This is a genomic window from Moorena sp. SIO3I8 (assembly GCF_010692325.1).
GTDB lineage: Bacteria > Cyanobacteriota > Cyanobacteriia > Cyanobacteriales > Coleofasciculaceae > Moorena.
This window is the reverse complement of sequence record NZ_JAAHHW010000050.1, coordinates 1-43,162: the sequence shown is the minus strand read 5'-3', so window position 1 is coordinate 43,162 and position 43,162 is coordinate 1. Positions and strand designations below refer to the sequence as shown.

At 43.2% G+C, this 43,162-nt stretch carries 30 protein-coding genes and 3 pseudogenes; 23 read left to right on the top strand and 10 right to left on the bottom strand.

Going from position 1 to position 43,162, the window contains the following annotated elements; translation table 11 throughout:
- Positions 1–255 precede the first annotated feature (255 nt).
- The 5 genes from F6K51_RS19455 to F6K51_RS19435 all read left to right on the top strand — a co-directional run bounded on the left by F6K51_RS19455 (position 256) and on the right by F6K51_RS19435 (position 9,604).
- Positions 256–423 (top strand): hypothetical protein, encoded by a 168-nt coding sequence (locus tag F6K51_RS19455; RefSeq protein WP_293023110.1) that lies wholly within the window; start codon positions 256–258, stop codon positions 421–423.
- 958 nt (positions 424–1,381) lie between these two features.
- On the top strand, positions 1,382–4,957 hold the full coding sequence (locus F6K51_RS19450; protein ID WP_293023107.1) for a LamG domain-containing protein: 3,576 nt from the start codon (positions 1,382–1,384) through the stop codon (positions 4,955–4,957).
- A gap of 11 nt (positions 4,958–4,968) precedes the next feature.
- Positions 4,969–8,808 (top strand): hypothetical protein, encoded by a 3,840-nt coding sequence (locus F6K51_RS19445; RefSeq protein ID WP_293023104.1) that lies wholly within the window; start codon positions 4,969–4,971, stop codon positions 8,806–8,808.
- A complete protein-coding gene (locus tag F6K51_RS19440) occupies positions 8,798–8,968 on the top strand; it encodes a hypothetical protein (RefSeq protein ID WP_293023102.1) in 171 nt (56 codons plus the stop codon). The genes F6K51_RS19445 and F6K51_RS19440 overlap by 11 nt, the downstream gene beginning before the upstream one ends.
- A gap of 93 nt (positions 8,969–9,061) precedes the next feature.
- Positions 9,062–9,604 (top strand): hypothetical protein, encoded by a 543-nt coding sequence (locus F6K51_RS19435; RefSeq protein WP_293023099.1) that lies wholly within the window; start codon positions 9,062–9,064, stop codon positions 9,602–9,604.
- Here the strand turns inward: F6K51_RS19435 and F6K51_RS19430 are convergent.
- Complete coding sequence (locus F6K51_RS19430; RefSeq protein WP_293023096.1) at positions 9,595–9,759, bottom strand: hypothetical protein; 165 nt, start codon at positions 9,757–9,759, stop codon at positions 9,595–9,597. The two genes, F6K51_RS19435 and F6K51_RS19430, sit on opposite strands and share 10 nt — an antisense overlap.
- Positions 9,760–9,889: 130 nt before the next feature.
- Here F6K51_RS19430 and F6K51_RS19425 point away from each other — a divergent pair, with 130 nt between their 5' ends.
- Positions 9,890–10,396 carry a hypothetical protein gene (locus F6K51_RS19425; protein ID WP_293023094.1) on the top strand — a complete coding sequence of 169 codons (507 nt, stop codon included), beginning with the start codon at positions 9,890–9,892 and terminating at the stop codon, positions 10,394–10,396.
- Between the two features lie 1,226 nt (positions 10,397–11,622).
- Here the strand turns inward: F6K51_RS19425 and F6K51_RS38495 are convergent.
- On the bottom strand, positions 11,623–11,829 hold the full coding sequence (locus tag F6K51_RS38495; protein WP_364305681.1) for a hypothetical protein: 207 nt from the start codon (positions 11,827–11,829) through the stop codon (positions 11,623–11,625).
- Positions 11,830–12,219: 390 nt separating this feature from the next.
- On the opposite strand from F6K51_RS38495, the gene F6K51_RS19420 reads away from it, so the two are divergent.
- The gene (locus F6K51_RS19420) at positions 12,220–21,666 is read left to right on the top strand and encodes a Calx-beta domain-containing protein (protein WP_365940001.1); all 9,447 of its coding nucleotides are present in this window, start codon (positions 12,220–12,222) and stop codon (positions 21,664–21,666) included.
- Positions 21,667–22,360: 694 nt separating this feature from the next.
- Positions 22,361–23,017: a PEP-CTERM sorting domain-containing protein gene (locus tag F6K51_RS19415; protein ID WP_293023089.1), complete on the top strand. Its 657-nt coding sequence runs from the start codon at positions 22,361–22,363 to the stop codon at positions 23,015–23,017.
- 58 nt (positions 23,018–23,075) lie between these two features.
- On the opposite strand, the gene F6K51_RS19410 is transcribed toward F6K51_RS19415, so the two are convergent.
- The gene (locus tag F6K51_RS19410; RefSeq protein ID WP_293023086.1) at positions 23,076–23,708 is read right to left on the bottom strand and encodes a hypothetical protein; all 633 of its coding nucleotides are present in this window, start codon (positions 23,706–23,708) and stop codon (positions 23,076–23,078) included.
- 118 nt (positions 23,709–23,826) lie between these two features.
- Entirely contained in the window at positions 23,827–24,024 is a 198-nt protein-coding gene (locus F6K51_RS19405; protein WP_293023083.1) for a hypothetical protein, read from the bottom strand.
- Between F6K51_RS19405 and F6K51_RS19400 the strand changes: the two genes are divergently transcribed.
- The 9 genes from F6K51_RS19400 to F6K51_RS19355 all read left to right on the top strand — a co-directional run bounded on the left by F6K51_RS19400 (position 24,023) and on the right by F6K51_RS19355 (position 32,172).
- Entirely contained in the window at positions 24,023–24,445 is a 423-nt protein-coding gene (locus tag F6K51_RS19400) for a hypothetical protein (protein ID WP_293023081.1), read from the top strand. The two genes, F6K51_RS19405 and F6K51_RS19400, sit on opposite strands and share 2 nt — an antisense overlap.
- Before the next feature lie 1,632 nt (positions 24,446–26,077).
- A complete protein-coding gene (locus F6K51_RS19395; protein ID WP_293023079.1) occupies positions 26,078–26,572 on the top strand; it encodes an RICIN domain-containing protein in 495 nt (164 codons plus the stop codon).
- 76 nt (positions 26,573–26,648) lie between these two features.
- The gene (locus tag F6K51_RS19390; protein ID WP_293023077.1) at positions 26,649–26,915 is read left to right on the top strand and encodes a hypothetical protein; all 267 of its coding nucleotides are present in this window, start codon (positions 26,649–26,651) and stop codon (positions 26,913–26,915) included.
- 606 nt (positions 26,916–27,521) lie between these two features.
- Entirely contained in the window at positions 27,522–28,430 is a 909-nt protein-coding gene (locus F6K51_RS19380; RefSeq protein ID WP_293023072.1) for a HipA domain-containing protein, read from the top strand.
- Positions 28,427–29,215 (top strand): HIRAN domain-containing protein, encoded by a 789-nt coding sequence (locus F6K51_RS19375; protein ID WP_293023069.1) that lies wholly within the window; start codon positions 28,427–28,429, stop codon positions 29,213–29,215. The genes F6K51_RS19380 and F6K51_RS19375 overlap by 4 nt, the downstream gene beginning before the upstream one ends.
- A 212-nt stretch (positions 29,216–29,427) precedes the next feature.
- Positions 29,428–29,559: a hypothetical protein gene (locus F6K51_RS19370; RefSeq protein ID WP_293023066.1), complete on the top strand. Its 132-nt coding sequence runs from the start codon at positions 29,428–29,430 to the stop codon at positions 29,557–29,559.
- Between the two features lie 309 nt (positions 29,560–29,868).
- Positions 29,869–30,408, top strand: a complete 540-nt coding sequence (locus tag F6K51_RS19365) for an RICIN domain-containing protein (RefSeq protein ID WP_293023064.1) — start codon at positions 29,869–29,871, stop codon at positions 30,406–30,408.
- A gap of 559 nt (positions 30,409–30,967) precedes the next feature.
- Entirely contained in the window at positions 30,968–31,489 is a 522-nt protein-coding gene (locus F6K51_RS19360) for a hypothetical protein (protein ID WP_293023061.1), read from the top strand.
- Between the two features lie 545 nt (positions 31,490–32,034).
- Positions 32,035–32,172 (top strand): hypothetical protein, encoded by a 138-nt coding sequence (locus tag F6K51_RS19355; RefSeq protein WP_365939993.1) that lies wholly within the window; start codon positions 32,035–32,037, stop codon positions 32,170–32,172.
- A 108-nt stretch (positions 32,173–32,280) separates the two neighbouring features.
- Here F6K51_RS19355 and F6K51_RS19350 read toward each other — a convergent pair whose 3' ends face one another.
- On the bottom strand, positions 32,281–33,042 hold the full coding sequence (locus F6K51_RS19350; protein ID WP_293023056.1) for a class I SAM-dependent methyltransferase: 762 nt from the start codon (positions 33,040–33,042) through the stop codon (positions 32,281–32,283).
- Positions 33,043–34,183: 1,141 nt separating this feature from the next.
- On the opposite strand from F6K51_RS19350, the gene F6K51_RS19345 reads away from it, so the two are divergent.
- The gene (locus F6K51_RS19345; protein ID WP_293023053.1) at positions 34,184–34,675 is read left to right on the top strand and encodes a hypothetical protein; all 492 of its coding nucleotides are present in this window, start codon (positions 34,184–34,186) and stop codon (positions 34,673–34,675) included.
- 453 nt (positions 34,676–35,128) lie between these two features.
- Positions 35,129–35,839 (top strand): annotated as a pseudogene (gene cobA, locus F6K51_RS19340) (uroporphyrinogen-III C-methyltransferase); the annotation flags it as partial.
- Between the two features lie 4 nt (positions 35,840–35,843).
- On the opposite strand, the gene F6K51_RS19335 reads toward cobA, so the two are convergent.
- Positions 35,844–36,104 carry a pentapeptide repeat-containing protein gene (locus tag F6K51_RS19335; RefSeq protein WP_365939999.1) on the bottom strand — a complete coding sequence of 87 codons (261 nt, stop codon included), beginning with the start codon at positions 36,102–36,104 and terminating at the stop codon, positions 35,844–35,846.
- Between the two features lie 15 nt (positions 36,105–36,119).
- Here F6K51_RS19335 and F6K51_RS19330 point away from each other — a divergent pair, with 15 nt between their 5' ends.
- Positions 36,120–36,467: a hypothetical protein gene (locus tag F6K51_RS19330; RefSeq protein ID WP_293023049.1), complete on the top strand. Its 348-nt coding sequence runs from the start codon at positions 36,120–36,122 to the stop codon at positions 36,465–36,467.
- Between the two features lie 108 nt (positions 36,468–36,575).
- Positions 36,576–37,427 (top strand): annotated as a pseudogene (locus F6K51_RS19325) (uroporphyrinogen-III synthase); the annotation flags it as partial.
- Positions 37,428–37,712: 285 nt separating this feature from the next.
- Here F6K51_RS19325 and F6K51_RS19320 read toward each other — a convergent pair.
- The gene (locus F6K51_RS19320; RefSeq protein WP_293023046.1) at positions 37,713–38,699 is read right to left on the bottom strand and encodes a methyltransferase; all 987 of its coding nucleotides are present in this window, start codon (positions 38,697–38,699) and stop codon (positions 37,713–37,715) included.
- Between the two features lie 338 nt (positions 38,700–39,037).
- Between F6K51_RS19320 and F6K51_RS19315 the strand changes: the two genes are divergently transcribed.
- Entirely contained in the window at positions 39,038–39,481 is a 444-nt protein-coding gene (locus F6K51_RS19315) for a VOC family protein (RefSeq protein WP_293023043.1), read from the top strand.
- 194 nt (positions 39,482–39,675) lie between these two features.
- Positions 39,676–40,851: a hypothetical protein gene (locus F6K51_RS19310; RefSeq protein WP_293023040.1), complete on the top strand. Its 1,176-nt coding sequence runs from the start codon at positions 39,676–39,678 to the stop codon at positions 40,849–40,851.
- A 96-nt stretch (positions 40,852–40,947) separates the two neighbouring features.
- Here F6K51_RS19310 and F6K51_RS19305 read toward each other — a convergent pair.
- From F6K51_RS19305 to F6K51_RS19295, 3 genes and pseudogenes are all read right to left on the bottom strand, one after another.
- A pseudogene (locus F6K51_RS19305) lies at positions 40,948–41,908 on the bottom strand (IS630 family transposase).
- Between the two features lie 227 nt (positions 41,909–42,135).
- Positions 42,136–42,867: a DNA/RNA nuclease SfsA gene (gene sfsA, locus F6K51_RS19300; protein WP_293023037.1), complete on the bottom strand. Its 732-nt coding sequence runs from the start codon at positions 42,865–42,867 to the stop codon at positions 42,136–42,138.
- Positions 42,868–42,899: 32 nt separating this feature from the next.
- On the bottom strand, positions 42,900–43,124 hold the full coding sequence (locus tag F6K51_RS19295) for a hypothetical protein (RefSeq protein WP_293023033.1): 225 nt from the start codon (positions 43,122–43,124) through the stop codon (positions 42,900–42,902).
- Positions 43,125–43,162 lie beyond the last annotated feature (38 nt).

The following is a 43,162-nucleotide window of genomic DNA, read 5'->3' as shown; positions in this document are numbered from 1 at the left end:
TATAGATTTCTCCTGCCTGACTTGGCTGAGATAGGTCCCTATTTTCTGGAGTTGCTCCTCTTGCTCTAGACTTAAGTGGCTCACCAAATCTCTCCACCCATTAATCCACGTTAACAATTTTTATACAGAAACATCGGATAGTAACATCCTCTGGGCATCTCACCATAGAACTTATCAAAACTTATCAAAACTTAACAATATAGCCAATTTGCTGATGAAATAGGAAAACTCTCTAATTCTAAGGTATGGTTTGGATTGGCATCCTCCCCCGGCAGGAACAATCCTCGCGCTGGGGGATTTCCACGTTATACCGAGTTGCATTCAAAAAGAGTAGATTGGTTGGATAAAGAGATGGGGAGATGGGGAGATGGGGAGATGGGGAGATGGGTGGAAGAGGAAGTTATAAGTTTGACCGCAACTTGATATCACTGTAAGTCTTTATCCTTTCGTTGAGTTGGCTGAATGCTGTTCCCGTAGCGTCCGCGTAGCGCATATGCTTAAGAATTATCAGCTAATTTTTGGCAAGAATTTAATGCATCCTTTTGTTTGCTTTATTTGCCGTAAATTTATGCTTGAATAATGTTTTAATAAGGGAAAATTATTATGATAGAATTTGATTTATTTTTCGGTAATATTCTGCATATTTCTACATTTATTTATATATAAAAATCAAAAATTTATCGTTTTGATATACGGATAACAGTCTAGCAAATAAAAGACATATTATGAACATAATTTTAAATTTTAACAGTGGTTTTAACTGGCGATAGGTTTTTGATATCCTGACTAAAGTCAGGATAAAAGGAGTGGGGTATTGACAAAAGCGATACAAAGGGGATAGTATTGCGAACGTGACCAAATGCCAGACGAAAAAACTAGATATAGAACGATTAAACCAGTTGCCGAAGGAGGAAGTGGTAGAAATGCTCATGACTGCAGCGAAGTCTATAGATATATCAGCAGCAAGCAACAATAGAAGAACTGAAAAAAGAAATAGATAAACTGCCTGTAATTAGCAGAGTTAGATCGCAAAATATCATCAAAACTGCGATCAACAGACCTACTCAGAAATAGTAAAAACAAGATACAGGATAAAAATCTAAACGTCAACCAGGCAGACAGCAAGGACATCAAGGAAAAACCTGGAGTGGCTCTCGGTCTCGGGAACCTTTTCAGGATACTGCTAATTTATCTATCGGCTAATTTATTAAGTTAAGTAAATATTAAGTTTAGTCAAAAAAATGCTCTGCTTAGGGGTAGTCTGTGATAGAGTTTGTTGAGCAAGCTCGACCGGCTCAACTTGATAAAACTGCACTTGCTCCTTATTTGATTCCATAACCTTACGTTCTGAATCATTACCATAGAATTCAAGGGAGTTTTTATGCTCGCATACGGATTTATAACATTATTGAGTCTAGGTTCTGAGTACTACTTTAAATACGAGATTGATGCTCAGACTGGTTTCCAGATCTATTGGATTACAATCCCTGAGGGACTCGATAAGGAACGCTATAGCAAACAAACAATCTCCGAGTTTTTAGCAGAATCATCAGTTGCACAAATTCTCAAACCTGGAGCACCCCTTGATAAGAGCCTTTATCAAGCTAGCCTAATTTTACCGGGATTACCAGCCTCACCTTTCGATGCATTTTATACTATTGAACTAACCTACGACAGCGATTCATTTACGTTAGGAGTTCAATCTACTGATTCTTTTGGATTTAGTCCGGAAGGCTCAACTCATTTCAAAGATTTAAATCTGAGTTTTACCCAGCAACTTAATTCCGAAACCGTCACTGTCAGTGGAACAGTGACGGCGGTTTTCTCTGGTCAAGATATTGTCCTTGAGGCAGGGTTGAGCGATGGCTCTGAACTAATTTTTAATTACAATCCTAATAATCCTCAGGAAATCCCGATTCAACCGTGGGGCAATTTGGAGTTGACGACTTTTACGGTCAAACCTGGATCAAATCCTCTTCAACCCCAGGTGCTCTACTGGTTTGGAGAAAAGTCGGGAGAATGGGTTTATGATTGCTCCTTGAGGAATACCGAAGATGCACCCGCCATCGACTTACGGATTCAAACGGAGCCAGAAACAGTGCAGTGGGGATTAGGGTCTATCGCTGTTAAAGATGGCTTGATCGAGAGTGAAAATGCGACCCTAGAAGCGGCAAACCTAAGTTCTGCTAGCAAACTGATCAAGGCATTCCAAGAGAGCAACGAAATCACTATTGCAACCTGGATTAAGCCTAGCCAAACGGGTCAACAATACCCAGCTATAGTCCTGACTCTATCCGAAGATCCTCAAAATCCCTATGTGACTCTCGCTCAAGGGGATTCAGAATGGCTAGAGGGTTATGGAAATCGGTGGTCGGGGGATTGGTACCATCACGACGAGTATAGTGTGCTATTGCGCACCAACACTAATGATAGAAACCGATATTGGCAAATCCTGACGACAAGTCCCGACACAGTAACAACCGAGCTAACCTATGTTGTCTATACCTTCTCACAGAATAACTTCGGGGATGAGAGTGATAATGCCAAGTTGTATCTCAATGGCAAGCTAGACAATTCAAAATGGATTAATAGCGATAATCAGGAGCGTCATTTTTGGAGAAATAAGAATCAGCAGAGTAATCGTGCGAAAAATAGGAATCAGAGGGGTAATCGTTGGAAAAATCGGGATGATGAGGAGGATTCTCCTTGGAAAGATCGGGATGATCAGGAGCTTAATCTTTGGACAAATGACCCTGCTGTTAAGTTAGCTTTAGCAAATGACGTTTTATTTCTCGATCGCAGGGGCAACTCCCGAAGGAATCAAGATTTCCCTTGGGAAGGGGAACTCTACGAGGTGGCAATTTATGACTCCGCCCTGACACCAGAGGCGATTTACCAGCGCTACTACCCCACTATTGAAATTTTGGGCAACCTGACGCTGACTAATATGCCCACTCCTTTGAACCAACCCCTAACTGCTCAACTGACTTTGGAGGGTATGCCGGATGTAGAGCATTATTCAGAGTCTAAGCTCAATCTTAAGGTTGACACCTCTGAAATCCGGGAAGTTACCCCTGAGTTTGACTTCACCAAGATTGCCCTGGAATGGCAATCAGAACCTGGAACCTCCCCAACCTGGTACTTTAAGTGGGGACAAGTGGATAGCACGTTATGGAAAACGTCAATTCCCTTTACGGCAGTTCAAGCGGATGCGCCGGGTAAACTTGCCCTCAATTCACCGGAATTCGACCTTCAAATCGGATTAGGACAAATTAATACCCTAGAGGGGTTGTGTCTATTCCTGAAATCAGATACCACCGGGGAGATCTGGCAGATGTCTTCCATCACCTCTGTGTCTGAACTAGTACTCCCCCAATTAAGGGATTATCGCCCATTTGATTGGACGGTAGATTTCAAGCTACTCTTTGCTCGTCACAATCAACAACGGAGTCAATTTGACCCCCTCGGGATTGAAGATGGGAAAGTCGTTCTCAAGGGCAATTGGTTGGGAGAAAACCTTGTACTTCATGGCTGGTGGCGCAATGAGCAGTTTGTCCTGGAAGGGCAAAGGAATTTGAGTCTACCGTTTGAAGTTACCTTGGGTCCAATCTTTGAACCCGGTACCTCCCACAAGATTATCGACCAGGTAGCGATCGCTTCCGTGATGAACGCCACTGTAATCCTGGAACTGACTGAGTTAGGCTTTTTGGCCAAAGTCTCTGGAACCTTTGATTGGACAGATCAAGCAGGGACGGTAAACACCTTTACAGTGCCGGAGTTTACCCTAGTTCGCCCACCGCTGACTCCCAATCACATCCTGGAAGCGATTTTGGAACGGTTAAACTCCCAAGTAGATGTGATCTTTGCACAACAGTTTCGCCATCAAGCGGACTACTACTTTACGGTGGTGGAGCAAAAACCTGTTATTTATTTGGGCAAACCCAACGACTCTGCTGCCATCACCCAAACCACAACATTGCCCAAGTTATTCAACACTGCTGCGGATTCCAATAACATTTCCAGCACCGCAGGCATCTTTACCCTTACAGAAAATGCTGATCAAAGCTGCACCGTGACCATAACTCCTCCGGAAAGCAGTGACAATTGGCTAGATCAACTTAAGACCGATTACGACAACTTTATTACTCAACTAGATACCAACAGTAATCTGATTCCTGGTACCCTCACCCTTGTCAAAACCCGCATTGCTGAACGGATGCCGTTGTTGGTTGAGGAAATTCTCTACTACTACTACGGCTTGGATACTGTTAATGGCTCAGTGGATTTGCAAGCTGGAATGCGGTTACGGGTCGATTACCAAAACTATCAATTCGTTCATCCAGCCCAATCTACGGCTAATTCAGGGTTTGTGGGCAGTGGCACGTCCTACTATAGCCTCAACAGTTATCGGGATGGCACTAACCTAATGATCAACTTTGATGGGTTTTTGTCCCAAATTCAGCCCTATGTCACCACAGATATTGCTACGGTAGGGGCTGGGAGTAGTCTGGATACCTTTAAAGTTGGCTATCAAAAACCCTACTTGCGGCTAGTTTATCCTAGTTTGGCAGCTCCCTCTGCAGGTTCCCTCGATCCCGGACAAGCTGCAACCATTATGGGAGCCGCAACAGTAACAGACCTGGATAAAAAGACAAACGTTGCCAGCTTTTATTTCCGAGGACGGGCAACAGTGATTCCAGAAATTACGGTGGTGCTACAGGAACAACCGGTATTTGTTCCGGTGGGAACGACTTTACGACAACTGATGGAGCAACGTGTCAGTATTCCTTCAGTATCCCTGGGAGAATCCCTACTGAACTCTACCGGAAAACCGAGGTTGAGTCGCCTTTTACACGAAGGGGTGTCTAACGAACCTAGCTATCGCTTTATCTACCTGGACGTAGATAGTCCAGTGCTTGATTTGCCTCTGGTCAAAGGCGATCGCATTGTCCTGTAGGGGGTGAGCAGATGACTACCTTTACCCAATCAACAGCACAGGCGCTCTACTTTTTACCTGAATCCGTTAACCCTACCGTGCCCTATAGCATTGGTTTTTGGGTGAATGAAGGATCGATAGAAGGTTCTCAAACCCTTTCCCTGGAAGAAACTTGGACAATAAAGACGGGAGTATATCTATTTCTCAAAGCTGCTCTAGAGGGGAATGATGCTATAGACCCTTCGGTGTTGAGCGATTCGGCTTTGCCGACGCTATGCGATCGCATTCGTGAATTTCTGATTACACCTTCGGTACGCAATACTCGGTTTTTGTGGATTGATAACCCAGAGGAGTTAGTCTCTCGCTGGCGATTTCATGCCCTGACCCTGTCTCCAACAGATACCGTAGAGCGACTGACCTTTTTTAATTTCCGCAACTATGAATTAGCGATCGCTAGTGGCGTAATTTGTCAGTTGAATGGAACTAAAGACGGGTTTGTGTTTGCTCTGGATCCGTCTGTACACAACCTCCCTAACACCGGGACTGAATCACCGGAAACTGAATTACCGAAAACTGACCCCTTTTATTTGTCCACAGGTTATGGTGCTCATCAGCTCAAAGGCATTGAGGTCAATGAAGCAGGGGAAGCTATGGCATTACCCTTTAGTGGAGAGTTGGCCGGTTGCCTGACCTTTGCCCTGACCTTGCAAAACCAATCTCCTGGCACAGCCTCCTTTGAGGAACTAGTTTATCTGGATGTGACGTTGCGGATGTTTTTCAAATCCGCAAACTCCTTACTAGACCCGAGTGACCCCTTGTCTGGTTTTGCAGGATTGAATAGCGACCAGGAATTCCTGATTTCTAGCCATCGATATCCTTTTCTGGGGGAAGATAGGGATGCTGCTTCCCATTATTCTAAGCAGGGGGATGGTAGCCAAAATCTGACCTTATATAGCGCCCTAGATCCCCTCCAACCATTGAATGGCGATCGCACTTACTTTGCCTTTGTAGAGCCAGGAAACTCTACTATTTCGGATTTATCCTTGCCTTCTTGTTATCGCACCAATTTGGGATATTCCATCCATGTCACTCCCCATGGTCATGGGGACAGTCGGCTAATCTTTGCAGAGCGTCCAGGGCAGAATTCTAGCATCTTTGGTTCACCCTTGTATCTAGTCCCCCAAGGGAAATATACTCTCTCGGTTCCCAATTACGAGAGTACCCCTATCCCCAGTGGAAAGGACTTTTCGATACGAGATGAAGATAACTTCTTGTGTGGATTAGCGGGGATTGAATACATTCAACTGTCGAGTCAACAGGTTAATATTCTGCATCTGGAAGCTGGAAAACCGACCTTTGCGCCGGATTTCGTTCCTGAGCAAATTGTAGATACCAATGAAGCTGGGCAGCGTCTAGAATCGGGAACAACCACAGCTTGGGGATATATTGAATATGACCAAGTAACGAATTTACCGGTCTATTTTTCCCAACCCAAGCAGTCCTTGCTGTATCGAGCATCAACGTTTCAGGATGGAAACCAAGACCCAACTGATGATCCCCTCAGGTTTTTGGAGGTTCCCTTTACAGGACTGCCAAGGGGAGAGTATTTACCCTTGTTTCCCTATGGTGGAGTAAGTGGAACCCTGGCTCACTATCAGCAAATGGAGGAACAAATCCTCAATCCCCAGCGCCGCCAAAAAATTAGAATTGTTGCTGAAACAGACACCACTCAACTTAGCGGTGAAGCTCAGGAAATACAGGGCATAGGCATAGGGACATCTAGTCCGCAAGCATTCAGTGCCTTGAGTAGATCAGCTACCCCTGAAGCTCAGGCCATGGCTGCTGCTAGCTCAACAACGGAAACCATTACTGGTACAACTTCCCTGGGATTGTTGGCAACCTATTCCTCTGATTATCAAACCCTCAATAGTCTATTACTGGCGAAGGATACCGACAATGATGATGTAAGCTTGCAGGACTTAGAACGGGGTTCATCCCTCCGTTCAGCTTTCCAGTCCAGTCAGATGTTCCTGGTGATAACTGACCCGAGTTCCCTCAAAACCTTTGATACCAATGAACCTCCTCAAGTTATCAAAGAGCATTTTCAGAATAATCAACTGACTATTCAAGGGTGGACCTTTGATCTCAATCCAGACAATTGGCGACAGGGCACAGGGGATACGGATACGGTCTTACTGTTTAAATTCCTAGATAAGCCCCTGATTGATATTCTCAAGGATACCGCCCTGTGGGAACAACCGGAGGTATTTGTCGGGACGGCAACGGATGCTGATGAACGGGTCAAAGAGATTAAAGCAGTGCGCGATCGCTTAGTGGCATTCTTTGAAAATGCGATCGCAACCGCCAACGACCCCAATGCTGCTGAAAAAGACCGGGATAATGCTGCCCCTCTAGCCCGGGTTGGCAGCAGCACCTTTTGGTCAGGGATGATCGCGTTAAATGTTAAGCTCCCGGTCGGGACAGGAATGCCTCCAGACTTGAAAGCCCTAGAATGTGGCATACAAGACCGGGATAATTTCTACGCTCAGTATGTTGGAAGTAATGGCACCCCCATTTTGCCCCAAAATGGGCAATTGGTAGCGGAACAGTCTTCTTTGTTTGGATTGCTGGACTATGAAGACAACTCCGTGCCAGAAACGGGTCCCTTGGGCTATGCCTTCCAGGTGGCCAACTTACGGGTGCAGTTCCAAAATTCTCAAATTACCGCATTTTCCAGTGAAGTCAATCTTACCCTAGATAAACTCTTTGACGAAGCCACCCAATTACTCAATAGCCGCTCAGGACGGAATATCGTCATTCTCCAGGGCTTTACGGAAGAACACAATGGGGTGATTACCTATGGCTTTAGCTTTAGCGGCGAGAACTATTTTGCCCTACCCGATAGTCATATTCTCAATAATGTTGACATCGTTAAGGCCACTTTTTCCACAGATCCCCCAGGCAATGATACTACACTCACCATTGGACGATTTACCCTCTGGGGCCGTCTCAATTTCCGTGACCTAGAGGCCTTTGATGGATTATCCTTTGGGTCAGATACTTCCCTGTCCGATGAAGTGTTAACTGCCAGCAACCTGGTCAACCGCAGTGCCCGTGCCCTGGAAGACGATTATCAGGTAGGGATTGATACTCTCAATCAAGCATCAGCGGAGTTGCAGCAAAAACTGGATGAGCTAGCTAATAACGAACAATTCCTCCAGTTTTCAAAGCTGAGTATTGTGATGAACTGCAAGCATACCAATGGTACCCAGGATATCACCTTTAGTGTGGAGCCCAGCCAAATTGCCTTTGATTTCGCTCGCAGTAAAGCCCGCCCCCATAGTCTCTACAGCAAATTTCCCCTTAAGCTGACTAACTTCGTCTATCTCGACCCTGCTCAACCCGATAACAAGCCTAAAGGGTATCTTACGGTTAAAACTCCCTTGGGCAGTGGTTCTATGCCCGACAGTGGCTTTGGTTTTAACTTCGAGTTTAATTTGGGCAGTTTGGGGGCATTGTCGGGTTCAGCTCAGTTTGTGGTTAATCTGTTGATTATCTGGGAACCGAATCAGGATGGTTCCCAGGAAAAAGCAACAACCTTTGTGGGATTGAGGCTACCGGGAATTGGTGGGGATGTGCTCGGTTTTCCTCTCCAGAGTGTACTGAAGCTGTCCTTCAAGACGGTGGAATTACTGGTTGATTCGACTAGCGCTTCTGGTACAGCTTACTTGTTAAAAATCAAGAAGGTTGCTCTTAAGTTTTTTGTCCTCTCATTTCCCCCCAATGGACAAACCGAAATTGTTATCTTTGGCAATCCTGATGCCACGGATAGTAATGATGCCGTTGGTTGGTATGCTGCTTATGCTAAATAACTACAGCTATCTGGTGGTGCGTCCCCCACCAAAGGTTAATGTCCAACTATTAAAAGCAACGTCAGCTATCAGCTATCAGCTATCAGCTATCAGCTATCAGCTATCAGCTTATAGGTTAGGTCACAGGCTAGAAGCCTGTGCCACGCTAGTTGGCTTTTGAATAAAATAAGCTGACGGCTGACGGCTGACGGCTGACGGCTTACAAAGCCACTAACCAATAGGTTGAATTTAATTTAGATAAACAGGAGATACGATGGCAGAGCAGAAAATCCCTAATTATCAAGATATTAACGATATCCCAACGTTTATGGAGGAAGTACAGACTACCTATAGCATTACTGAAGAATTGCCCATCACCTTATCTGACAATCATCCATTATCTGATATGTGGGCAAAACCAATTACTGTTACGGAAGGTACATCACCAGATCCTTGTTATACGGCTACTGGATCAATTAATGATGAGTTTCCCTTCAATTTTGCCAAGGATTTTCCCTTTGATATTAAAGATTTCAGTTTTCTAACCAACCAAGATGTTGCTCCTGAACTGGCAATGAAGTTGAAGATTGATGTCTTCCAACCTATCCCGGAACCTGAAGATAGGAGGGGGATTAAAGTAACCGTATTTTCGGTACCCCAATCTGATGATTATCCCAATGGTGTCATTGTTAAAAAAGGCTTAACCTTTGTGGACGCAAATGGAAATCCTGTGGCTGATGATAATCTTTCAACAACAAAGATTCCAGAAGAATCAGTGGTGCCACCGGAAGCTGACGTTAAGCTCGATCAACTATAGCCTTTGTATCTCGGTTGTAAACACACGAATTGCTTAAAAAGGCAAGAGGCAAGAGGCAAGAGGCAAGAGGCAAGAGGCAAGAGGCAAGAGGCAAGAGGCAAGAGGCAAGAAGCAAGAGGCAAGATGGGAAAGATATCCGGAGTTTTATTGCCCAATAAAAAAAATACCTCTTAGGTTTACATATCATTTATATATGATATATAATTCAATGGTAAATGTCTAATTTATAATTGTTGTAAATTGATAGTTGTTGAAACTAAATATTTTTGAATAAGGAGCAAAAACATGTCAGATACTAAAGTATTTTTTGGTGTTTCTCTAGAACTGGCTGGAAAGACAATTTCCTTAGAACCTAAAAATGCTATTAATGAAATTAAAGAAAAGGGAATTGAAGTTGAACTTCCGGCAGGGGAGAGAGTCTATTTAGGGACAGTAGGTACCTCTCTTAACAGTATTTTACAAACCCTAGGAGCAGTTGAGTCAGGCACAACGGCTTCCTTTCTGAATGAGGATGGCACTCTCAAGTCCGACGAATTACCAGATATTACCGTCTTACAGGATGCGGCAAGTGTGCTGGTTGAAGCTGGTTTATATGTGGATGAATTTCATGTCAGAATTCCAGGTTCTAGTGCTTCAACGACAAATGCTGATGGAAAGAAAGTCGTTGATAAAACGAAGACAGCTTATACTGTTGGACTATCAGCAGAATGGCAAGAGAATTCAGGTCAATTAATAGATGGATTAGACCTTAAATTAAGGGGGGTCTATTTCAAAATCAGTAATGAAGAATAGCAATCAGTAATCAGCTATCAGCTATCAGCTATCAGTTATCAGCTATCAGCTATCAGCTATCAGCTATCAGCTATCAGCTTATAGGTTAGGTCACAGGCTAGAAGCCTGTGCCACGCTACTTGAGGTGCTTTTGAATAAAAAATGCTCCCTGATGGCTGACGGCTGAATGCTGACCGCTGAGCGCTGATTTCCGATAATTCCATTTTTGCCTAGTAATATTTCTGAATCGAGCCATGACTGCAATAGTGCAAAGAACAACCAGTGTTAGCTTTGGTCTGGTCTCCGAGCTAACCGTTGCTGGTGAAACTGTCAATTTGATCCTGGAGAAAATTGAAGACCGCAACGTAACGGTTTATCGGGGCGGTATGATTGCTGGACAGCGACTTTATGTCGTGGCGCTTTTGGAAGAACTGATTCCAGAATTAGATGCACCAGACTCGATTCAGAACTTAGCCATTACCAAAATGGCGGTGGAATTGCGACCGGATAAAGGGGCATTTTCCTTTGAGGCTGCTATTGGGTCTGTTACTGGGGGAGGGGCCTGGTCGATTACCCTCGATTCGGGGCCAACCTTATCGATCGAACAGCTTGCTCTGTCAGTGTCGTCGGTCAAATCTTCTGGCTCAACCAATGGCACTCAACAGAATACGGCAGAATCCCTCTCCCAGCAGCGAAAACTGTCATTTGAGGGGCTGTTTGAGTTATTTGGGGGCGAATTTGCGGTTAAGGTCGCCCATCAATTTTCCTCAAAAAATGGAAATATTGCCAGTCAGTGGGGATTTTCTGCCACTGCTGAAAATATTAGTATTACCGAAGTCATCAAAGCTTTTGGATTTTCCCAGGATAAGCTCGATGAGTATGGGTTGCGGGATTTAGTAGTTTCCCTGGCATTTGCGCTACAACAAACTCGCTATCAAGACAGTAATACCCAAATCGTCGAATCCCGCTATACCTTCACCGGATCCATGGATTGGGATACTGGCATTGCTTTAGTGCCAGGGGAAGAAACCCTGCAAATCCAAGCAGCGATTCAAATTACTAAAAGGTCGAGTAATAAACCAGGGGGAACCTCTACGACCCTGAAAGGCGCGATCGCAGGAACGGTCAAAGCCTCTATTCCCTTTTTCGATACCTTACAACTCTCGGTTATCTATACCTTTAGCCAAACCGGTAGCACCTCTAGCTCTGGTCGTTCATCCCAAGCCCTGGCAAATCGTACCGGTGAGTTAATTTTCCAACTCCAAATCAGTACCCTGTTGTTGAGCGCAGTGTACACCAATATCAATAATCGTAAACTGTTGCGGTTTAGCGTTAGTGTGGTCAGGGATAAGAATCCCACTATTGGTGACCTGATTGCCTATATTGTCAGTGTATATGACTCCAGCATTACTGACTTTGAACTCGACCCACCCTGGGATGAATTTGCTAAACAAGAGATAGCGCTAGATAAGTTTAGTCTGGAGATAGACCTAACTAATAAATCCATCACCATTTCCTACAAGGCTACCTTGAATGTCTTGATTGCTAAGGTATCCAATGTGGGACTGTCTTACCAGTTTGGGACTAAGTCATCTCAGGTCAGTACCCAACAAAATAATGCTAGAACAGCATCCAATAAAAAAATAGCGATCGCAGTAGACTTAAGTATTCCTGGACAACCCAAAAAGCGAGTTCAGTGGGACCCAGTCAATGAAAATCCCCCAGAAGTGCCCAGCACTAAAGCCCCGATCTTCGAGCTGAAGTTCCTGGCTTTGGGACAACGGGTTGCCTTCGCACCGGAAATTGTGCAACAAGCTCGTACTATTGAGCAATTCACCACGGTGATGCGCCAAACCTTGGTACCCCTTCCTCCCATTAAACGGCGGCAAAATCCCCTGACAGCTCTGCAACAGTCCTTACCCTCAGCCGTAAGTTCTGACCCCACTCAACCGATTCAATTTTCAGGTCAGCCCATTCAGTTTAGTGCAGAGAGTGGGTGGTTAATTGGTGCCCAATTTGTGATTTTGGGTGCCATTGAGATCAGTGTAATTTTCAACGATCCCTTTATCTACGGGCTGCGCATTAGCTTGTCGGGACCCCCAGTACAGAGTTTTGCTGGATTTGAATTTGAAATCCTCTATCGCCGCATTAGTGACACTGTCGGGGTCTATCGCAGTGAGCTGGTTTTACCCGACACCATGCGGTATATCGACTTTGGTGCTGTTCATATTACCCTGCCGGTGGTTGCCATTGAAATCTATACCAATGGGGACTTTGGTATCGATGTGGGCTTCCCTTGGGGTGGTGACTTTTCCAGATCCATTGCCGTTAATGTCGGCATCTTTTTAGGATTAGGGGGCTTCTATTTCAATAAACTGAGTGCAGAAACAGCCACCAGTGTTCCCGACATTGTTAGTGGCACCTTTGACCCGGTATTGGAATTTGGCATTGGCTTACAGGTCGGGTTGGGGAAAATTATCAAGAAAGGTCCTCTGCGCGCGGAATTCAGCATTACCATCCATGGCCTTTTGCAAGGGGTGTTTGCTACCTATAATCCCACCGATACTAATGAGAAAAAGGCCACCTATTACCGGATTCAGGGTGGTGTAGCCATTGTTGGTCGGATCTATGGTGTCGTGGACTTTAAAGTGATTCAGGTTGATGTAGAAGTCCTGGTTAAAGTTGCGGTGCTGTTTGTGGTGGAGGTATACAAAGCCATTCAGGTGGCTCTGGTGGCTACGGTTTCTGTCAGAGCATCAATCAAGATTGCCTTTGTCCGGATCAGATTTAAGTTTAACTTGACCGTGCGGGAGCAATTTGTCCTCGGTTCAGATAGCACACCACCCTGGCAACTCGCTGCTGGTTCTGGGGGAGCCATGGCAGCAACTGTGCCGGTATTTACTGCCCGTGCTCAAACCGTGCGTCCCTATCGAATCAAAAAAAATGGTAGGGCTAATCGCTTTGGTTTTGCTAAAGCCCAGACCATTAGTAGCACAAGAACAGTTACAAATGTAACTACTACAAATACTACTACGACAAATGGCACTACCCAAACATCTGGTGGACGGTCATTGCGATGGGATGATGGCACAACGGGAATTCAGCTAGCACTCCCCGGAGACGTGCGCACGGAAACTGTAAAAGACGGGAAGCTTCGCCTCGATATTTATTTTCAACCGTCCTTTACCAAGACCGAAACAGATACTAAGACCGAAACAGATACTAAGACCGAAACAGGGGTAAGTGGTATCGGGTTATTGTTTATGGAAAACTCGATTCCTCTAGATGATAACTCTACCAATGATAATGATACGGACTTTGATGAGTTAGTTAAAGCCCTATTTAAATGGGTGATTTATGCCTATTTATCAGATAGTGAGCGTAATGCTTTAAATATCGACACAAGTGCTGTTAATGTTGATGCTCAAGTCTTAACTTTGGAATTGTTAGAAGATGTTTATACCCTATTCGTTAACTACTTAGAGGAAGAACCTGCGGATGAGTTTTGGGAACCGCTAATTCGATTCTTGTCTAGGAATTTTATATTTGATATCACCGACCGCCCCATTAGTGCGGATACGGAAATTAGTGGTACCATTTTCCCGATGTTTCCTCAACTTCAGATGGAACTCAAGGATGGTGCTGATGAGAATGATCCCAATAAGCAGCCCAATATCATTGATTTTGATAGTACGAAATATTCTCCCGCTCAAATCAAGGCGATTCAAAATTATTTTCAATCCTCCAACTATAACCATAACCAGAGCACAGAAGAAGTCCTGGGACAAATACCGACCAACGATGCATCTGGAAGTTTAGCGATCGCTGAACTTTTATTTATTGACTACTTCACCTTAATTATTCGTTCTGTCGTGCAGCTTGGCATCGATCATGTTAGGGATAAAAAAGATGGGGTTGATGCCAATGGTACGATTACTCTGATTGACTTACTCAATCATTTCAATGGTGGTGAGTCGTTCCAATCCTTAGCGGGAATGACCTCACGATTCTTGTTGCATGGATTGCGATTACCCATCCTTACAGGTAGCACTACAACCATTAATGGACAACAACAAGCTGCTTATCTTGCTACAGGACAACAATTTACTGTCACAGTCACGCGCACCCCTCCCGCAACAGACGGGGATAGTGAGACGGTAACGATTAGCCCCAATGAAATCCGGTTATTTAAACTAGATACCTTGACTTGGATTCGACTAATTGATTATCAAAGTCAGACCAGTGATAGTGAAACTAGTCAGACCAGTGACAGTCAAACTAGTCAGACCAGTGATAGTGAAACTAGTCAGACCAGTGACAGTCAAACTAGTCAGACCAGTGATAGTGAAACGTTAACCTGTGAACTCAATTACCCTTTCCCGGATAGTGATCCTCCCTACAACACCATTACGCTTATTAAGCAGCTTGATGAGGCAGAAACCAGTGGAATTTTGCCCACAACTCCTCCAACACTGCTGGAGTTTTACAATCCCACTAAGCAGCAATACACTATTCGCGCCAAAACTGACTGGAATGAATCTATTAATGCAACTAGCAATAATCTGCTGTGGGAACTTCCTTCCGGGTTATGTGATTATCTCAAGTCTAAGTCTGATCAGACAAGCTTAACCCTTTTCTACAATCAGCAGCCAGTTCAAGATGGGGAAACTTTAGATACTGCGGAGATTGAAGCAGGATATACTTGGGCAACTAAATTAACATTGGAAATCCGCCAAGTCTCGACCTCAGATGGGAGCGGATTTTTGGCCACGGTATACGCTATTGAACGGATTGAAACGGCTAGTCGGCAATTGCTGCAAGATATTCTGACCGCAAACGTAACTCCTACAACCTTGACCTTGTTGTATTTGGATGACAGTGATGACAGTGGTGGCTCGAAAGTTCTGACCCGTAATGGCAGTGCTGAAGTCTTGATGCTGAAGACGAATTTATCCCTAGATTCTGGGGATAACCGTACGGTGACACTAGACGTGTCTACGACCTTCCTACCATTCCTAAGACTGGTACAGGAAAGCACTGTTGTAAATAGTGAAGGCTATTACCTCAACTATAGCTATACAGAAAACGATGAGCAAAAGGGCTTACCAGATTCTCTGTTTGCTGATGGGGACACGGCTCAGGTAACTCTGTTAATGACCTTTAGCAGTACTGCCGCTAGCTATCACAACTGCCTTAATATTCCGTCTGATCATTCCCAGAGTAGTACACTCAATGGTGTCAGCGAAATTTTTGCCACCAGTAGTGAAACCATTGATGTGTTAAGGATTCCGGCGGGAAATCTTGGTTTTAGACTGACCCGTGACTCCATTGAACCTGTAGACAATAATACTGCTACCGATGAGATTCAAAACCTCTATCAGCTTTTAAGTTATCAGCTGCCCAGTACAATTGAAGCTGACTTTAAAACCGGGCAAGACCGTCTACCGATCGGACCGATTGAAGAAGATGAGGATAATAAAAAACATAAAACATGGGTCTATGAAAAAGTCTTGCCGGTTTATGCTTTAACTACCGCCGCCCACACAGAATCCCAAGCATTACCGGAAATTCTCAAGGATACCCTCAATCCCTATTACGGTATTGGAGATACCTTTAAGTTGGATTTTCGCTGGCAAGATATCTATGGGAATCGTTTGGGAAGTGATGGGGACTTTGCAGAAGGTATTAGCCAAAAATTAGGTTATTTCGACCAGATTTTGGGAATCAATCAATGGCCCTCGGTGGGTGAAAGCTATAGGATTACCAGCAAGGATGATAAGACTGCTAATTTGATTCTGGAGTTGGTGTTAGACCAATCTAAATATATTCCCACTCCTGGGAATCTTTTCACTGAGGCACTGGATAAGATTAAAACTGACCGCGCTACTTATCAACAAATTTACTATCAGGTTCATGACTCAAACTTAACCTTTACGGTGAGTACATCGGTGATTCCCAGCAGTGACCAGGAGTTGACTGATTCCCAGCGTGCCGCCTTCACGGACTTTGTGGATAATGTCTATAAGTATTTGGTCACTTTGGAATATCTCCAGGAATTTGCCTATACAGTGGCTGGTAACAGTGAAGACCTGGAATCAGTTGCTAATCAGTATGGGTGTGATATTGGAGATTTAGGAGATAGTAATAGTGCAGTTAGTGGTATTTTCAGCAGTGATCAAAGTATTCAGATTCCTGTTCCTGTAGGTATTCGGGTTGAGCCAACCAACAGCTTAAATGCGATCGCAACTAAGCTCAACAAAGATTACGGCACTCAAAGTGCCAAAGTTGAGGAAATTGTCACTAAATATGCAAAAACGGCGGATTTATTAGCGGTCGGTGGGATTATTTCTTACACTGATACCGCTAATCATTTCGTAAGCTATACCGTTCAAGATGGGGATACCTTCGAGTCAATTGCGATCGCACAACTCGCCCTAGAGGAAGACCACCTGATCGAAATCCTGCTACAAACCATTGCTCAAGGGTTAGATACGACCGAAACTTTAACCAATGGTGTCCTGATCAACGGTCTAGAAGCACCCCACGTCAACAATTACGTTACCCTAAATGCCACCCTAGAAGAAATTGCCTATGGGGTATTGCAGCTGGAAAATGCTGACCTGGATCGGGAGTTTGACCAGATCCTGACCGACCGGATCAATGAGATTATTGCAGAGAATGAATCGACGGTATTGCTGGCAGGGGTTACGGTTTCAGCCTTGGATAGCACAACCCAGGATGGCGAAACTTTGGGCACTCTTCGAGACCGTCTGTTAGCAGAATCCCAGGATGTGGTTGAGGCCATTCGTAATCTGGAAATTTTCCCCACGGACACAACATTAACGGTCACGGTGACCAAGAAAGATGAAGCTTCACCAACTCCGTTTAATGTAGACATCAAGGTGATCACTGACAAGACCTGGAGTGCGATCGCTACGGCATTCCCCAATACGTCTAGGATAGAAACTACTGAAACGGTCATTACTGCCAATGCCCAACGCCAGGATTTACTGGTGGCAGGTTCCACAATAACAATCCCCGAGATTAGCCTTGATTACACCATCCAGGATCAGGATAGTCTATATCACATTGCCCTTAACCAGTTTGTCGCCACTACTGATGCTCGCGCTATCGATGTGCTGAAATCGGGCATTGTTGCTGAAGTGGGTGCCCTGGAGTATACCATTGCTGAGGCAATTCTGCCCGAACGGAACACCCTTGCTTACCTAACTCAGCAGCTTCATCTACAAACCAACCTTCATCGCACGGTGTTGGAAACGGTACAAGCGGTGGGCAATATCAGTGATATTCTGACTGAGTCTGCGATCGCTAGTCAATTAGCTGTGGTTGCTGGTGCTGTCAGCGATATGACTGGGTTATTTGGTACGGAGGATGTAATCCTGGCTGACGTGCTGTTTAACTACACTGTCACCAGTGGGGATAGCTTTGACCAAATGATTGCTATTGCTGCTGCCCATGATAGTCAAATTATTACCGATCAAACCACAGCAGGGGATATTGCCCTTCAAAATCCCACTTTAGCGTTACAGTCCGGGGCAACCCTCTACATTCCGGATCGCTTTACCCTGGATACCTCTTCTGCACAGAACGCTGACTCTCTAGCAGTGGTACAATCCACAGCTCAAACAACATCCCTGAGTACGTTAACCAGTACCATGGGAACGGAAATTACTGCAGCAGCAGTAGCGATCGCTAACCAAACCCTGGCAGGACTGTTGAGTGGCAATACTGCTATCGATGTCCGTCCGGTTTTGGCATCCCTGACTAAGATTAGTTACAACAGTGACGATACGGTAAATAGCGACTTAGAACGGTTAGCGGCTTTCATCGATAGTCAAACTATCCAGACCGGAACCGATGAAACCTTCTACACCCTCACCTCTCGATGGGCGCTAACCCTGGTTAATTTCAAAAATACTATTGATGCCGAAGCCAGTCAAGCCCAGCAAAGCATTGGGGCGGTGAATGCTATTTATGAGCAACTGGACAACTTAGCAGGGGCAAATCGCATTGCGTTACGGGCCTTACTTGATCCCAGTGATAGTGAATCTTCCTTGAGTATCTTGAAAGCAACACTGCTGGATGCTCAAGGTAACCTTAAACCCCAATTCGAGCCATCAACGGTTCATACTCAACCTGAAACCTTGGATGTCCCGGATGCGATTGACCAAAGGTCACGCTACGCGATCGCTAATATCGAAACTGCCCATGGTCAACCCGATGATCAGGTATTGATCGACACCTTACAGACATCATTGGACATTATTCATCGGATGTATGACCTCAGTTGTCTGAAAACAGCGGTGGATCTCTTAGAAAAGCGTTCGCAACGCCCCCTGACTGTAGCAGAAGTAGCAGAGGCGCTCCAAAATGAATCGGGTCTAATTGAGCCCTTACAGAATTGGATTGTTCCCCCAGCAGTAGCTAGCACAACGGTTGATATCACCATCCGAGATAACAATAATAGTCTTCTGTATCCAACGGATTTACTATTCTCGGTCACCGTACAGCTGGAAATGCGACGCAACAAGGATTTGATGCATCCAGGCTATGTGCCTGAAGCTGAGGTAGTATCAGCCTATTTTGCCCCCAAAACCGTTGTGCTGACCAGCTCCTCAGATGATGAAAATGCTGAGTTTAGCCAACGCCTGGCCTCCCTTGACCCCTTTGCCAAGGCTTTTGAGCAAGCACTACCTAACTTAAAGCTAGCAGTGGGGCGGAATGCTGGGAATATTGATAATGCTAATCCTCAAAACAGCGATACCCTGTGGGCAGTTCATCTGGGGGATACGGGGATTAGTTACGATATCAAAGAGGATTTCCCCTACTTCTTTTCTGCTGCGCCTTTGAGCAATACCTTAATGTCAGGGGAAGTAAGCCTTTACAGCTACACCCAAGATGGTGGACTTGACCAAACCTCAACAGAAACCGTGCGAGTGGATGCGGTAGACCTGAATGGTTTAGCCCGTAAGTATTTACGTGCTATTGAAGATATCCTGAAACCGGAAACAGCTATTCCTGCAGTGAATGATACCACCTTAAAGGGTGAGCTTGGGCGGATTTTAGATGTCAAAGCAAGTTTGGCAGATTCGATTAGTAACAATGTGACCCATGTATTGGATACTTCTGTGGATACAAATTCCTCAGAGTATACTACTCGCCAAACCTTAGCAGTGGCAGCACTCCAAAAGGAATTGCTGACAAATTTAGCAGATGCTTACGACATTGAAACCATTGTTCAATATAACGTGGATGTAGCGATCGCTGATGGCTATCAATGGTCTGGTCAAGATATTCCTCGTTTATCTGGGCAACCAGTCATGAGCGGGGCTTATTACACCAATCTTGAAAGTACACCCAACTCCACTAGTTCTGACGCAGAAAAGCAAGCTCTGCTTCAATCGATAGATTTCACCTTATCTCCAGCTAAAATTTCCCTGAGCGATGCCAACAATGGTAAGTCTACGCTGACCTTTTTCTTCAATACCCAAACGCCTCAGCGTTACGAAGATATTGCGGTTAATCTGAACTATCAGGTTAATGAGTTGGAATATAATATTAATACTACCAATTCCACCTCCTCTTGGCTCAATTTTATTCAACCTCTCAACGATGAGCCTAATCAAATTGGAGATGTTCAAATTCCGATTCCTTTGCGAGATTTTCCCCTTCCTCCTTCTCTGATTTCCCATACAGCAATTCCTGACCCCGACAGTTTTGCTGGTGATATTCTCAGTGCTGAGGATATTCGAGACTGGAATTATGTTTTCCTCTATGAACATCCCGATGTGGCTCAAGATACCATTGAATGCCGGATTGAATACAATGGTTCCTCTAAATTAACGATTAATGATGTCTCTTTGAAGGAACCCGAAGAAAATCAAGACGAAACATTTGCAGTTTTCACTGTTACCTTATCTCCTCCCTCTGAAAAGACTGTTACTGTTAATTATCAAACCCAGGATGTCACTGCGAAAGCACCAGAAGATTACACGGCAACTCAAGGAACTCTACAATTTGATCCAGGTGAAACCAGCAAAGAAATTCAGGTGGAAGTCAAGAGCGATGATGTTGTTGAAAATAATGAAACCTTTACTATTGTCCTGAGTAATGCAGTTAATGCAGAGATTGCGGACCCAGTGGGTGTTGGCACAATTATTGATACGACTAATACTATTGATCCACTGTTAGATACCCTGGTGCGGTTTAACAATCTATATCCAACCCTAGCCAGTGATCTCAAAGCTTTGGAAACAGGGTTAACCGATGACAACCAGACTACGGTTACCTCTGCCCTCAGTGCCTTTGCGACTCTAGCAGAAGACGTGGCTAGGTCATGGCAAATTTGGCAACCGATTGCGATCGCACAGGCATCTCGCCAGACAGTTCACTACAATATTGATGAAAACCTATCCGCTGACCAAGAAACCAAAACGGTTATCATCACTCCCACTAACAATCTTCCCGTTGCTGATCAACAAGTCTTAGACATTGAGTTACCAGGGTATGAGTTAAATGAGACCAGGCAAAACGATGTAACCACTAACTCCCCCACAGTACCTTATACGACAATTGAGTATGATTTCACCAAATTGCTTGATGCAACTGGGGTAGAAACCTTTGGGGAGTCGGCATTACCGGATCGTAAGGTGACTGTGACTAATTTGGATGTGTTGGACTATCAAAATGCCTGGGGTGCTATCCGTCTCGCCCGCAATAAAAATTTGATTGATGGCAGGGAAACTAATGCTGCTTTCATCTTCCAGACTCCTGAAGTAAGGTTTAAGAATCGGATTACTCCTCTAATTGTTAATGATAAGCGTTGGGATATTGCCGACCTGGGCAATACCAGAAGTAAAACCTTGACACAGCATCTCGAAGAGTTATTCAAAGTCTTGCTCCCAGCTATCATTAACCGTCCTTATGATATTCGGATTAGCTGTCAGTATGCCTTTGCTTTAGCTAGCAACACTAATGATGAGGAACTGTTAGCTTCCTTACCTGTTCTACTAACTCCTCGATTTACGGTTCAAAAGTCTGGGGATTCCACCGATATGTTAGCAGTGACTCAACAACTGCGAACAAATATTGTCCGGGAAATTGACAATTGGCAGACTCAGAAAAACCCCAATCAAACCAGGGGACGATATCTGTTTAGTTTTAGTCTCTTTTCCAACCCAGAAAATGTGAGTAGTACGGAGAATCCTAACTTGCCTCTGTTAACGGTGGAAAACTTGAATCTTTTGCTTACAGATATTATTGAGGGATAGTAAGTTATCAGCGGTCAGCGGTCAGCGGTCAGCGGTCAGCAATCAGCTTAAAATAAACCTCGTTCGTTGCACAGACTTTGGCCTTTGGCCACGCTGTGCGAACGACCCTGGGACTTAACTCAGTATTATTCGCATGCTTTGTTTTATTCAATAACTGATAGCTGACGGCTGATAGCTGAACGCGCACGCGTGCGCGTAGCGCATATGCTTACGAATAGTTATAGCAATTCTCAGGAGGAGTGAGGGACATTGCTTATGCTTTTAAGCCAAGAGGAATCCCGCGTAACACCCCAGGGCTGTTTCATTGTCGGATAGAGCTGTTGACTAAAATGGTGATCGCTGTGATGTCAAATGCCAGCGGTCACTCGATTACGTCAATAAATCGTGTTTGCCCGATGTAACTAATACTCCTTGAATCATAACGTGCTCGGAGGTGGGCGTGAATGCGATTGGCCGTAGGCCACGCTACGCGATCGCGTTCGCCTTTGGCGTGGCCTACGGCCAAGCTTAGCCCGAAGGGCTAATCGCGGAAATTAGATTGGCAGGTTTGGGATTTTCTCCGCCAAGTATGGATAGGGTGAGGTGGGGTTCAGAATGGAGTGCGATCACTATCCTTCCATCCTTCAATGGTTGCCACTATAATATAGTTATTTTATCATTAACTCTAACGTTATTTTTGGTTTGGGGTATCAATATGGTTGCTTTAAAAGTGTTCTCAGTGGCTACAGTTGCCGTCGTTTTGAGCAGTTGCTTAATACCTGAAAAAGCCTTGGCTAGTCGTCTTGATTTCACAGCTGAAGCGATTGGCAGTTCAACTCCTTCAATAATCCTAAATCCCAGTATTGGTCAAACCCTACAAAACGGCGATTTTACGATAGAAAGGAATGGGGATAACATCCTTGGTAATGGGATTGATGAACAGACAAGTTGGAGCTTTGATTTTTCTGACTTGGCTACATCAATCAATAACTTATCCCAAGCGAACCTAATTTTAGACCTGACACCAAACAACGTCCTGATCACTGATGATACATTTGGGATCATAGGATTAGATCCTATTATTATTGCTCCGCCCCGCAATTTACCAATAGGAACCAAGCAATCGCTATCTTTAAAATTACTGGAGTTTTACAAGTCAGAAGAAATCGAGAAGGTATTTAATGCTAATAGTGGCAAAATTTCGGTATCTTACAGAGATGATGCCATTGTATCTCGTGCTGAGCTGTCATTGTCTACAAGTGAAAGAGTTCCCGAGCCTACTTCTATTCTAGGGATTTTAGCTTTGGGAGCTTTAGGAATTAGTTCCTTATTGAAGCACAAGCTCAAGCAGCAGAAACAAGCAAAGCAGTAATATCAATATAAAAATCCCGCCAGAGAGACGGGAGAATTGAGTGGAGTATTGTGGGGTGTTATCGGGGTTGGTACGGGTCTATGCCATTTTCCCGAAGGAGGCGGTGTAAATACTCGTTCTCTGTCCTTAACTGATCAGGTTCAGCCATACCCTCACAGAGATCCGTTAGCTGTTGCTTCAGTTCCTGGTTAAGGTACCGCCAGCACTCGTCGTTGTTCCGTAGATCGATAACTTCCCCTTCTAACCGCTTCACTTGCTCTTGGAGAAAGCTATCCCTGAAGTTTTTGTCACTCTCGAAGCCAAAACCGTCCCGGTAGCGCTCAACCAGTCCCATACTCATCAATCCTTTGCCTATCTTTATGGCTGTCTTCTGGCCAGGGATAAGGTTTTCGTTCCGCTTGTCGATCTTCAGAATGCTTAATTCCCAAATCAAATCTGCGATTGTCTCGACCAAGACTACATTTACCTTGTCTGGGTGGATTTCTGACTTCCATTGGTCGAATTGGAAACCCTTGCCTAATAAGCGTTTGAGTGTCCTTGAAGCCTGAGATTGGTCGAATTGGAAAAGCTTAGCTAATTGGGAAGCACCAGACCCAAATTTGTCTAGTTGGGGGTGCCACAGCCCTTCAATCTTGTATCCGTGTCCTAGGTTGATGGGAGCTACTTGTGCGAAATTTGGATTTTTTGTCATGATCAATCTCGAATGGTTTTACATTTACTTAGCGATCGCACTTCCGGGATAAGTTGGTGCGATCGCTTTTTAGATTTGTCGTTGTCTGTCATCAGTATATCCTCCGACGACAGGAAAATCAATGATCACTGCGAGGGAGTAATGTATAGTGGTAGACCCTTCTTCTGATCAGCCTTTCGATTTCTGGGAAGGGCAGTTTGTATAGTGCTCGGGCTTTGCCTTCCTTGGCTAGGTCTAGGTCTTTCTTGAGGCATAGAGCAAAGGCGCGGGTGCTACTACAGGAATCGGCCTCTTTTTTCCTGAGCTTATTAGACATGACTACTATAAAGCAAAAATCTTTTTTTACACATGCGTTTGGCATAGTTTTATCTACAGTCTATCCAATTGGTGTCCAAGCTCGACTATTAACAGAAACACCATTTAACCTATCTCCTCAAATAGGCGATTATCAAGCATTGAAACAAGTAGGGGTAGCGACCAAGGAGACTGCATTTTTAGGACAATACCTCAATAGTCGCGGAGGACGAGGCAAGATCGAGCTTCGCTTTAAGATGAATGGAGCCAATGTGACAGCTAGTGTAATAACCAAACGCGGCGATCAGACAATAGACCAAGCTAATTTGAGAGTCACTTCCATTGGCACTAATGCCTACAAAATGTCGGGAATTTTGAACGATAATGCAAATGGAGGTACTTGGAATGCAGAAGCAGTTTGTAATTTAAAACAGAACTTATAAAAAAACTATAAATATCTCGATTGTAACTATAGTACCTCTCCAAGAACAGTCAATTATAATGGCACAGTAACTGGATAAATAACCGCTATCAGGCATATTCATGATTGCAGAACCGTACCCAACATCATTCCTGGCTCTCCTACATTCGGCTCTTCAATGGGACTTCTATGCGGATATTATCCTTATTAGGGGCTGAGTTTAACCGTTTTGCCCAAACTACCCACTATCAAAACATCCTAATTTATCCCACTGGCTGAGAATAATAAACTAGGTGTCGAAGCTCTCTACCGGCACCACAACAGAATATTGTCAAATAGTATTATATGCATTATATTTTGAATAAAATAATGTGGGTCTTGAAACTAAAAACTTCTAAGTCTCAGGGCTTAATAGTACAAATGTTATTATAAAACTGACCTGCTCCCAAGCAGTTTGACCAGTACTTGCTCAAAATCATAAATCCCCAACCACTACCTAGTAATGGTTGAGGATTTTTTCATGTTAAGCTATTGGTAGTTAACAAGTAGGAATACCAAAATCGGAGTATTTACTTATCATTATTGATCTCTTTAACCAATTTAGTAATCGCTTCGATTACTGTTTTCGTGAAAAAGGCTAAAGCAATAACTAAAGCAATCGCAGTTCCACCTCGTACAAGGGAACTGGAAAAACAGAACTTGAAGATATATCTGGGTTTAACACAGCAGTTGAAGTGCCTAAAAGCTGATTAGCTTCAAGGTTGTTGGAATCAAAATTCTGAGATGGTAACATGAGAAATCAAAAGTAGTTAAATTTAGGGAGAAAGTCATACATGCAGAATATTCTGTAATTTGACTTAATCCCTTTCGTTTTTATCAGTATAGTCAACCATTAGTAGCCATTCGCTCTAGCTATTAGCACAGTCTTAAGTAAAAATACTCAATATCAGCCCATATCCACATAAGAACTAAACTACCTCTATCCCTTTTCCCATAAGCCTTTAAGCTATCGTGGACGCAAATGAACTTCCACTTTTCACGAACGTATTTTCACTTTCAATCTTTTGTTTTTTTTGATAGGTGGAAAAAGATAACGGAAAACAACTTTAATGCCTTAAATAGGCGTTATTGGTATTACGAATTGCCCATAATTACACCAAGAATTAGACCTAGTTCTTCTTACCGACAGAAGCTCAAGGAAACAAAGTTGAATTACTATTAACGAGACTACGAACTAAGGTAATTAAGTTATCTTGGTCTTGGGGCTATTTTCAGTCCCTAGCCCCAAGGAGTTAAGTTGAATTACTATTTCCTTTAATCCCTATAGGAGAGCCAAGTTGACTTTAGGTGAAGTATCAGGCTTGCCCTCGCGACACTAACACTAGGCGTATAGTTATATTCAAAAGACACTGCATTTTTAAAAGTGGCCACTTTTTGATGGCTGAAACCCGCATTATTACGTGGATAAATCGCTGAAACCCTTACCCAGTAAGGGTGGAGGAGTAACCTTGGCAACTTTTTAGGGGGTGTGGCCATTTTTTGGTATATTGTCCTTTACCGGTAAAGGATTACTGAAAAAACTTACCGCCTACTTTCGTGGGTTAAATAAGTGGTTTAAATGAGTGGTTTAAGTTGTAAATATTGAAGAATAAACATGAGAAAACCAACAAAGATTTTTGTCCGTACTATAGCAGTCCTGATTGCTTGCTCGGGTCTGTTAGCAATGGTAAATGTCCCTGCTTATGGGAGATGTTTTCGGATCCAGAATGCTAATAATGGTCGGTACTTATTTGGACGGGGTGATGGTACGGTCGGGACTTTTGATAAATTTTTCTTTGATCAGATATGGAAGTTGATAAAACATGATGTAAACAACCAGAATTATTATGAAATCAAGAACGCTAATAATGGTAGAAACTTATTTGGGCAGGGTGATGGTACGGTTGGGACTTTTGATAAATTTTTCCACGATCAGTTATGGAAGTTGATAAAACATGATGTAAATAACCAGGATTATTATAAAATCAAGAACGGTAATAATGGTAGAAACTTATTTGGGCAGGGTGATGGTACGGTTGGGACTTTTGATAAATTTTTCCACGATCAGTTATGGCTTTTCATTAAAATTACTGATTTGCCAGGATGCTAGTTAGTAATCCCAGAAAAAAAAAAGAGATGTTTGTAAAGGATTATTTCACGTCTAGTAGGTTAACATACTCAACCTTATGTCCGTTGTGCTCTTGAAGAGCCCGCTTTCAGCGATCGCGGTGCGAGAGATTCAGCCTGGATGCGATCGCATCCCCATTTATTCCGGATGGTATACTTGGGGTCAGGAGAATGAAGTAAGTACTCAAGTCATGGCCTTTAGGCCACGCTACGCGAACGCCTCAACGAGTACCTGCCAACCAAATATATTGCCATTAGAGCCGAAATCTTGGATAGATTATCGGCTACTTTGCGCTGCATCAAGACAGGGAATCAGCCTCAAATAAGACTGCAAGCGCACTAGGCATTAAGGTGTAAGACATTCTTAAACTCCGAAACGTAAGTAATCGCTTACTTGCGGACTTGCGGACTTGCGGACTTGCGGACTTGCGCGTAGCACTATACTTCTACCAACTCTCTCAATAATTTGTTACAAATATTTTTTAAATATGCTATAATTTAATATTTTTATGTTATAATAAAACCGTGGACAATCAAATCCACGGGAAGAGCCAGCCTGACGTACTTGCAAGGGCGAAGGCTGGCTCTGGCTACCCCTTAAAGTAAAGGAGATAACTTCATATTATGTCGCATCATCTAAGCCTATACCCATGGGTCATGGTTCGCCTATTACCACCGATGCCACCAGTCGTTTTCGCTCGGTTCCGCAACTGTTGTGATGCCAAAGGTTATTCGCAGACCCTAAAACAGCTGGTGCCTGATGCTAAGTTTCTAATTATTTTCGATATACCCCTCTTCTGTCAAACTGGGGTCAAACCCTGATTTTTCCTAGGCTGAAATGACGCCAATTGGTTCGATTGTGCCAAAATGACAGAAGAGGGCGATCACGTGACTTCATCTTTGAGTAAATGGGTTTTAATAGCGTTTTGTAGGTGGTAGCAAATCAGTACGAGATCATTCGTTTAACTTCGGAGCAAGAGAGTCAGGCTCAAGAGGAAACAATGGGGACAAAGGAAAAATTTTGGTTTTATCATTCTCAATTGAAAAAGTGTCTGTTCAAGTATCCTCGACAAAACACAGGAGAAGACTGGTCAGAAAAAGTGGCATTTGAGTTATGCAATCTTCTAGATATACCTGCGGCGCGGTATGAGTTAGCAGAAACAGCCGATGGAAACAAAGGGGTGATTACAGTCAATTTTTTAGGAGAGGGAGAAACCCTAGTGCATGGTAATGAAGTACTTAGTGGCATTAATCCTGATTATCCCGCTTTGGTTACGCAAAAGGCTTATCAACATACAATTGAAGTGGTTATGGAGGCGATTAGAGAAAAATCTGTTAACTTCCCCCCTAGTTGGACAGTACCTGATGGTTTCACAGATGCCAGAGATTTGTTTGTTGGCTACTTGCTGCTAGATGCGTGGATTGGTAATGGTGATCGTCATCATGAAAATTGGGGGTTTGTACTTCCTAAGACCTCTCAAACAGGTATTTATCTAGCTCCCACTTACGATCACGCCTCATGCCTGGGTCGTGAACTTTCTGATACTAAACGCCAGCATAAGTCTGTAGAGTCTTACGTAAATCGGTGCCCGTCAGCATTTTATCTTAACGAAAATGAAAAAAAGCCTCTGAAAACATTTGAACTTTTTGAATACGTTAACACTCACTATCCTAAAGCTAGTCAGGAGTGGCTCAACCGTCTTGAGCAAATTTCAGAGCAACAGATAAATTCAACTTTACAGGCATTTCCAGATTGTCGTATCTCAAAAGAAGCATCTGACTTTGCTAATAAAATTTTGCTCACCAACAAAAAAAGACTGCTCTGTCTATTAAATTTATGAGTATCACTTCCCTAAAAACTTTATTTTTAGCTTGGCAAGATTATCAAAGTCGATCGTGGAACCCGGTGGGTCGATTAACATTTGATGAAAAAATTTACACGTTTGTTTATATAGAAGGTGCAAAGGAAGCGCAAGAAAAATTTGGGTTTGAGCCTCTAATGTCTTTTCCAGAGTGGAATAAAACCTATTGTTCGGCGGAGTTGTTTGCGTTTTTTGCCAACCGAGTTATGTCACCCTCGCGTCCAGATTACCGAAAGCATCTAGACCGGCTCAACTTATCAGCCCAGAGTTTTGATTTGATGGAATTTTTAGGAAGGAGCGAAGGAAATCGACAAACAGATAATTTTAAAGTTTTTCCTTATCCAGACCTCGACAGTGACGGGAAATACCACCTTTGTTTTCTAGTACATGGTTTGCGTCACTTACCAAAGTGTTCTATGGATCGCATAGATCAGCTACAAGTTGGTGATACTTTGTGGCTATGTCACGAGCTTCATAATCCTTATGACAATAAGGCTTTAGCGTTAACCACAGAAGATCATTATCACCTAGGGTATTGTCCCCGCTACTTGTCACACGATGTATTTGACCTTTTAAGGCGTGATCCAGGTTTAGTAGAAGTGAAAGTAGCAAAGGTAAATTTACCTCCTTCTCCACTCAAGTCTCGGTTATTGTGTGAGATGACTTATTCAGGTTTTGAGGGATATGAACCGTATGCTCACAAGACCTATCAGCCGTTAACTAAGGAAAAAGAAAAGTCGAAAAACTTGGTTTGCCCGATGTAAGTAATACTCCTTGAATCATAACCTACTCGGAGGTGGGCGTGAATGCGATTGGCCGTAGGCCACGCGGGGCGCGTTCGCATTCAGGTACTATAGCGTTTATAGGATTTATGAGGTACGCTTCTCAACCTCAAAATCCCCCTTGATAAGGGGGATTTAGGGGGATCTTTTTGTACCTCATGGCATAGAGAATTGCTATATATAGCTACGGCGGTTTGCATAACTATCAGCTACACAGGATTGTTTTCCCTATTCCCTATTCCCTATTCCCTATTCCCTATTCCCTATTCCCTATTACCTATTCCCTATTACCTATTCCCTATTACCTGCTCAAGGAAAGTAGTTAAGAGCCGATTTACGAGGGAACCTGTAAGTCTAAAGCCCCGTCTTTTAAAACCGGGGATCAAGACTCATAGCGGCTTGACCCGCTGTGATAAAAATATTTCTAGAGAATCGGGAATCTTACTAATGGCGTTGTAGTAAAAGGTATAGGAGAGTTCAGATCGAAACTGATGATTATCTTAGAGTTCAAGGTCGTTAAAAAGTCTCTATCAACTAGAACCCATACCTGTAAGTGTGGATCCTAGGTATATCGAACTCAGGTAAGTTGAGTTTGTGGCACAATTATTGATCAATTTTTCTCTAAAACTAAAAAAATGTCTCATACCACCATGTCTAACAAAAATATAAAGATAATTTTCACTTTTGGTATAGCTGTTGCGTCTTCTGTGCTTGCTTTTGCCAGTACTACTAACGTTGCCCAAGGACAAACAAATTATCGCCTCAAAACCATGTTTACGGGCAGTGATAAATGTTTAGATATCATTAATGATGCTAACGACAATAAACCGATTATGGCTGACTGTGGTAATTATTCAGGACAATATTGGCAAATAGTAGCAACAAACAAGTCTGGATATTATCGCCTCAAAACCCTATTTACGGGCAGTGATAAATGTTTAGATATCATTAATGATTCTAACGACAATAAACCGATTATGGCTAACTGTGGTAATTATTCAGGACAATTTTGGAAAATAGAAGCAACAAACAAGTCTGGATATTATCGCCTCAAAACCATGTTTACGGGCAGTGATAAATGTTTAGATATCATTAATGATTCCCAAGACAATAAACCGATTATGGCTAATTGTGGTAATTATTCAGGACAGTTTTGGCAAATACCTAATTTTTAACTAACTGCTTGAACTAGAAATTACCCTTTCGGGCAGGGTTGTTTAATTGTCGGGTAGAGCCGTTGACAACAATGGTGACCGCTGTGATGTCAAATGCCAGCGGTCACTTTATTACGTCGATAAACAGAGCTTGACCGATGTAAGTAATACTCTTTAAATCATAACCGGCTCGAAAGTCCTGAATGGGATTTGCTATGTCAAGTATGGATTACAAATGAATGATTACGATGAAGCCACAACAATAACCCTTCTTGATCAGCACATTCCTAGAAGGAGTTTTGTGATGGGGAGAAATTCCTTGTTAAAAATTCCTGTTCCTTAGATATTTGTGAACCGCAATCGTAGTATGATTATATCGATTTGGGAAATCAGCCTGATTTTAAATTTGCCAAAGACATCACCCTAAAGTTAGGAATAGATAATTTAGAATTCAATGCTAAAACGAGCACTTAGTCTGAGATTTCTAATCGAGTGGACGATACCAACAACCACGGGTCTGATAATTACTGTTGCGTTATGGTTATCGCTAACTGAAAATAATTTTTATGTGTATTTGTTCATGCTTATACCGTTTTGGCCAGCGATCGCACAATGGGTTGTTCTGCGACGTTACATTTCCGACGCTTGGTCATGGGTTGTGCGGACTGTGTTAGGAGCCTACGTTGCCATACCAACCATGGCTTTTTTCTATTCTTGGTATCTAAGATATCAATCTATATTTGTACAAAATCCAACTATCCGATTACCCATGACCTGGACAGCATCTATCCTTACGACCCTAATTGGTTGCGTAGTGATATCTTGGTTCCAATCGGTAGCTCTTTCTAAGCATACGACTCGGGCAGGTTGGTGGATTGTTCTTAACAGCTTAGTTTGGACTGCATTCTCTAGTTGGATAATTGAGATTGGTGCTCATGATTTTATGAACGATCTTAGGAACTACAATTCTCCTTATGCCTACGACTACAATATAACTGGTGAGATGGCAGTAAAACTCATAATTTTAATTATTCCCATCGCCAGCTTGATCCAAGGTCGTATACTTGTATGGTTATTCAACTCCCCTAAGGAGTCCAGGTGATGACCTTTGATTTTATATCAGTTATAAAAGATAAAGAAAAGTCATCTTATTTCTGTTAATAGGTCTTATCGGGAATTGAATATTTTCGGTATAGCACTACCCATTAAAGTGTTTGACATTGATACAAGCTCAAACGCTAATGCACGTAAACTTTTGCCTCTTGCCTCTTGCCAATGCCATTGCGCGTAGCGCTATAGCAGAAGTCAGAAGTCAGAAGTCAGAAGTCAGAAGTCAAACTCTTGCGCTTACTTAGGTTTGAGACTTTTGTCATGTCCGCGCCTGCCCTGGCGACTGCTATATAAGACTGTACTTCTCCCGACTCTCTCAATATTTTTTTACAAAATTTTTAAAAATATGCTATAATATGCAAATTTTTATGTTACAATAAAACCGTGGACAATCAAATCCACGGGAAGAGCCAGCCTGACGTACTTGCTAGGGCGAAGGCTGGCTCTGGCTACCCCTTAAAGTAAAGGAGATAACTTCATATTATGTCGCATCATCTAAGCCTATACCCATGGGTCCTGATTCGGCTATTACCACCGATGCCACCAGTCGTTTTCGCTCGGTTCCGCTACTATTGTGATGCCAAAGGTTATTCCCAGACCCTGAAACAGCTGCTGCCTGATGCTAAGTTTCTAATTATTTTAGATATAAGTCTGCCGATGGAGCAAGAGGAATAGGGAGTGTTGCAAGGGTGGGAAGGGTGGGGGGATGGGGAGTCAGATCAGTAACTGGCTTGGCGTTGCTGATTCTGAGTATGGTTTTGCCCCCCTAACCCCAAGGGTAGTTCACTCTATCCGACCAACTCTCATATGTAATGGCCATTGCAATATAATTTTCCTCTCGGGATCGCCCCAAGCCTCGACTAGACGGTTGGAGAATTCCAAGATTGGTTCCTGGGATTGAACAGCGATAAGCTTTTGAATAGCAGACCAAGTAGTCAAATATCCCAGAAATTCTTCCATGTTCCATTGGGTTTCAATTGTTAAAATAGGTGTTTTTAACTCAGCAAAAGGAAAAGGAATGGTTTGATAATTTTGAAGCAGTAGTTTTGTTTCTTCTGGCCAATACTGGTCAACCACTGTGGTGAAAAAATTCCTAGACATTTGGTCTATGTGATTTTCTTCTGGAGGTAATTCAAAATACCAGTAGCCCCAGAGAGCAATAATTCCTCCAGGTTTAGAAACTCGCTGCACTTCCTGATAAAACTTTTCTAGATTAAACCAATGAACAGCTTGGGCAACAGTTATTAAATCTATAGATTGATTCCCTAGCCCGACTTTTTCGGCCACTGCCACAGAATAGTTAATTTTATCATGATGAAATGCATGACTAATTTGCTTTTCGCTGGCATCTGTAGCATAAATTTTTTGAAAATGAGGGGTTAAGCCCAAGGCTACTTGACCATTACCAGTGGCACAATCCCACGCTGCTTGACGATCAGGTACAAGTGCAGCTAAATACTCAAACAAATATTTTGGATAATGAGGTCTATAGTTTCTATAATCATTTGCTTGCTTTGAGAAGTAGTCTTTAAATTCTGTAACCAAAGTCCTTTGCCTCTAATTTAATTTAGCCAACTATTAGGATATCATATTCTTAATCGCAGTTTGAATACAGTCTATCTTTTTCAAATTCAGCACATCAGTATCAGCCTGGCTAACTTGTTGTGAAGATAACCTCAAGCAAGCAAAATCCCAAAACTTAATGAATGATGTTTGTACAAAAATGAGATGCACCAGCGGATCCCTCTTCACGGGCAGGGCTGTTAAGCCAGGGTAAGCGCAAGAAAAAGAGAGGCTTAAGATGGTAAGGGTAAAACGATACAGCCCCAGAAGATGCTAATTGATATAGTCTGTATCCGGAAAAGTTATTGATGTTATAATTAAAGTATCTGTAACCCTTGATTTAGCTGGATTGTTTGGTGTGATAGATGGAAAGTTTCCGTATAATAAATAGTTAGGCTTAAGATCGTCATGAAAGCAGCAACTAGAGACAGTTGGAAGACCAGTCCTTCGAAGGGGGAATTTGTGCCGATAACATACGAAGACGAGTTTACGCCAGCGGAGGTGAATCGGATACGTTTGGGTCTCATTCCGCGCGAAATGGAAGATAAGTGGTTTATCTACTTCGACGAACCCACGCTGTTTTTCCATCGAAGTTGGACGGGATACCTGATCTACAAGGTTGAGCTTCGTGTAGGTACTACCGGTGGTGCAACGGTCGCCAGCGCCCACGTAGTCCAAGAGAGCGAGAAGTATCCTCGCGAACCAGGTGAGGCTGAGAAGATGCTACCGTGCTTGATACGGTGCATCCTACTTGAGCAGAACTATCCGTTTCCTCCAAGGTCATGAAAATTCCAGAGTGCGATTCCTGCCAGTTTTACTCTCAAAACCCCCACATCATCTGTGTAATTCACCTTACTTTACCTCTGTGAGTAGCTATGAGACACGATGCGATCAAGCTATATGAACCGATCAATATCCTTAAACAGATTGGTGAAGGATGGCCCAATTGTACAGATGTCAATGTATGGGGCAAAGATTCCTTTTCCAACACGTATGACTATTGTGCGGTTGAGCAACAGTGAGCTATGGTGCCATTCACCAACAGAATTGACTCGAGAACTCAAAGCTCAAATTGACTCTCTTGGCTCAGTGCGCCACCTCATTTCACCCAACAAAATTCACTATGCTCACATTGGCACCTGGGCGCTTTGCTTATCCAGAGGCCATAGCATGGGCATCCCCAGGTGTCCGCGATCGCGCAGCACAACAGAAAATTGAAGTTAGTTTTAATGCCGATTTGGAAAATGAACCGCCGCCTCAGTGGGTCACAGATTTAGACCAATTAATCTTCCGGGGTAGTCGATTCATGGATGAAGTTGTATTTTTTCACCGGAAGAGTTCTACTGTCATTCTTACCGATCTCATTGAAAACTTTGAACTCAATAAAGTTAGTAAGCAGTTTGGTCGGCTGCTTAAGTTAGTTGGCATTGTCGATCCTGATGGAAAAACTGCATTGGATTTGCGAATGACATTTTGGAGACAAAAGGAGCAGTCCCGTAGCTGCTTAAAGCGAATGCTTCAGTGGAACCCTGAAAAAGTTATCCTATCTCACGGTGGTTGGTATGAGAATAACGGTGCTGCTGAGTTACGCCGTGCTTTTCGCTGGCTTGAATAACTTTCAGAAGCAAGCTAACACTTCAGTGGAGCGGATGGGCGAGAGACATGGTGCTTCGTTTTAATGTACTGTGCCACCGCTCAACAAAAATTTTGGCGTTGTTTAATAATGGAATGATTTTAAGAGTTTTTAGGTGCGACGCAAGAAACAGCCCTGCTCCCAGGCTCGCAAAGAGATCCGGAGTTTTATTGGACAATAAAAAAAATTCCTAGATTTACATCTCAAATACAAACGCGCTTAGCGTTTATCGCAGTTATGAGCTACACTATTCTTTGACATTGATTCCCTGTTAGGTGCGCTTTCCGCATTAAGAATTAAATTCGCCACGGGTCGCACCTCTTGATGCAGCGCATCGCTATTCCCTATTACCTCTTCTCTGCTCCCTGCTCCCTGCTCCCTGCTCCCTAAAAACCCAGAACTTTGTACCTAACAGCAATTGCAAACCGCTATATAATGACTAATCACAAAAAGGGAAAAATTTACATCGTAGGTGCTGGTCCAGGAGATGTTAACTACTTAACCGTAAGGGGGCAACAACTACTGACTGAAGCTGAAGTGTTGGTCTATGATGCTTTGGTAGATTCCCTTTTATTGCAACTGGTGCCCTGTGATTGTCAACTCTTCGATGTAGGGAAACGGGGTGGACGCCCTTCTACACCCCAAGCTAGGATTAACCAACTGCTAGTAGACCAATGCCGACAAGGCAAGCAAGTCGTCAGGCTAAAAAGTGGTGACCCGTTTATTTTCGGGCGCTCTAGCTCAGAAATTCAGGCATTGATTGCTGCTGAGTGTCAGTTTGAAGTGATACCAGGCATTTCCTCAGCCCTAGCAGCTCCCTTACTAGCGGGAATTCCTTTAACAGACTCCCTTTTGAGCAAATGCTTTGCTGTTGTCACTGCTCATCAGCCAGAGCAACTAGATTGGGAAGCACTAGCAAGAATCGACACCCTGGCGATTTTAATGGGAGGACGTCATCTGGGGGAAATTGTCCAGCAGCTACAACGCAATGGGCGATCGCATCAGACCCCCATTGCTCTGATTCGGAATGGTGGACGCCCCCAGCAACAGGTTTGGCTGGGTACTTTAAGCACTATTGTAAACCAAACCCTTGGTATCTCCCTCTCACCTGTGGTAATTGTAGTTGGTGAAGTAGTGGGGTTAAGGGCATCTATGGGATTAGCTGATCAAGTTGAAGGTTAGCAAGTTGAAGGTTAGCAAGTTGAAGGTTAGCAAGTTGAAGGTTAGCAAGTTGAAGGTTGGCCAGTTGAAGGTTAGCCAGTTGAAGGTTGGCCAGTTGAAGGTTGGCCAGTTGAAGGTTAGCCAGTTGAAGGTTAGCCAGTTGAAGGTTAGCCAGTTGAAGGTTAGCCAGTTGAAGGTTAGCCAGTTGAAGGTTAGCCAGTTGAAGGTTAGCCAGTTGAAGGTTAGCCAGTTGAAGGTTAGCCAGTTGAAGCTTGGCCGAAAGGCCAAGGTTATCAAGACCAGCTTAAACCTACCCTTCACCGAACGCCAAAGGCGAACAACCGAAACAAACCTTCAACTCCCACCAACCTTAAACCTACCCTTCACCGAACGCCAAAGGCGAACAACTCCCACCAACCTTCAACTCCCACAAACCTTAAACCTACCCTTCACCGAACGCCAAAGGCGAACAACTCCCACAAACCTTAAACCTTCAACTCCCACCAACCTTCAACTCCCACAAACCTTCAACTCCCACAAACCTTCAACTCCCACCAACCTTAAACCTACCCTTCACCGAACGCCAAAGGCGAACAACTCCAACAAACCTTAAACCTACCCTTCACCGAACGCCAAAGGCGAACAACTCCCACAAACCTTCAACTCCCACAAACCTTCAACTCCCACAAACCTTAAACCTTCAACCAAAACTACCAAAGTGCTTACTGGAAAAACTGTCTTAGTTACCCGTTCCGCTAGTCAATCCCAAAAATTTAACCAGCTCCTGGAACAAGAAGGAGCGACTATTATCGAAATGCCCACCTTGGTGATTACTCCTCCTTCTAGTTGGGCTGGATTAGATTATGCGATCGCTAATCTCGCTAACTTCGATTGGTTGATTCTCACCTCTAGCAATGGGGTGGATTACTTTTTTAAACGATTATTGAATAATGGTAAAGATGCCCGTGCTTTAGTCGGGATTAAGATTGCTGTGGTGGGTAAGAAAACTGCTGCCAGTCTGAAACAACACAATTTACAACCCGACTTTATCCCACCAAACTTTGTAGCTGATTCTTTGGTGGAACATTTTCCAGAGTCTTTAACTAACAAACAAGTGCTTTTCCCCCGAGTCGAAACCGGTGGGCGAGAGGTGTTAGTAAAAGAACTAACGGAAAAAGGTGCTCAAGTGGTAGAAGTTGCTGCCTATGAGTCTGGTTGTCCAGATTACATGGCTCCTGCTATTTTAGATGCTTGGCAACAGAGAGCAATAGATATTGTTACGTTTGCTAGTTCTAAAACCGTGAATAATTTTTACAAACTTCTCAACCAATCCTTTAACGCTTCAACGGACACTAACCAACCCTACTCTAATGCCGACCGCGAACAATCTGCACCCTTAAAAACTCTTGATTACCTTTTAGAAAATGTCTGTATCGCTTCCATTGGTCCCCAAACATCCGAAAGCTGTCGCCAATTGTTAGGCAGAGTAGATGTAGAAGCAGTTGAATATACTTTAGAAGGTTTAACTGAGGCGATTGTAGCATGGGAGACTGAGAGAGGGGGAAAGACATAGGGTGCATCTGATTGGTGGAACAGGCATCAGGCGTGGAACAGGCATCTTGCCTGTTTCAATCCCTACTAAACAGCCTTATTTGCCAGAAATAGGAGTTTTATATCATCTCAGAATAATTACCCTTAATAATAAAAATCTCCCTCGGTGCGCTTTCCGTAGGCGAATTAAATTCGCCACGGGTCGCACCGCTCCCTATCTCCCCATCTCCCCACATTCCCCTCCTGGGAGGGGTTAGGGGTGGGTCCCACCCTCTCCTTAATTATGGGTATTCAAGCAGACTTTATATTATGGCTTTTCCCCAAGGATGAGAGTTGTTTGTGTAGGCAAAGGAATAACCTTAATATTTTTAAATCCTGTCTTTTCGAGCCATAGGGCAATTTCTTCTTTAGAGCGATTGCCCGATTCGGAATGAAAGCCAATCATTAAGTACAGTTCCATCATTGTACTGCGCAATGACTGCTTAGGATTATCTTCTGGATTTATAAACTCCTGCACGATCAGCAATCCACCTGGCAATAGAGCATCGTAAGCTTTGGACAATAGCCTCAGACATTGCTCCGGAGATATATGACGCAAGACTGCAGAAAGCAGAACGACATCATAGTCCTGATCAAACTCAGTGGTATGAAAATCCGCCGACCATAGGGTAATTCGCTCTTCGAGATTGTATTGCTTCAAGAGGCTGAGGGCGATTTCTAAAGGTTCTTTGAGATCGACAACTACAGCTGTTAAATTAGGATTAGCATTACAAAGAGCAATGCTGTAGCTTCCAGAGCCTCCCCCTAAATCCAGCATTTTACGCCTATTGTTCAGGTTAGTATATTCAGCCAGCACTGCTCCTTGTCCTGCCATAGCTAGGTTATGCCGACCTTTGATATAGCTTGTCCAATAGGTAGCAGCATCAACAAAACCATTCTCAAAGGGAAAATCTGGTCTACCTTCACGGATCAGCTGGTCTAGATTGCCCCAAGTGTACCAGAAATTGGTAATATGGACGATGTAATCACCTTGATACTCTGGCTTGTCTGGTATTAAAAATTTAGAAGCGACTTGAGAGTTTTTAAAATTACCCTCTTCTTTTTCCAGCAGACCTAATCCAGCACAGGATTCAAGAAAAGCTTCGACAAAACCAGGATTAGCTTTGAGGTGATCGGAGACTTCTCGGGCAGAAATAGGTTGTTCCAGTAAAGGAAATATTCCAAGTTTTATGGCCGCTCTGAGAACCGCAGAGTTCCAGAAGCTAAAACATATATTGTCGATGCTGTCCTTCATTTATACTTCTCCTAAATCTACATGCACGTTATTGTCAGAGCTAGTTAACTTGGCAGGCAAAATTATACCTCTTGATAGAATTTCTCATAAAACGGCAGACAATCTTCCACTATAGACATTAGTTGATCAGGTATCTGAGGGGGCTCATGTCACGCCTTCAGGGATTACTATGCTCATTTTTACCCTTTTGTCAACCCCACAACCTGAATAATTAAGAAAAGTAAAAAAAATAAAGTTTTCGTTAAGATAATGAGGAAATAAAAAAAAAGCTGTTTAATGATATAAGTGATTTAATTAATAAAATAAAATCACAGTCTAAATCTAATACTCAGTTCTGTATGACCGGATCTAAACCTTTTCATTTAGCTTTTCCTGTTGCCGATCTCGAAGAAACACGCCAATTTTATTGTGGTGTGATTGGCTGTAAAGAAGGACGTAGTACAGATTTATGGGTTGATTTTAACCTCTATGGTAATTCCGTTTCAGCCTATTTACAACCCCAGGAGGCAACGCGAGATATACCTAGCAACCACGTTGATCGAGATCAAACTCCTTTAAACATCCCTGTTCGTCATTTTGGCATAATTTTAGAATGGGAAGAATGGGAAAGCTTAGTTGAACGTTTAAAGGAAAAAGGCATCGAATTTACAATTGGTCCGCGAGTACGTTTTGTCGGCAAAAATGGAGAACAAGGAACGATTTATTTTCACGATCCTTGTGGAAATGTTCTGGAATTTAAGGCTTTTAAGAACCCCGAGCAAATGTTCAAGCCTTTTACATAAATACAAGACTTTGAAGCAGTTGTTATGGAGAAGATAGCCAACCCGTCTTAGAGTATATTTAAGGCTTGTTTATGCCTGTAACACCCTATCCAGATTTTTTTTTACTATAAACTAGTTGGATAGTGAGGGGTTACTGAGTCTTTTTTGGACTTATATCGTTGGGTTTGAACTTTAAAAGGAGCAATCAACAAATAATGGCGAATACAATCGAAAAGTTAGATCATGATTTGGCTGAAATCTTTATCGCAAATGATAATAATCCAACCGTAAACTACTCTTATGGGGGAACGCGAATGGTAACTCCTGATACTCAGGAGTCAGAAGCTAAGCAAATCTGCGAGCGATTGATGTGGTCTGAAAGTGCCCTGAAAAATCAACTGATCAATGCAGCATTAAGCAAAGGTGTTTTAAACCACTATAGCGATCGACTTCCTGGAGGTTTCTTGGACAGCAAAGTTGGTGGTGCTCGCTGCGTAATCAGACCCAAGCACCAAGATACTGCTGACATCCTTGTTAATCCAGAACATCCAGATTGGGATTCTACCATTTCACCAATTTTTCAACACATTGGCGAATCCCTCAATCAAAAACAAGGCAAGATCAAGTTGACTCCGGATTTTGGTCGGTTTGCTGGTTTGGCGGATACTTTGAACCGATTTACTCCTCATTCTCTCGGCATTAATTGTGATCAGGGAGGATGTGGTGGTAAATCTTCCTACTCAGCAACAGGTATTATTTCAGCGATTGAAACCCTTGGTTTCCAACAACAGAAAGAAGACCGAGTTACCTTAATTGGGGCAGTGGGAGCCATGGGTTCTGACGTTTTGAAGTACTTTTTGCGAGAGACATACCAAAATGTAGCTGTTTGTGATCTGGTGTATGATGATCCTAATAGTGGAATTGTCCCTCCAGATAACTTATTAAAGCTTCCCTCCAAGCAAAAAGCCTTCACTACAGATTGTTTGGAGCGAGGAGGATTAATTGTTGCTACTACCGTTGGACAGGAATTGGAAAACTCTTTTTGGGAGACAATGCCCAGGGGTACAACCTTACTCCTGGCTCATAATATGGCAATTCCTGGAGGTGAAGCAGGTGCTGAACTAATGCAGCGAGTTCAGCAACATGGCGTTTTCGCCTTACCTGGTCAAGTTTTGACATTGGGAGGAGCGTTAACCTCTCGGGTAGAGTGGTTCTGGCGGCAAAGCAATGCAGGTGTTCCTTTCGATAAACCTCTAGCTCACCTAGTCGTCAGGGATGTGGTTAAGTTTTTAGTCACTGAAATTAAAGCATTATCAGCATCTTCAGGATTAACTCCTTATGAAGCCATGCTACGGTATGCAGACCGAGAGGCAGTAACATTATTGCCCTAAAGATCAAGTCGCTCTTCCGATCCTATTTAGGATAACAGGATCGGAAGAACCAACAAGGCATTCACTTCAAAACCTTTGAATTTGCTATAGCGGTTTTTAGTCTAATGAGGTACAATAACAACAATGAGCAAACCAATTACGAATATCCTTAAGGGAGATTTGATTAAAAGCAAATTCAATAGCTTCTACTAAATCAAGATAAGTTCTTTTTTGCACCAATTTTACGTAAAATACTTTTGATATTTGACCAACAATGTTCAATCGGGTTAAATTCAGGGGAGTAAGTGGGAAGATAGATTAATTTAGCACCCGTTGCTTCAATTAAATCTCTAGTTTCATCTCCTTTATGAATTGAATAATTGTCCATGATTACACAAGCTCCACTCCAAAGTTTAGGGACTAATTTTTTAGAAATAAAAGCTTCAAAAGTGATGGCATCAGTTTTTCCCAACAAACAGGTGCTGGCGAGGATAGATTCACAACTTATGGCACTAATGAGTGAAAGATTTTGACCTTTCCTATAAGGGCGCTGACCATAAGCACGTTGACCCTGTTCAGAGCGAGCAAAGAGACGAACCATTGCTAAATTCACTCCGGATTCCAATACGGAAAATCAGGTCTTTTTCGTTAATATCCCTAACCTTTTCCCAGAAATGTAAACGTTGTTTTTGTACCTCATCTGTGCCTTTTTTTGTGGCGTACAGTGTTTTTTTTTCTGGTTATTTTTAGACGCTTTAGCATTCTATATACTGTGGAAATACCAATGAAAACTCCGGTTTCTTTCGCGCTTCATGTTCCGCAGTTCTTCTAAAGTAGCGTCATTAGTCATGGTCACCAGATTTTTGAGAATCGTTAATTGTTTTGGCTTAAGTTTTGTCGGAGTTTGTTGAGTGCGAATTTTCGGGGCAATATTTCCAGTGTCCCGATACTGTTTGAGTAATTTTTGAACAAAGCTTAAGGCAACATTGAACTGTTTAGCAAGCTGACGTTGAGAGATATTACCTTGAGTATAAACATCAATAATTTTTTGTCTAAGATCAACGGAGTAGGGTTTCATGGTTTTTTATTAGAATGTATCATCATTATTGTACCTTACTAGCTTAAAAACCGCTATACTGGCATAGTTTCCTAAGGTTTAATTTGATTAAAGATTAGATCAAATCCAGTTAATCACTTATCAAAGAGTCTGTGGATTTTTGGGTTATGGTAATGGGGAATTGATAATTGTAAACTACCCATTACCAATAAATAATAATTGAGAACTGCTATAACCTACTAACACCATCAACACTCAAAGGTTGCTAACCCCAAATAGCGAACTCCTGACGGGGTAATTTCAAAGCGACAAGGCAACACTTCCAAACCATTGCTAACTGCTTCTCTTAAGAGTTTACCATAGTCTGGATCATACTTATCACCAGGGGAAAAGTGCAAACAATCAGCACGATTAATAAAATAAAGCATCACGGCTCGTGCTTCGGGAAGTACTGCCATCAGTTCTTGCAGATGTTTTTGTCCACGAGTAGTAACTGTATCAGGGAATAAAGCACGATTCTCTTCAGCTAAGGTAGCACTTTTCACTTCTAAATAAATCGGGCGCTCTGAGCCAGTCAGTAAAAAATCCACGCGGCTTTTCCGTTCTTTTCCGTAACGCACCTCAGGGCGAATTTCGCTGTAGCTGTCCGCTAATTCGGGAATCAGTTTTTGTTCCAACGCTAACTTAATCACTCGATTAGGTAAAGCCGTATTAACCCCTACCCAAGTGGGTTCATTGTCCTTGACCTGAATCATTTCCCAAGTGTATGGTAACTTCCGCTTTGGGTTATCACTATGGGACACTTGTACAGGAGAGCCAATAGTTGAAACTCCGATCATTGGGCCAGTATTGGCGCAGTGAGCAGTAATAATTTCCCCTGATGGCAGTTCAATATCCGCAAGAAAGCGTTTGTAGCGTTTGAGTAAAGTTCCAGCTTTTAGGGGTGGGTAGGAGTAAATCAAGTTATTGTCATTAGTCATGTTATATTTGTTAGTTTTTAATGGTTAATTGGTTAAGGGAGTCGGGAGTCGGGAATCGGGAGTCGGGAATCGGGAGTCGGGAATCGGGAGTCGGGAGTCGGGAGTCGGGAATCGGGAGTCGGGGTTGCGAAAATTGAATTTGCCTCATAACTATGAGAAACTCTATATAATATGGCGTTTTTTCTTCCCACACTCCCCCATCTCCCCATCTCCCCATCTCCCCATCTCCCCATCTCCCCATCTCCCCATCTCCCCATCTCCCCATCTCCCCATCTCCCCCACTCCCCATCTCCCC

Bases quoted from the DNA above. Each gene is read 5' to 3' on its own strand.
- F6K51_RS19360 (WP_293023061.1), top strand. From the start codon at position 30,968: ATGCTTATACCGTTTTGGCCAGCGATCGCACAATGGGTTGTTCTGCGA.
- F6K51_RS19345 (WP_293023053.1), top strand. From the start codon at position 34,184: ATGCTCACATTGGCACCTGGGCGCTTTGCTTATCCAGAGGCCATAGCA.
- F6K51_RS19320 (WP_293023046.1), bottom strand. From the start codon at position 38,699: ATGAAGGACAGCATCGACAATATATGTTTTAGCTTCTGGAACTCTGCG.
- sfsA (WP_293023037.1), bottom strand. From the start codon at position 42,867: ATGACTAATGACAATAACTTGATTTACTCCTACCCACCCCTAAAAGCT.
- F6K51_RS19390 (WP_293023077.1), top strand. From the start codon at position 26,649: ATGTCCGTTGTGCTCTTGAAGAGCCCGCTTTCAGCGATCGCGGTGCGA.
- F6K51_RS19310 (WP_293023040.1), top strand. From the start codon at position 39,676: ATGGCGAATACAATCGAAAAGTTAGATCATGATTTGGCTGAAATCTTT.
- F6K51_RS19355 (WP_365939993.1), top strand. From the start codon at position 32,035: ATGCCACCAGTCGTTTTCGCTCGGTTCCGCTACTATTGTGATGCCAAA.
- F6K51_RS19295 (WP_293023033.1), bottom strand. From the start codon at position 43,124: ATGGGGAGATGGGGAGATGGGGAGATGGGGAGATGGGGAGATGGGGAG.
- F6K51_RS19425 (WP_293023094.1), top strand. From the start codon at position 9,890: ATGTCAGATACTAAAGTATTTTTTGGTGTTTCTCTAGAACTGGCTGGA.
- F6K51_RS19365 (WP_293023064.1), top strand. From the start codon at position 29,869: ATGTCTCATACCACCATGTCTAACAAAAATATAAAGATAATTTTCACT.
- F6K51_RS19440 (WP_293023102.1), top strand. From the start codon at position 8,798: ATGCTAAATAACTACAGCTATCTGGTGGTGCGTCCCCCACCAAAGGTT.
- F6K51_RS19450 (WP_293023107.1), top strand. From the start codon at position 1,382: ATGCTCGCATACGGATTTATAACATTATTGAGTCTAGGTTCTGAGTAC.
- F6K51_RS19415 (WP_293023089.1), top strand. From the start codon at position 22,361: ATGGTTGCTTTAAAAGTGTTCTCAGTGGCTACAGTTGCCGTCGTTTTG.
- F6K51_RS19405 (WP_293023083.1), bottom strand. From the start codon at position 24,024: ATGTCTAATAAGCTCAGGAAAAAAGAGGCCGATTCCTGTAGTAGCACC.
- F6K51_RS19315 (WP_293023043.1), top strand. From the start codon at position 39,038: ATGACCGGATCTAAACCTTTTCATTTAGCTTTTCCTGTTGCCGATCTC.
- F6K51_RS19435 (WP_293023099.1), top strand. From the start codon at position 9,062: ATGGCAGAGCAGAAAATCCCTAATTATCAAGATATTAACGATATCCCA.
- F6K51_RS19420 (WP_365940001.1), top strand. From the start codon at position 12,220: ATGCGCCAAACCTTGGTACCCCTTCCTCCCATTAAACGGCGGCAAAAT.
- F6K51_RS19400 (WP_293023081.1), top strand. From the start codon at position 24,023: ATGACTACTATAAAGCAAAAATCTTTTTTTACACATGCGTTTGGCATA.
- F6K51_RS19395 (WP_293023079.1), top strand. From the start codon at position 26,078: ATGAGAAAACCAACAAAGATTTTTGTCCGTACTATAGCAGTCCTGATT.
- F6K51_RS19410 (WP_293023086.1), bottom strand. From the start codon at position 23,708: ATGACAAAAAATCCAAATTTCGCACAAGTAGCTCCCATCAACCTAGGA.
- F6K51_RS19375 (WP_293023069.1), top strand. From the start codon at position 28,427: ATGAGTATCACTTCCCTAAAAACTTTATTTTTAGCTTGGCAAGATTAT.
- F6K51_RS19445 (WP_293023104.1), top strand. From the start codon at position 4,969: ATGACTACCTTTACCCAATCAACAGCACAGGCGCTCTACTTTTTACCT.